We start from the raw sequence: 57,671 nt of genomic DNA, 5'->3' as shown, positions 1-57,671 counted from the left end.
TGGTTCGCTGTTCGGTCGCGAAGCGCGCGTCGGTCTGACGAACGATACGTGGGGTACGTTCAAGATTGGCTATGCGGGCGCGGCGGAAATCAGCCAGGACAGTTGGGACGTCGATCCGCAACTGATGCAGTTCTATTCGATCGCCACGCTGGTTCGGGGCCGTAACTGGGCGCAGGCAGGCAACAGCGTGGAATACACCTCGCCGCTGCTCGCCGGTCTCACCTTGAAGGGCCAGTACGATCTTGCGAACGCCTCGAACTGGAACGGCAATGGCGGAACGGGCAGTGCGCCGGGTCAGCTTGGCGCGACCTCCGGTTTCGGTGCGTCGCAGGGCCGTTCGGACGGCGCCAAGATCCAGTACAACGCCTCCGCGTTCGAACTGCAGGCGATCTACGACGAAATCCGCGACCCGTTCGGGCGCTTCAGCAACGTCTACCTGTACTCGCGTTCGATCATGGCCGGCGGCACCTATTCGCTCGGTCCGGTCAAGTTCTATGCGGGCTACCAGCACCTCGCGGCGCCCGACGCGGACGAAGCCGGTTATGACTTTGCGGCCACGCCGGGCGGTGCGAGCCTGCCGACCGCGGTCGATCATGAATGGGGTGGCGTGGGCTGGCAGATCACGCCCGTTACGCTGCTCACGGCCGCTATCTATCACGCCAACGCCAACAACGGCAACGGCAACGCGACGCTGTACACGCTCGCCGGTAGCTACAACCTGTCGAAGCGGACGTTCCTGTACTCCGAACTGGGCTATATCCACAACAGTTCGACGTCGAACATCGGCCTCGGCGACGGTTATGCCGATCCGTACGGTACCGGCGGCGCGACCAATGCGAATGGCGGCGGCGCGGTTGGCAGCGGCCTCAACGAAGGTCCGGGCTACGGTCATGGCCAGTTCGCCGGCAACGTCGGCATCATGACCCAGTTCTAAAGGAGCAGCGGCAACAAGCATCGACTCGTCGAGCGGGAAGCCGGACCGGCAGGACCGGACTTCCCGCGCGTGAGGTTCGTCCCCGAGGTTCATCCGCTTAAGCCGGGAAGAAATCAGGAAGAATTTTCAGAGCAAGGAGAATCGATATGAAGTTGATACAGGTTGCCAGGGTCACCACGGCGGCGTTCGCACTGACGCTCGCCATGGGTGCTCACGCACAGGCCAGCGATACGTCGGCAAATAACGCGGCGGCGGCAGCGCCGACTTCCGCCAAGGCAACGAAGGCTGCGAACCGTGCGCTCGCCAAAAAGGTTCATCGCGCACTGGCACGTACCAAGGGACTGGATCCGACTCACATCTACGTCAAGGTCGTCAATGGCGTCGTGACGCTCACCGGTAGTTGCGATAGCCAGAACCAGATCGATCTGGCTACCGGTGCGGCGCAGGGTGTCGACGGTGTGACTTCGGTGAACAACAAGCTCAGCATCAAGACGCCGCAGTAAACGTTTCATTCTCTTCGGGTTCGGGCGGTGGCCGCATCGCCTGAACTCCCTCGCCGCGAGAGCGACGGCGACCGCTCCGTGAGCCCGGGTCCCGTTGTCTGTCGTGCGCGCCCGGCCGCGTATTGCGCGCGCCAATCGATCGGCGTCGTCCCCTTCATCGCCCTGAATTGCCGGTTGAAATTCGCCACGTTCGCGAATCCCGAACGCACGGCGATAACGGACACCGGCAGCGACGTATCGGCAAGCAACCGGCACGCGTGCCCGATGCGCACGCGCGCGATATACCGCCCGACACTCTCGCCGATATGCTGCGCGAATTGCCGCGCGAGCGTGCGTTCGGAAAGCCCCGCGGCCGAGCCGAGATCGGCGAGCCGCAGCGGCTGTGCGAACTGCGCGTCGATCATCGCGAGCACGCGATTTAGCCGTTCGGGCTCGTGCCCCGAAGGCCCTGCCGTGCGCCTATTGAAGGCGCTGGGCGAAGCGAGCGTGGCGCCCGGCGCGTCGGCGAGCGCGCACAGGATTTCGAGCGTTGCGGCCAGCCGCGTGCGCGGCGCTTCGGAGAGCAAAGCATCGAGCCGCGCGCGCATCGTCCCACCCGCCGCCGCATCGAAGGCGAGCCCGCAGGCGGCCCGGCGCAGCAGCTTGCGCAGCGGCGCGTACTCCGGGCAGCAATCGGCCAGGCGCCGGGCCCATTCGCCGTCGAACCATACGACGATCGCCACCTGCGGCTGGCCGGCATCGATCGAGCGGTTCGACGCCCACGTATGCGGCAGATCGGGCGGCACCAGCACGAGGTCGTCGGCTTCGTAGGCGCACACGGCGTCGCCGATATAGCGCTTGCCGTGGCTGTTCATCGTGAGCGTCAGTTCGTACTCCGGGTGATGGTGCCACTCGAACGGAATGCGCGGCAGGCGCCGGTGGTAGACGCGCACGGAACATTGCTCGCCGAATTCCACATGCTCGTAGGCGGGTTTCATGGCTGAATGTGCAAAATGTTTGTCAGGATAGTATCACCCATGGAACGCGCCGGCGCCTATGCTCCCGATTACCGTACAACGAGACCGGAGACAGGCATGGCAGCGTTGCATATCGAGGATCTTCCCGCGGCGATCCGTGCGGCAAAGCGCGAGTTGCGCGAGCAGTTGCCGAACTATCGCGAAGTGTTCGCCGAAGTGGAGGCGGCCATCGGCGAGGAGGCGCGCAGGATTGCCGCCTTGCGCGAGCGCGGCGAGCCGGTGATTCCCGAAATCGACTTTCGCGATATCGCCGAAGGGCGCGTGAGCGCCGCGCAGATCGAGGCGCTGAAGGCGCGCGGCGCCGGTGTGATCCGCAACGTGTTCGACCCGGCGCGCGTGGCGCAGTGGGATGCGGAGATCGCGCAGTACGTGGAGCGCAACGATCTGGACGCACGCCTTGCGCACCGGGCAGAAGATCGCTATTTCGGCCAGTTGCAATCGAGCCGGCCGCAGATCTACGGCATCTACTGGTCGCGGCCCCAGGTACTGGCGCGCGAGTCCGTCGAGCTCACGATCGCGCGCGTGTTCCTCAACCGGCTCTGGCGCAGCGAAAGCGAAGGCCGCGTGCATTTCGATCCCGAACGCGTGCCCGTGTACGCGGACCGGCTGCGCCGGCGGCCACCGGGTTCAGCGTCGCTCGGACTGTCTGCGCATTGCGACGGCGGGTCTGTCGAGCGCTGGATCGACGCCGGTTTCCGCAAGGTGTACCGACATGTTTTCGCGGGCGACTGGCGGCGCTACGATCCTTTCGACGCGGCCTGGCGTCCCGACGTCGGCGAGATTCCATCGCCGGCCGTGTGTTCGATGTTCCGCACCTTCCAGGGGTGGACCGCGCTCACGCCGCAGGGGCCAGGCGACGGCACGCTGCAGCTCGTGCCGATCGCGAATGCCATGGTCTATATCCTGCTGCGCGCATTGCAGGACGACGTTGCCGAAGACGACCTGTGTGGCGCAATGCCGGGCCGCGCGCTGTCGATCCGGCCCGAGTGGCATGCGCCTCTCGTTCAGGCGCTTTCGTCGATTCCGCAGATGAATGCCGGAGACACCGTGTTCTGGCACAGCGACGTGATCCATGCGGTGGAGGACGAGCATCGCGGCACGGGTTACAGCAACGTGATGTATATCGCGGCGGCGCCGGCTTGCGCGAAGAACGATGCGTATCTGGCGCGCCAGTTGCCGAGCTTCCTCGAAGGCACGAGCCCTCCTGACTTTCCTGCCGACCATTTCGAGGTCGACTTCGTGGGGCGCGCGGGGACCGATGACCTGACGCCGCTGGGTCGTTCGCAACTCGGACTCGACGGCTGAAAGACCGTCCCCGACGCCGGGCAAGGCCCGGCTTGGCAGTCGTCCCGGGAGTGGCGCGGATGCAACGTGCAGGCAAACCAATTAGTGCTACGAATTCGTAACCGGCGCGCTATATACTGGCCGCTAGCCTTTTCGTCGCGAATGCGCGTTTCGCCTGCCACGCCCACCATGTCCTCCCTCTCCGCTACGCCGTCCCTGGTCGACGCACAGGCCGTCCCGCCGGCCGTCCGCCCGGCGGCGGGGGCATGCGACGCGCCACTCGATGCGCTGATGCGCCTGATCGAATGCCATTTCCGTGTGGCCGCGGCTTGCGCAATACCGGGCGAGCCGGCCGGCAACTGGGCGGGCGCGGCGCTCGACTCGCCGTTGCGCGAGGCACTGCGTGCGTTGCAGGAGACGGGAGAGGCGCCGTGGACCGGCGAGCCGACCGTGGTGGCGGACACGGGCGCGGAGCCCTCGTGGCGCAGCTGCCTGAGCACGACCCGTGCGCTGCCGTTTCGCTTCGTTGCCGCGTGGCCGCTGCAGGGGGCGAACGGGGAACGCATCGGCAGCTTGTGTCTGATCGACTACGCGCCACGCGTGCTGGACGAAGCCGAGCGCGCGAGCCTTGGCGACTTCGCGCGCCTTGCCGCGGCGCTGGCCGGCCCGCAGTTGATCCCGCAAGCGGCCCAGCAAGCGAATCCAACAGCGAAAGACCGCGAACTCGAAGCGCTGCGCGAGCGCGAAGCGTGGCTCGCGCTGGCCATTGCGGGCAGCGGGACCGGCATCTGGGATCGCAACGTCGTCACGGGCGAGATCCGCTATTCGACCGGCTGGAAAGCGATGCTCGGCTATAGCGAAGACGAGGTGACGAACCGTATCGAAGACAGCTACCAGCGGCTGCATCCCGACGATCTCGACTACGTGAAGGCCGCGATGCAGGCGCATTTCGAGGGGCGCACCGAGAGTTACGAAGTGGAGCACCGCATCCGGTGCAAGGACGGGCGCTACAAGTGGATCTGCAGCCGCGGCAAGGTGACGAGCCACGACAGCGAGGGCCGCGCGCTGCGCATGATCGGCACGACGACGGATGTGACTTCCATGCGCGAAATGTCCGAGCGGCTGCGCGAGTCCGTCAATCTCATCACGAATCTCACCAACGAAGTGCCGGGTCTCGTATTCCAGCGCCGCAGCCTGCCCGATGGCTGCGTTTCGTTTCCGTACGCGAGCGCGGGCATTGCGGAGATCTACGAGCTGACGCCCGAGGCCGTTGCGCACGACGCCGCCTGCATCGAGGCGCTGATCCACCCGGACGACCTCGAAGCGTATCGCGCATCGTTCGCGGAGTCCGCCGCGTGTCTTACGCCATGGCGCCTCGAATACCGCGTGCGGTTGCCGGTGCAGGGGTTGCGCTGGCGGCAGGGCGATGCGAAGCCGCAGCGGCTGGCCGGCGGCGTCACCGTGTGGCACGGCTTCATCACCGACGTCACGGAACGCAAGCGCATCGAAGCGGAGCTGCAGGAGTTCGCGACGACCGATGGGCTCACGCGGCTCGCCAATCGCCGGCACTTCATGGCGCGCTTCGACGCGCATTTCGCGCGCCTGCATCGCGCGGGCGGTCCGGCCGCCGGCGTGCTGATGTGCGATCTCGACCATTTCAAGGCGATCAACGACCACTGGGGGCATGCGGTTGGCGATCGCGCGCTGCGCCACTTCGCCGACATGCTGCGCATGGAACTGGGCGCCGCCGATATCGCCGGGCGCATTGGCGGCGAAGAGTTCGCCGTGCTGCTGGGCGGCTCGGGGCTGGCGGGCGCGTGCGCGATGGCGCAGCGCATCCAGCGCCGCCTCGCGGGCGAGCCGCTCACGTGTGCCGAAGGGTTCGTACCGCTGACGGTGAGCATCGGCGTCACGGAAATGAGCGCGGCCGATCCGAATGCCGAAGCGGCGCTCTCGCGCAGCGACCTTGCGCTCTACCGCGCGAAGAAGAACGGACGCAACCGTATCGAATGCGCCTGAGCGGCGCTGCGCTTCCAACGTTAAGAGACGTTCCGCGCCGCACGGCATCGAGCCGGTCGCGCCGCGCGCATTGGTGTATGTTGTGGCGAAACGTCGTATCCAACGCCGCGGTGCGGGTGGGGAGGATGGCTTGTCCTGGCTTTCGCCCATGGTCCGGCCGGCGCTCGCGCGCGGGTCGCGCCGTTTCGCTCTGGTGCTCGCGGCGATTCTGCCGCTGGTGCTTTGCCTCGTCCTGACGCGCTACGAATCGGCAGGCATTGCACGCCGCGAGGCGCAGCTCGCTTCGGCCTTTATCGTCAACCAGACGGTCGCGATCGTGCAGGAGGGGCGCAGCGCCGCGCAGATTGCCATTCCGATAGCGGTTGAACCCTGCGACAAGGCGATGCCGAAGCTGGCGGTCCTCACCGCTGCGTTGCCGTATATCCGCACGCTGAATCTCGTGGAGAACTCGACCTTCACGTGTTCTTCGGCGCTCGGCAGGCTGTCCATTCCGCTCGATACGTTCGTGAGCGACGCGGGCCGTGCGACGGGCGGCACCTGGATGCTGATGGTGGGCGAGACGCCGATGGTGCGCGACCGTCAATCCTTGCTGATCGGCGAACCGGCACCGGATGGACGGGCCGTGGTGGCCGTCGTCGACGAACGTTACCTGCTCGATCTGCTGCGCGCCGCCGCGCCGCTCGACGTCTTTCGCCAGGCGGAGCTGCGGATCGGCGCAGGGCAGCCGCTCTATGAAGGGAGTTCGAGCGTACCCGTCGACGGCAGCCCCTTGCTGACCGACGTGCGCCGGAGCCTGGGCGGCAACGTGGTCGAGCTGCGCATCTACGGGCTGAAATCGCGGGAGCGGGCGATATGGTTCGGTCTGCTTGCGAGATACGTGCCGTGGGCCATCGCGATCTCGGTCCTCCTCGTCTGGCTGCTGCGGCGGCTGCAGCGCAGCGGCCAGTCGCGCCGCGAGCAACTGCTGCGAGGCATGCGCGCCAACGAATTCCACGTGAAGTATCAGCCGCTCTACGGCATGGAAGCCGGCCGCTGCACGGGCGCGGAGGCGTTGCTGCGCTGGGTGCGTCCCGGCATAGGGGAGGTACGGCCCGACGAATTCATCCCGGTGGCGGAAGAGGAGCACGTGATCGTACCGATCACGCAACACCTGCTCGGGTTGATCGCGCGCGACCTCGCCGTCATGGGCTTGCCTGAGGGTTTTCACATCGGCATCAATTTCTCGCCGGAGCACTTGTCCGGCGAGCGCCTGGAGCAGGATGTGCGCGCCCTTCTTTCGGCGACAGGCAAAGCGGGGCCCGGGATTGTCGTCGAGATCACGGAGCGCAGCCTGATGAAGAATACCGCTCAGGCGAAGAAGAACCTCGAAACGCTGCGCGCCGAAGGCGTGGGGGTGGCGATCGACGACTTCGGCACCGGCTACTGCTCGCTTTCCTACCTCGAACAGTTTCCCTTCGATATCCTCAAGATCGATCGTGGCTTCGTGCTGACGATCGATGCCGAAGGGCGCAGCGCCGTGGTGCTGGACGCCATCATCAACCTCGCGCACCAGCTCGGCGCCCAGATCGTGGCCGAGGGCGTCGAAACGCAGGCGCAGTTCGACTACCTTCGGGCGCGCGGCGTGACGTTCATCCAGGGGTTTCTGTATGCGACGCCGATGACGCCTGCCGCGTTTGCGCAGTGGTATCGCGCGAAGGGCAAGAGCGCCTTTCCGGAAACGTCTTCGGCGCTGGCGCATTAGCGGCCGCCACGGCCGGACCGGGTCCGGCCGCGGGCATGCGCCTCGTCGCGATCAATGCGGCGACGACCAGCCCTTGTAGCTGCCCACGTTGTCGCGCGTGATGAGCTGCGGCGCCATTTCGATCAGCGGGTTGGCGGGCTTCTTGCCGTTCATGATGCCGTAGCCCACGTCCACGGCCGTTTGCGCCATCTTCCAGGGGTCCTGGCTGGCCGAGGCTTGCACGAGCGTGTCGGTCTTGAGCGCGGTTTCGATATCGGGCGCGCCGTCCACCGACGTGATGACGATACCGCTGCGATGCAGTTGCTTCGCGGCGAGGTCGCTGCCAATCGCCTGCGGGTCGTTGATCGTGAAGACCCCGTCGAGTTTCGGAAAGCGCGTGAGGTAGCCCAGCATCGCGTTCATGCCGCCGTCGCGCGAGCCTTTGCCGTCCTGGTCGTCGGAGAGGATCTTGATGCCCGGTGCCTTCGCGAGCACCGACTTGCAGCCGTTCACGCGGTCGATCACGGCGGAGACCTGCGGACCGTTCTCGATGATCACGTTGCCCTTGCCGTTGAGCTTCTTCACCATGTAGTCGCACGAAAGCTCGCCCGCCTTCACGTTGTCGGTTTGCACGGTAGCGTCGGCGCCGGCGGCGCTCACGTCCACGGCCACGACCACGATACCGGCCGCGCGCGCCTTCTGCACGGCGGGCAGGATCGCCTTCGGGTCCACGGCGTTCAGGAGGATCATGTCCACGTGCGCCGAAATGAAGTTGTCGATCTGCGTGAATTGCTTGTTGAGGTCGTAGTCGGCCGAAACGGCGGTGACCTTGGCGTTGGGGCTGATCTGCTTCGCCTTGGCTTCGGCGCCGTTCACGATCGTCACGAAGTAAGGATTGCCGAGCGAGCCGACGGTAACGCCGATGGACTTCAACTGCTTGTCCGCGGCATGGGCGCCTTGCAGGGCGAACCCGAGGGAGAGGGCTGCAGCGGCGAGGACAGCTTTCTTTTTGAACATGGGTTGTCTCCAGAGAGGTCCTGTTATTCGATCCGGGGCGCGAGAGGACCGCTCGCGCTCCGATGATGCTGTATCGGAGAAACGGATTGTCTGCCCGGCGTGCGTCAGGTACGCGCCGAGCCGCGCTGGCGGTAGCGGTCGAGCGCCACGGCGCCGACGATCACGAGGCCCTTGATGATGTATTGCCAGATGTCCGAAACGCCCAGCAGCACGAGGCCGTTCGAGAGCACCGCGATGATGAGCGCGCCGATGAGCGTACCGATGATCGACCCCACGCCGCCCACGAAGCTCGTGCCGCCGAGGATCACGGCCGCGATGGCGTCGAGCTCGTACGACTGGCCGAGCTGCAGGCCGTTGGCGGCATAGAGGCGGGCAGCCGACATCACGGCGCCAAGGCCGGCAAGCAGACCCGAGACGGCATACACGAACAGTTCGATGCCCCAGACCTTGATGCCCGAGAGGCGCGCGGCTTCGGGGTTGCCGCCCACCGAATAGATGTGCAGGCCCAGCACGGTGCGGCGCAGGACGAACCAGGAGACGGCCACTACGGCGAGCGCGATGATGACGAGCCAGGGAATGCCCAGCACCGTGCCGTTGCCGATGAAGGCGAACGACAGTTGCGGATTGAAGATCGTGGTGTCGTGACCCATGAGGCGCGCGATGCCGCGCACGGCGGTGAGCGAGCCGAGCGTCACGATAAAAGGCGGCAGGCGCAGGAACGAGATGAGCGCGCCGTTGACGACGCCGAAGGCGAGGCCCACGGCGAGTGCGGCGGGTATGCCCAGCCAGCCCCAGCCCGGAATGTTCGAGCCCAGCATGGCAGCGACGGCGCCCGCGGCGAGAATCGAGCCCACCGAAAGGTCAATGCCGCCCGTGAGGATCACGAAGGTCATGCCGGCGGCCAGCACGATGTTGATGGATGCCTGCTGCGTGACGATCGAGAGATTCTGCAGCGTGAAGAATCCGTCGGTGAGGAAACCGAAGCCTACGCACAGCAGCACGAGGACCGGGAGCATGCCGGCGGTGCGCATGAGCGACTTCATGCGGGCGCGATGGCCGTCCAGTGCGCCGGCGCTCGCTTGCGCCTGGGCGGCGGCGCCGTGACGGGGAAGAATGTTTCGCATGTCGTACTCCTGATTGAACGTCTCTCGTGTTCGTGTAAGGTCAGGCCGCTTCGTCCAGCGCGGCCTGCGAGCCGGTGGCCAGTTCGATGATGGCTTCCTGGGTGATGGGCTTGCCGGTGTAGCCGCCCAGCTCGCCTGCGAATACGCCTTCGCGCATGACGAGTACGCGGTCGGCCACGCCGATGACCTCGGGCAGTTCGCTCGAAATCACGATGATGCCGACGCCGGACTTCGCAAGGTCGTTGATGATGCGATAGATCTCCGACTTCGCGCCGATATCCACGCCGCGCGTGGGCTCGTCGAGAATCAGCACGCGCGGCTGCGTCTCCAGCAGGCGCGAGAGCAATACCTTCTGCTGGTTGCCGCCCGAGAGCGCGCCCACGTTCACGCGCGCGCTCGGCACGCGGATGGAGAGCGCGCGGATGGAGTCCTTCGCGCGCTGGGCGCCGCGCGCGCGGTCGAGCACGCCGAAGTGCGCGTCGCGCCCGCACACGGCGACGTTGATGTTGTCGCGCACGCTCATGTCGAGGAAGAGGCCCTGGTGCTTGCGGTCCTCGGTCAGATAGACGAGGCCCGCGTTGATGGCGTCGCGCGGCGTGTGGACGTGGAGCGTGCGGCCGTCGATGGCGATCTCGCCGCTCGTGCGCGGCTCGGCGCCGAAGATCAGGCGCGCCAGCTCGGTGCGGCCCGCGCCCACGAGCCCCGCAATGCCGAGCACTTCGCCCGCGTGCAGATCGAGGCTGCAGCCGCGTACGCGCCGGCCGTCGGCGACGTCGCGCACCGTGAGCACGGCCTTGCCCGGATCGTAGGGGGCGTGCGCCTTCTTGTAGAAACCGGAGATGTCGCGGCCCACCATCATGCTCACGAGGCTGTCGGCATTCAGGGCCTCGCGCTCCAGCGTGCCGACGTAGGTGCCGTCGCGCAGCACGGAAACGCGGTCCGAAAGCTCGTAGACCTCGGCCATGCGATGGCTGATGTAGATGATCGCGAGCCCTTCTTCGCGCAGTTGCAGGATGAGCTTGAAAAGACGCTCCGTTTCGCGCGAGGAGAGCGGGGTGGTGGGCTCGTCCATCACGAGAATGCGCGCCTGCGAATGGACCGCGCGGGCGATCTCCACGAGCTGGCGCTCCGCGATCGAAAGCGAGCCGACGAGGGTGGCGGGCCCGAAGGTCGCGCCGAGGCGCGTGAGCACGTCCTCGCACTCGCGCTCCATGGCCTTGCGGTCCACCCTGCCCCAGCGGCCGCCGCCTTTGCGCAGCTCGCGGCCGGCGTAGATGTTTTCGGCAACGCTCAGATTCGGCGCGAGGCTCAGCTCCTGGTAGATCACGGCCACGCCGAGCTCGCGCGCGGCGAGCGGGCCGTCGATCTGCACGGCCTTGCCGTCGATGGCGATCTCGCCGCCTGGATCGGCTTGATAGGCCCCCGAAAGAATTTTCATGAGCGTGGACTTGCCGGCGCCGTTCTCGCCCATCAGCGAGTGCACTTCGCCGGCGCGTACCGAAAGGCTCACGTTGTCCAGCGCACGCACGCCGGGGAAGGTCTTGCTGATGCCGCGCATCTCCAGCAGCGGACGCGACGTTTCAGTGTGAGACGACATGGCTAGCCTCCTGCGTTTGCGCGCCGGCACCCATCAGGATGCCCGCACGTGGCGAAAAATTGTAGAACATGGGGAGTGTGGCGGCACCCAGCGCGCCCGCATCGGGGCCGAAGGTGCCGCGCACGAGTTCGGGAGTGCCGCTTGCCTCGGGGGCCGTCGCCGCAACCGCGACGGCGAGGCGACGCATGAGCGTGTCGATGAGGCCGGCGTCCACGTCGGCGTCGAGCACGACGGCCGGCAGGTCCAGCACGCACAACGACGCACGCAGGGCGGGCGCGAGTGCGTCGACGCAGTCGTCGAGCCACTCCTCCACGGCCGGGTGCTTGTGGGCGATGCAGGCTTCGAGATCGGCGCGGCTGTCCACGGTCTCGCCGTAATGGCGCAGATGCCGCCGCAGCGCGATCAGCGAGGCGCGCGAGAGCAGGATGTCCCATTTGCCGGGGGGCTGGGCCGCGGAGGGCAAGCGGCTGGGCGGCACCGGCATCACGGCGAAATCGCCCGCGTTGCCGGTGAGGCCGCGCACGCAGTCGCCGTCGATGGCGATGCCGCCGCCGATGGCCGGGCCGAGGAACAGGTAGATGAAGTCGTCGCGCTGGCGGCCGCAGCCGTAGAACAACTCCGCAATCGCGGCGGCGTTGCCGTCGTTTTCGCTGAAGACGGGCAACCCCAGCGCGCGGCCCAGTTCTCCCGCGAAGTCGACGTCGTTCCAGATGCTGAAGGGATCGGCCGGCAGTCCCAGTTCGCGCAGCCAACTGCCAAGGTTGTACGGCTGCGCGACGCCGATGCCGGCGAGGCGGCTCCGCTCGCGTGCGTCGAGCCGCGAGAGCAGCTCGCGGATGTCGCGCTGCACGATCTCCTGGGCGACGGGGGGCAGCGGCAGCGGCATGTCGTGCGAACGCCGCTCGATCATCTGGCCTGCGAAATTAACGAGCACGGTTTCGATGCTCGTGCGGTCGAGCCGTACGCCGATGGCGAACGCCCCGCGGGGGGCGAGCCGCAGGAGGGAGGCGGGCTGGCCGCGCTGGCCTTCGAGGCGGCGGCCCGTGACTTCGATGAGGCCGTTTTCGATCAGCGACGTGATGATGCTGCCAATTGCCGTGCTGGTGAGATTCGCGAGACGCGCAAGATCTGCCTTCGACGCCTGGCCGGCGCGGCGCAGCGCCTGCAGCACGAGGCGCTCGTTGAAGCGGCGGACGTTGGCCGAATTGCTGCCCTGGCCGACATGCGGACTTCTCACGTGTCTCCTCCGTCATTAATTAAATCAACATGATTTATTTAATGACGGAACGGAGGATGTGTCAGCCTGGGGAAATCCCGGTGGGGGAGACGAAGTCGTTGGTCACGGCGTTGATTGCCGGCCAGAAGACGCTGTCTGCAGGTGTTCTGGTCGACTATTTTCCGACCCTGATCTACTCCGCTACGCGTATCACCACCTTCCCGAAGTGCTTCCCACCTTCCAGCCACGCATAGGCTTCGGGCGCTTCGTCGAACCCGAACACACGATCCACCACGGGCCGGATTTGCCGTGCAGCAACCAGATTCGCCACGTCTTCCAGCATCGCGCGGCTGCCCACCATGACGCCCTGCAGCCGCCGTATACCGCCGATCACGGGCAGCAACGGGAGTTCCGGCCCGGCGAAGCCGCTCAAGCCACCGATGATCGAGACGATCCCGCCCATCTTCGTTGCCGCTACCGAGCGCGGCAGCGTGTCCCGGCCGCCCACTTCCACCACGATATCGGCGCCGGCGCCTTCCGTGAGGCAAAGTACTTCGTTCTGCCAATCAGGTGTGGCGCGATAGTTGATCGTGGCGTCCGCGCCAAGCTGGCGTGCGCGTTCGAGCTTCTCGTCGCTCGACGAGGTGATGATGGTGCGCAGCCCGGCCGCGTGCGCGAGCTGCAGCGCCCAGATCGAAACACCGCCCGTGCCGAGTAGCGCAACGGTTGCGCCGAGTCGCGCGCCACCGTCTGCGAAAAGGGCGTTCCAGGCCGTGATGCCCGCGCAGGAGATCGTCGCGGCTTCCTCGTAGCTCAGGTGCGCCGGGATCGTCACAAAGGCTTGTTCGTCGGCGACGAATCGTTCGGCCAGCACGCCGTCCACCTGGGCGCCGGGCGATACCCGCACTTTCGAACGTGTCGGGCCGCCGTCGATCCAGTAGGGAAAATAGTTGTTGATGACGCGGTCACCCCGCTTGAAGCGCGTGACCGCGCTGCCGACTTCCACCACCTCACCCGCGCCGTCCGCCACGGGTACGAGCGTCGCGTCGCCAAGGCCGAGGTAGTCGCCGCGTGCGTACATCAGATCGCGGTAGTTGAGCGAAGCCGCATGAATCTTCACGACCACCTCGTGCGGTTCCGGCTCGCGGACTGCGGCATTGGTACGGGCGAGCGCGGCGACGCCGCTGCCGGCCTTCAGTTTCCATGCATTCATTGCTGCTCCCGGTCAGGTTGAGCGCCTATGATAGTGTTGCGCGTGGGGCGACATTGGTGAGATTGAAGAAACTCAATGTCGCCATATTGGATTCAAACGAGGGCAAACCGATGATCGACCGGCTGAGAGGCGTGGCCGAATTCGTGGACGTGGTGGACGCGGGCAGCTTCGCCGCGGCGGGCGAGCGACTCGGCGTGACGCGTTCGGCCGTGGCAAAGGTGGTGGCGCGGCTTGAGCAGCGGCTCGGCGTGCGGCTTCTGCAGCGCACCACGCGCAGCCTGAGCCTCACCGACGAAGGCCACGCGTATTACGAGCAATGCCGCCGCGTGCTGGCCGAACTGAGCGTGGCCGAAGCGGCGCTCGATCACGGCCGCCGCGAGCCCGCCGGACGGTTGCGCATCACGGCTCCCGTGCTGTTCGGGCGGCAGTGCGTGGCGCCCATCGTGCGTGCGCTGGTCGAGCGGCATCCGCGGCTTGAAGTCGATCTGTCGTTCAGCGACCGCGTGGCGGATCTCGTCGAGGACGGTTTCGATCTCGCGGTACGCATCGGCACGCTGCCCGAGCACGCGACGCTCGTTGCGCGGCGGCTGGGCGTGCAGGGTATGGGCATTTGCGCGTCGCCGGCGTATCTCGCGCGGTATGGCAAGCCGGCCGCCCCTTCCGCACTTGCCGGCCACACGGGCATCGTCTATGCCCGCGCGGGACAGAGCGTACCGTGGCGCGTGCTCGGGCCCGACGGCAGCCCGCAGGAGTGGCGGCCGGCGGCACGGATGCGCTTCGACGACCTGCAGGCCATTGCCGATGCGGCCGCCGCCGGGGCGGGGCTGGCGTGGCTACCGTGCTGGTTGATGGCGCCTTACCTCAGCGACGGCCGCCTCGCGCTCGTGATGGACAGCCGCAGCGTGCTGGGCGCCGAGGTCCACGTGGTCCGGCAGCAATCGCGGCATATGGCGTCGAAGGTACGCGTGGCGGTGGATGCCTTCGTCGAGGAAATTCCGCGCATGCTCGCGCAGAGTTGAGGGCTCCTGTCTTGGCGGAGTCCGCCCAAGACCCCGGAGGCCGTCGGTAACCGGTACGCTTCGCGCTATCATTCCAGAAGTCAACGAACCATCCGATAGACAGAAGCCGACAATGGCCAGACAAAACACGACCGGTACTGCCCGTCGCGGCACCGTGCCGCGAGGGAGCCAGGCACATCCCGCCGACGAGGAGAGCGCCGCGCGGGACGCCGCAGCAATGCATGAAAACGCCCACGAAAATGCCCCCGAAGGCACCGACGAAGACGGCGCGGGCACGTCCACCTACCTCGTCCCCGGCCTCGAACGAGGCCTGCGCATCCTCACCGAATTTTCCGCGCGCGAGCCGGTGCTCGGCGCCCCGGAACTGTCGCGGCGCATCGGCATTCCGCGCACGACCACGTTCCGCCTGCTGCAGACGCTCGAAGCGCTGGGTTTTCTCGAACGCGTGAACGGCGACCGGCAGTTTCGTCTGGGCGTGGCCGTGCTGCGGCTCGGCTTCGAATATCTGAGCTCGCTCGAACTCACGGACTTCGGTCAGCCTGTGCTCGAACGGCTGCGCGATTCGACTGGGTTGAGCTCGCACCTCCTGATCCGCGACGGCCGCGACGTGGTATTCGTCGCGAAGGCGCAGACGCACGATCCGATGTTCAGTTCGGTGAAGGTGCACGTGGGCACGCGTTTGCCCGCGCACGCCACCGTGCATGGCCAGGTGCTGATGGGCGATTTCACGCTCGCCGAGTTGCGCGCGCTCTACCCGGAGAAGCAGCTCGAACGCTACACCGAGCGCACGCCGGCTACCGTCACCGATCTCTACGCGCGCATACGCGAGAGCGCGGAGCAGGGCTACGCGTTGAGCGAGGGATCGTTCGAAACGGGGATTTCGGTGGTGAGCGCGCCGGTGCGCGATCAGTCGGGCAAGATCGCGGCGGCCATCACGGTGACGGTGCCGCGCTCCGATATTGGCGGCGAAACGCAGCGGGCGCCGCTCATCGCGGCGGTGTGCGGCGCGGCCGTCGATCTGTCGACGCGCCTGAACTATCGCCCGCGCGCCGACGATCCCACCGCGGCTCGCGCGGCGCGCAATCGTCCGCTGCCGGCGGGCTTTCTCTGAACCGGCGCGGCCGGGCCGGGCCGGGTCTGACCTGGCCCTGGCCCTGGCGCCGCGCGTCGATCAAAACGATCAGAACGAGTGGTGAATGCCGGTCAGCACGCTGACCTGGTTGCGTCCGCTCGATACCCCGGCGGTGAAGAGCGCGGCATACGCTTCGGAGTTCGCATGCTCGTACAGGACGTCGGCATAGACCTGGGTGGACTTCGAGAGCGCGTAGATGTCGCCGACCACGATCTGGGACCAGCGGCGGCCCGAGAGCGTCGAAGTGGAGGCGCCGCTCACGATCGTATCGGCAACGGTAAGCTGGTAGTTCGCGCCCGCGTCATAACTCTGGAACGTGTCGGAGTAGCCGTTCGACTGCAGCTTCGTGCGCGTATAGAGACCGTGCAGGAGCAGATTGCCCAATGAGTACTGCGCGCCGATGCCCATGTTCTGCACCTTGTCCGCGAGGTACGTCGCGGCCGGCTGGCCCTGGAACTCCGTGATGCCGGTCGTCGCCATCGACACCGAGCGGTCGTTCTCGTTCGACCACGAAGCGCCGGCCTTGAAGCCGCCGTTGTTGTACGTGAGCGCGTAGCTCATCGTGCGGCCGGTTGCGAAGTTGGAGGTGTTGCCAAGGCCCAGCATCGCGCCGGCCGTGAAGCCATAAAAGTTCGCAGAACGGAATTTCACCGAGTTCTGGAACGGCACGACGCTCGTGTCGGCGAGTTCGTCGATGTTGCCGGGGTGGAACGCGAACCAGTTGCCGCTCAGGTAGCCCGTGCTGAACGGGCCCAGCACGTCGAACGAGAATGGCGTCTGCAGGCCGAACGAGAGCGTGCCGATCTGGTCCGATTGCAGGCCCACGAAGGCCGCGCGGTTGAACAGCGTGCCTGCCTTCGCCATTGCGCCCGTGTTCGTATAGAAGCCGTTTTCTAGCTGGAAGACCGCCTTCAGGCCGCCGCCCAGGTCTTCCATGCCGCGCAGGCCCCAGCGGTCGGGCTGGGTATTACCCTGTTCCTCTTCCCACTTCGTGCTCCCACCCGCGTTGCTGATATAGGCGACGCCGGCATCCATGCTGCCGTACAGCGTGACGCTGCTTTGCGCCCAGGCGCTCGTGACAGCGCAGATTCCGGTCAGTCCCGCGACAATGACGTGCTTCAACTTTGGACTCCTCAACGTATGACGAATGACCGGATCGCTCGCGCCGGCCTGTTCAACCTCTTGATTGGCGTTGCGCCGCTTCTTTCTGGTCGGCTACACTGAACGTGTCGTGTTCCATATATGGACAAACGTAACGCCTATGGAAAGTATAGAGATTCTTTCTGGTAGCCAAAATACTTTTTTGGGACGGTGAATACCCTGTGTTGTTTTGGCGTCAAGCGCTCGGCTGGTCTAAAGAAAGTCTTTCCGTTCAAGCGTTTCGGCAACTTCGGCGAGACCCGGGACGACACCGTTCCTGCCCTCTTCCGACGGACGATCGGTGTTTTCCCCAGGGAGGTGTGATTTCTGTTTTTTCCGCGCGCCACGGCTTCTATAATGACCATACATAAACTAATGTTCCTTGTATGGAACATGAGTGTCCTGGAAAGGTGAGAAATGGCTGAAGAATGGCGTTGTGCCGGACATGCCGGCGATCTGTCCGAAGATGCGCCGATCGAGTTCAAGCTCGACGGCACCGAAATCGGCATCTACAAGGTGGGCGACGAACTCTATGCACTGGAGAACGTCTGCCCGCATGCGTACGCGTTGCTGACGCAGGGTTTCGTCGACGGCGACACCGTCGAATGCCCCCTGCACGAAGCCGTGTTCCATATCCCTACCGGAAAGTGCCTCAAGGAGCCCGGCGGTCGCGACCTGAAGATGTATTCGGTCCGTCTCGCCGGCGAAGAAATCCAGATCAAGGTGGAATGACATGCGCGAAATCCCCGTGAACTTCAACCCGTCGCTCAAGCCCTGGCTGGCGCCGCAACCGAACAACGTGGCCGGCAAGGGTGTGATCGAGCAGCCCGGCGAGGCGCTGAACCTCGTGTGGCAGACCCGCAAGGCCGAGCCCACGCAATACGAAAACGACTTTGGCGATGCGCTCGAGAAGGTATTCGAGGCCGGTGCCGTCGAACTCGAAGAGGTGGTGGCAGGACTGAACCGCGTGGGTTTCCGCACGCCCGAAGGCGCGCCGTGGACCGCGGAGCGACTGACCGCCGAATTCCGTCTGCTCGCCGAATAAGCGGGCACGCCGACATGGACGGTCAAGCACCGTCACACCGAACAAGTATCCGGAGTCTCACGATGACGTCCCCCACTTCCGAAGCAGCCGGCGCCGCCGATCCGATCCGCGCCTATCTCGACCGCGGCCTGCGTAATTACTGGTATCCCGTCGCGCCGAGCTGGCAGGTTGGCAGCGCGCCCGTCGGCATCACGCGTCTTGGCGACCAGATCGTGCTGTGGCGCGATCAGGACGGCAAGGTCCGCGCGCTCGAAGACCGTTGCCCGCACCGCGGCGCGCGCCTTTCGCTGGGCTGGAACCTCGGCGACCGCGTGGCGTGCTGGTATCACGGCATCGAAATCGACGGCGGCGGCACGGTGCAGAGCGTGCCGGCCGTGGCGGCCTGTCCGCTGGAAGGCCAGAAGTGCGTGAAGTCGTATCCGGTCGAAGAGCATGCGGGCGCGATCTTCCTGTGGTTCGGCGACGAAGCGCACAAGGAGCCGGCGCCGCTCGTGCTGCCCGAAGAACTGGTGGACGAGTCGTATTCGAGTTTCCTCTGCATGTCGAACTGGAAGTGCAATTACCAGTACGCGATCGACAACGTGATGGACCCGATGCACGGCGCCTACCTGCACGCGACCTCGCACTCGATGGCCGAAGGCGACAAGCAGGCCGACATGCGCGTGCGCAAGACCGAAACGGGCCTCATGTTCGAGAAGGTCGGCCAGCGCGACGTGAATTTCGACTGGGTGGAACTGGGCGACACGGGCAGTCTCTGGATGCGTCTGGCGATTCCGTACAGGAAGAAGTTCGGCCCCGGCGGTAATTTCGGCATCATCGGTTTCGCCGTGCCCGTTGATGAAAAGCACTGCCAGGTTTATTTCTGGCGCACGCGCAAGGTGCAGGGTTGGCAGCGCGACGCATGGCGCTTCCTGTACCGCAACCGCCTGGAAGGGCTGCACTGGGCCGTGCTGGAGCAAGACCGCTACGTTCTGGAAAGCATGGCGCCGAATGCGCGCGATCACGAATTCCTCTATCAGCACGATGTGGGCATGACGCGTGTGCGTCGCATGCTGCGCCAGCGCGCGCAGCAGGATTTCGCCGAGCTCGATGTCTGGCGTGCCCAGCAGGACGCAAAGCAAGGCGCAACGCAGGGCGCGCAAGCGGCGGGCCACAGCCATGCATAACACCGTGGCGCAGGCGGGCCTGGCCGGCCGACGCGTCGTCGTGACCGGCGGTGCGCGGGGCCTGGGCGCGGCGTTCGTGACGGCGCTGGCCGCAGCCGGTGCGCGCGTGACGTTCGGCGACGTGCTGCACGACGCCGGTGCGTCGCTCGCGGCCTCGCTCGCGGAGCAAGGGCATGACGTGAGCTATGCGCCGCTCGATCTCGCCCAGCCGGAAAGCATCCGCGCGTTTATCGAGGGCGCGGCGCAACGCATGAGCGGCATCGACAGCCTCATCAACAACGCGGCGATCACGAATTCGGGCGGCAAGCTTGCCGGTGAACTGAGCGTCGACACGTGGGACGCCGTCATGAACGTCAACGTGCGCGGCACGTGGCTCATGTGCACGGCGGCCCAGCGTTGGCTGGCGGAGTCGGGCCGCGGTGCGGTCGTGAACATCGCTTCGGACACCGCATTGTGGGGCGCGCCAAAGCTGCTCGCTTATGTGGCCAGCAAGGGCGCCGTGATTGCGATGACGCATTCGCTCGCGCGCGAGTTCGGCACCGATGGCATCACCGTCAACGCCATCGCGCCGGGCTTGACCGAAGTCGAGGCGACGGCCTATGTGCCGGCGGATCGCCACGCGTACTACCTCGAAGGCCGTGCGCTGCGCCGCTCGCAGGTGCCCGACGACGTGACGGGACCCGTGCTGTTCCTGCTGTCCGATGCCGCCCGCTTCGTGACGGGCCAACTGCTGCCGGTGAACGGCGGCTTCGTGATGAATTGATCTCAACCAACCGAACCCAGGGAGAAATCGATGGCTGATGCCGATATCGAGCGCAAGTCGTGGGACCAACCCGACGACGCCACCTTCGAACAATGGATGGACGGCCGCGTGGCGCGCTATGCAACGCGCCGCTACGACTGGGACGCGCTGAAGTTCCAGGCCGACTACGATCCGAAGTACCGCCGCGCGCAGATGCGCTACGTGGGCACGGGCGGCACGGGTGTCGCGAAAGACGTGAACACGGTGCCCGCGGGCGGCTTCACGTTTTCGACGATGGTGATTCCGGCCGGCAACATCGGCCCGAGCCACATCCATATGGACGTGGAAGAAATCTTCTTCGTGCTGCGCGGCAAGATGAAGGTGATCTGCGAGAAGGACGGCAAGACCTGGGAAGCCGTGCTCGGCGAGCGCGACCTGATCTCGGTGCCGCCCGGCGTGTACCGCACGGAAATCAACATCGGCGAGGAAGACGCGCTGATGTGCGTGATGCTCGGCTCGCCGAAGCCCATTACGCCGACCTATCCGCCGGATTCGCCGCTCGCGAAGATCAAGCGCGACCTGCAGAAGTAAGGAATCCAGATTGTCCACGACTGAACCGGTTGCCATGAACACCCTCATCACACCCGCCGTTGAAGCCGCCGCACCGCTCGAAGCTCGCCTTGCCCGCTTCCCGGTCAAGCTTGCCGACGTGGGGGGCGCGAGCGTGGCGTATCGCGAGGCGCCAGGAAGGCCAGACGATGCGCTGCCGCTCGTACTGCTTCATGGCATCGGTTCGGGAGCGGCTTCCTGGATTCAGCAGTTCGAAACGCTGGGCGCCTCGCGCCGCGTGCTGGCCTGGGACGCGCCGGGGTATGGCGCTTCCACGCCGGTCGCGGCCGGGTCGCCCGTTGCCGCCGACTATGCCCAACGGCTGGCCGGCTGGCTCGACGCGCTCGGCATTGCACGTTGCGTGCTGGCAGGGCATTCGCTTGGCGCCATTGTCGCGGGTGCTTTCGCTGCGGCGAATCAGGAGCGGCTGGCGGGGCTGCTCCTGATTTCGCCCGCGGGCGGCTACGGCGCGGCGAGCGAGGCGGTGCGCGCCGAAAAGCGCGATGCGCGCCTCGCGATGCTGGCCGAACTCGGCCCGGCGGGTCTTGCCGAAAAGCGCAGCGCGAACATGCTCTCCCCGCATGCCGATGACACGGCGCGTGCCTGGGTGCGCTGGAACATGTCGCGTGTGCTGCCGCACGGCTACGCGCAGGCCACGCATCTGCTCGCGAATGCGGACCTTGCCGCCGATCTCGCGATTTTCCAGGGCCGTGTGGGCATGGCCGTGGGCGCCGAGGACACGATCACGCCGCCCGCCGCGTGCGAACGGCTGGCGCAGGCGGCACGCGTGCCGCTGCAGCTCGTGCCGCGTGCCGGCCATGCGGGCTATATCGAAGCACCGGCGGCCTACGACGCGTTGATCGACGCGTTCTGCCGCGCGGCCGAAGGACAACGGAGTCACTGAATGACACCCGATTTCGCCAGAGCGACCCCCGGCGCCGACGAAGACCGCAGCGATACGAACTATCGCGTGCCGGGTCTGGAACGGGGACTGCGCATCCTCACCGAATTTTCGCCGCGCGAGCCCGTGCTCGACGCGCCCGAGTTGTCGCGGCGCCTTGGCATTCCGCGCACGACGGTGTTTCGCCTGCTGCAGACGCTCGAATCGCTGGGCTTCCTCGAGCGCGCGGATCGCGACCGCAATTACCGGCTGGGCGTGGCGGTGCTGCGCCTCGGCTTCGAGTACCTGAGTTCGCTGGAGCTCACCGATCTCGGCCTGCCGCTCATCGAGGCGCTGCGCGACGAAACGGGCCTCACCTCGCATATCGTGATCCGCGACGGCCGCGACATCGTCTTCGTGGCGAAGGCGCAAAGCCATGCGCCGATTTTCAGCTCGATCAAGGTGAACGTGGGCACGCGCCTGCCGGCGCACGCCACCACGCACGGCCAGGTGCTGATGGGCGACTTCACGCTGAACGAGCTGCGTGCGCTCTATCCCGAGCCGGCGCTCGAACGCTTCACGCCGCAGACGCCCGAGACCGTGGAGGAGCTTCTTTCCCGAATTCGTGAGGATGCCGAACGAGGCTATGCGGTGAGCGAGTCCTCGTTCGAACGCGGTATTTCGGTGGTATCGGCGCCCGTGCGCAACGATACAGGGCGCATCGTGGCGGTGATCACCACGACGATCCCGCGTCCGGCCATCGACGCCCAGCTACTCGATGCGGGTTTGATCGACAAGGTTCGCCGCGCCGCGGACGAACTCTCGCGACGGCTCAACTATCGGCCCGAGAGCGGATCTCAAAGCGGTCCGCAAGGCAGTACCCGCAAGGGCAGCCCGTACATGAAGGCATTGGGGATCAGATGATTCAAATCGACTTGACCGGTCAGGTCGCGGTGGTGACGGGCGGTTCGTCCGGCATCGGTCTCGCGACGGCCGAACTCTTTCTGCAGGCGGGCGCTTCGGTCGCGATCTGCGGCCGCGACGCCGGGCGCCTCGCTCGCGCCGAGCAGGGTTTGCGTGAACGCTTCCCACAGGCGCAGCTGCTGGCCGCGCGCTGCGACGTGCTGAACGCCGACGACGTGGCCGCGTTTGCCGGCGAAGTCGAGACGCGCTTCGGCCGCACCGACATGCTCGTGAACAACGCGGGCCAGGGCCGCGTTTCGACCTTTGCGGACACCACCGACGAAGCGTGGCGCGAAGAACTGGACCTCAAGTATTTCAGCATCATCCGCCCGACGCGCGCGTTCCTGCCGATGCTGCGTAGTACGGCGAAGCAAGGCAACGCGGCGATCGTCTGCGTGAACTCGCTGCTCGCGCTGCAGCCGGAGCCGCACATGGTGGCGACGTCGTCGGCGCGCGCCGGGGTGCTGAGCCTCATCAAGTCGCTCGCGGTCGAACTCGCGCCCGAGCGTATTCGCGTGAACTCGATCCTGATCGGGATCGTCGAGTCGGGCCAGTGGCGCCGCCGCTACGAGACCCAGGCGAAGCCGGGTCAGAGCTGGGAAGACTGGACCGGCGAGCTCGCGCGCACGAAACACATTCCGCTGGGCCGTTTCGGCCGCCCCGAAGAAGCGGCCCGGGCACTGTTTTATCTGGCCACGTCCCTGTCGTCCTATACGACGGGCAGTCATATCGATGTATCTGGAGGCGTAGCACGTCATGTCTAACAAAACCACCGTCGGCGAACTGATTGCCGCTTTTCTCGAACAATGCGGCGTAGAGACCACGTTCGGCGTGATCTCGATTCACAACATGCCGATCCTCGACGCCATCGGCCGGCGCGGCAAGATCCGCTACGTCGGCGCGCGCGGCGAAGCGGGCGCGGTCAACATGGCGGATGGCCTTGCGCGCGTCTCGGGCGGCCTGGGCGTGGCGTTCACGAGCACGGGCACGGCGGCGGGCAATGCAGCGGGCGCGATGGTCGAAGCGCTGACCGCGGGCACGGCACTCCTGCATATCACCGGCCAGATCGAAACCGAATATCTCGATCAGGACCTCGCCTACATTCACGAGGCACCGGATCAACTGACGATGCTCTCCTCGATCTCGAAGGCCGCGTTCCGCGTGCGCTCGGTCGAAACGGCGCTGCCCACGATCCGCGAAGCGGTGCGCGTGGCGCGGACCGCACCGAGCGGCCCGGTGAGCGTGGAGATCCCCATCGACATCCAGGCCGCGCTGACCGACTGGCCCGCCGATCTGAGCGCGCCGCACCTTACGGCGCTTACGCACGCCGATGCGCGCGTGGAGGAACTGGCGAACGCACTCGCGAAAGCAAAGCGTCCGCTGCTGTGGCTCGGCGGCGGCGCACGCCATGCGCGCGCGGCGGTCGAGCGCCTCGTGGCGCTGGGCTTCGGCGTGGTGACGAGCGTGCAGGGCCGTGGCGTGCTGCCAGAAGATCATCCGGCTACGCTTGGCGCATTCAACGTGAGCGCTCCCGTCGAGACGTTCTACAAGACTTGTGACGCGATGCTCGTGGTGGGCTCGCGCCTGCGCGGCAACGAAACGCTGAAGTACAAGCTTGGCCTGCCGCAACCGCTTTATCGCGTCGACGCGGATGCGCTGGCCGACAACCGCGGTTATCGCAATGCGCTTTTCGTGCATGGCGACTCGGCGGCTGTGCTCGACGCGCTGGCTACCCGGCTCGAAGGCAAGCTCAAGGTCGATCCGCAGTTCGCAGCCGATCTCGCGGCGGCGCACGAAACGGCCGTGGCGGAAACGGCCAAGGGTCTCGGCCCCTATCGCCGCCTCGTGGAAGCGCTCCAGCGTGCCGTGGGCCGCGACTACAACTGGGTGCGCGACGTCACGATCTCGAACAGCACGTGGGGCAACCGCCTCCTGAAGATTTTCAGCCCGCGCGCGGGCGTGCACGCGCTTGGCGGCGGCATCGGCCAGGGCATGCAGATGGCGATCGGCGCGGCGCTCGCAGGTGCCGCGGCGAAGACCGTGTGCCTCGTCGGCGACGGCGGCCTGATGGTCAACGTCGGCGAACTCGCGACGGCCGTGCAGGAGAAGGCCAACGTCATGATCGTGCTGATGAACGACCAGTGCTATGGCGTGATCCGCAACATCCAGGACGCGCAGTACGGCGGCCGCCGCATGTTCGTCGATCTGCACCAGCCGGACTTCGCGCAGTTCTGCGCGAGCCTCGGCCTCAAGCACTATCGTCTCTCGTCGCTCGACGACGCCGACGCCACGATTCGCGAAGGCCTCGCGTTCGAGGGCCCGGTGCTGCTGGAAGTGGACATGAAGTCGGTGGGCAGCTTCGAGACGGTCTTCGCCGGCCCGCCGGTGCGCAAAGAGGAGCCGCAACATGCCTGATGTGGCCAACCGGGGAGCCGCGCAGGCGCCCGTCGATATCGCGATGATCGGCTTCGGCGCGATCGGGCAGACGGTGTATCGCGCCGTGGCCGCCGATCCGCTCGTGCACGTCTCGCACGTCATCGTGCCCGAGCAGCACGCGCCGCTGGTGCGCGACGTGGTGGGCGCGTCGGTGGAGGTGGTGTCGTCGGTGGCGGCGTTGTCCCGCCGTCCGCAGTTCGCGCTGGAATGCGCGGGCCACGGCGCGCTCGTCGATCACGTCGTGCCGCTCCTGAAGGCCGGCACGGACTGCGCGGTGGCATCGATCGGCGCGCTTTCGGACGTCGATCTGCTCGAGCGGCTCTCGCTCGCGGCCGATGAAGGGCAGGCCACGCTCACGCTGCTCTCGGGCGCGATCGGCGGTATCGACGCGCTTTCGGCGGCGAAGCTCGGTGGCCTCGACGAGGTGCTCTACACGGGCCGCAAGCCGCCGCTCGGCTGGCTCGACACGCCGGCGGAGGAGGTCTGCGACCTGCGCACGCTCACGAGCGAGCGCGTGATTTTCGAAGGCAGCGCGCGCGAAGCGGCGCGTCTCTTTCCGAAGAACGCCAACGTGGCGGCGACGATCGCGCTGGCGGGTCTCGGCCTCGACCAGACGACCGTGCGCCTGATCGCCGATCCGGCGGTTGAGCGCAACGTGCATCGCATCGTCGCGCGCGGCGCATTCGGCGAGATGTCGCTGGAAATGTGCGGCAAGCCGTTGCCGGACAACCCGAAGACCTCGGCGTTGACGGCATACAGCGCGATCCGCGCGCTGCGCAATCGTGCGGCGCGCTGCGTGATCTGACGTAGCACGGTGGGGGGCGAGGCCCCCGACATGAGGAACTGTGAAATGACTGCTTTCGATACGAACCTCCTTCCGAACGGCGACATCCTGATCGGCGGCGAATGGCGCCGCGGACGCGCCGCGCCCTATGCAAGTCTCTATCCGGCCGACCAGTCGCTGAACCTGGAAGTCTCGCAGGCGAGCGCGGAAGACGCCGACGAAGCGATCGTCGCCGCCGACGCCGCCTGGCGCCGCGCCGACTGGGCCGGGCTCAAGCCGCATCAGCGCGCGCTCGTGCTGTACCGCATCGCCGACCTCATCACGCAACGTCACGAGGCGCTCGCGAACCTGCAGCGTCGCGACAACGGCAAGCCTATCGGCGAAACGCGCGCGCTCGTGGCGAGTGCCGCGAACACGTTCCGCTACTACGCGGCGTGCCTCGAAACGCTCGACGAAGAGCTCACGCCCTCGCGCGGCGACTATCTGACGATGAGCGTGTACGAGCCCATCGGCGTGATCGCGGCGATCACGCCGTGGAATTCGCCGATCGCTTCGGATGCCCAAAAGCTGGCGCCAGCGCTCGCGGGCGGCAATTCGGTGGTGCTCAAGCCGGCCGAGGTCACGCCGCTTGCTTCGCTCGCGCTCGCGCGCCTCTGCGAAGAGGCGGGCGTGCCCAAGGGGGTGCTGAGCGTGCTGCCGGGCAAGGGCTCGGTGATCGGCGACGTGCTCGTGCGCCATCCGCTCGTGAAGAAGGTATCGTTCACGGGCGGCACGGACGTGGGCCGCGGCATCGCGCGCATCGCGGCGGAAAAGCTCATGCCGGTTTCGCTCGAACTGGGCGGCAAATCGCCGACCATCGTGTTCGACGACGCCGATCTCGACCACGCCGTGAACGGCGTGCTGTACGGCATCTTCAGTTCGTCGGGCGAGGCTTGCATTGCCGGCTCGCGCCTCTTCGTGCAGCGCGGCATCTACGACACGTTCATGAAGCGCCTTGTGGAAGGCGCGCGCAAGCTGCGCGTGGGTAACCCGGAGCAGGCTGAAACGCAGATGGGTCCGCTCATTACGGCGAAGCACCGCGAGACGGTGGAGCGTTACGTGGCACTGGGGCTCGAAGAGGGCGGACGCTTGTTGTGCGGTGGCGAGCGGCCGGTAGGCGACGGGCGCGAGAACGGCTTCTTCTACCAGCCGACCATTCTGGAAGGACTCCAGAATAGTGCGCGCATTTGCCAGGAAGAGATCTTCGGGCCGGTGCTCGTGGCGATCCCGTTCGACGACGAAGCGTCGCTGATCCGGCAAGCCAACGACAGCGTGTTCGGCCTTGCTGCCGGCATCTGGACGCGCGACTACAAGCGCGCGTGGCGCGTGGCGCGTGCGCTGGAGGCGGGCACCGTCTGGATCAATACGTACAAGCTGTTCTCGATCTCCACGCCGTTTTCGGGCTGGAAGGACAGCGGCATGGGCCGCGAGAAAGGGCGGCTCGGCATTCGCGAATACATGCAGCAGAAGAGCCTCTACTGGGGCTTGAACGACGCACCGCTGCCGTGGGCCAAGGCCTGACGACAGGAGAGACAGATCATGACGATTCTCGGCATCGAACAGATTACTTATGGCGTGACGGATCTCGAAACCTGTCGGCGTTTTTTCGCCGACTGGGGCTTGAAGGAAGTCGCGCATGACGAAACGCGCGCGCGCTTCGAGACGTTGAACGGCTGCACGGTGCTCGCCGTCGATGCGAACGACCTGTCGCTGCCCGTCGCGTTCGAAGCTGGACCGACACTGCGCGAGGTGACTTGGGGCGTGGCCACGCGCGAAGAGCTGGATACGCTGCGCGAACGCCTCAAGGGCCAGTCCGGCTATACCTCGACCGACACGGCCGTGGGCTGCTACGACCCGGCCGGCATGGCGATCCGCATTGAGGTTACCCGCAAGCGCGAGATCGACGTCCAGGGCTCGCCGTCGAACGTGTGGGGGCAAACGCTGCGCGTCGATCAGCCCTCGCCCATCTACGAGCGCGCGGAGCCGGTGGAAGTCGGCCACGTGGTGTTCTTCACGAACTGTCTTGCCGAGCAGGAAAAGTTCTACCACGAACTGCTGGGCTTCGAAACTTCGGACCGCTATCCGAACCGTGGCGCGTTCATGCGCTGTGCGCCGCACGGCGGTCACCACGACCTGTTCCTGCTCGCGCTGCCCGATGGCAAGAAGGGGCTGAACCATGTGGCGTTCACGGTGCGCGACATCCACGAAGTGTTCGGCGGCGGACTGCATATCAGCCGCTGCGGCTGGACCACGCAGCTCGGTCCGGGCCGGCATCCCGTGTCGTCCGCATATTTCTGGTACTTCAAGAACCCGGCGGGCGGCCTGATCGAGTATTACGCGGATGAGGACATCCTCACGCCCGAATGGCAACCGCGTGACTTCGAGCCGGGTCCAACCGTGTTCGCCGAATGGGCCATCGACGGCGGCCTCGACGGCAACACGCGCCGCCAGAAGAACGCCCAGGCGCCGGAAGGCAAGTTCATGACGGAGCGCAAGCAATGAGCACCGAAGGCATGCAGGAGGCGCAGGCGTCGCCCGGCACGGTCGTCGTGATTGGCGGTGGCCAGGCGGCGGGTTGGGTCGTCAAGACGTTGCGTAAGGAATGCTTCGACGGCCGCCTCGTGATGATCGCCGACGAAATCCATCTGCCGTATGAGCGTCCGCCGCTGTCGAAGGCGGTACTCGCGGGCGACGCGGACATCGACACCGTTCGCATCGTCAAACCCGATGAATTCGCAGACCTGAACGTCGAGACGTGGCAGCCCGACTGCGCCACGCAGATCGACCGGGTCGCGCGCGTCGTGAAGACGCGCGAGGGCCGCGAGGTGCAGTACGACCGTCTCGTGATCGCGACGGGTGGTGCAGCGCGCCGTCTGCCGGCGAGCGTCGTGAAGACTTCGCACATTACTTACCTGCGTACGCTCGACGAAGCCGTGGCGCTGGGCGAACGTCTGCGCGCGAGCCAGCGCGTGCTCGTGGTGGGCGGCGGCTGGATCGGTCTCGAAGTGGCGGCCACGGCGCGCAAGCTCGGCGTGGAGGCGACCGTGGTGGAAGGCGCGCCGCGCCTGTGCGCGCGCTCGCTGCCGCCGCTGGTTTCGGACTTTCTGCTGAACCTGCATCGCGCAAATGGTGTGGACGTGCGCCTGAATGCGGCGCTCGTCTCGCTCGGAGATCACCCGGAGGACGCGAGCCGCGTGCGCGCCATCTTCGCCGACGGCTCGACGCTCGACGCCGACTTCGCCGTGGCCGGCATCGGCCTCGCGCCGCACACGGCACTCGCGCAGGACGCGGGCCTCGCGGTGACGGACGGCATCGTGGTGGACGAATACGGCGCGACGGAAGACCCGTACGTGTTCGCCTGCGGCGACGTGGCCAATCATCCGAATGCGTGGCTCAAGCGGCGCGTGCGGCTGGAGTCGTGGGCCAACGCGCAGAACCAGGCCATTGCGGCGGCGAAGGCCGTGCTGGGCGTGAAGGTTCCGTACGCCGAGATTCCGTGGTTCTGGTCCGACCAATACGACGTGAACCTGCAGATCCTGGGCGATCTGCCCGCGGACGCCGAACTGGCGGTGCGCGGCAACCTCGACGAAAAGCGCGCGACGCTCTTCTTCGTGGAGCACGGCAATCTGCGCGGCGTTATCGCGATCAACGCCGCGCGCGACCTGAAACTCGCGCGCAAATGGATGAGCCAGGGCCGTGCGGTCGATCTTTCGACCCTGACCGACACCAGCAAGGCACTTGCGTAGACCAACGAAACGGGAATGGACGAGACGCATGGGAACCATCGATAACTTCATCGGACGGCAGAGCGCCCAAGGCGTGGGCGAGGCCCACACGCGCGGTTCGATCATCGCGCGGCTGGAACGCCTGCCGACCAATGCCATGCAGGTGCGCGCGCGTATCCTCATCGGCCTCGCCACGTTCTTCGATGGCTTCGACGTGATCGCGATCGCCGCGACACTGCCGATCCTCATCCAGAAGTGGCATCTCACGCCGTGGGAGATCGGCTTTCTGATCGCTTCCGGGTCGATCGGGCAACTGTTCGGCGCTTTCCTGTTCCCGTGGCTTGCCGAGCGGCACGGCCGCGTGCGCGCGATTGCATGGAGCTCGGGGATCATCGGCGTGACGAGCATCGCGTGCGGCTTCGCACCCACCTTCGCGGCGTTCGCTGCGCTGCGGGTAGTGCAGGGTCTGGGTCTGGGTGGCGAACTGCCGGTGGCAGCCACCTACATCAATGAAATCAGCCGTGCGCACGGCCGTGGACGTTTCGTTCTGCTTTACGAAATCGTGTTCCCCATCGGCCTGCTCGCCTCGAATGCGCTGGGCGCCTGGATGGTGCCGCGCTTCGGCTGGCAGGCGATGTACTTCATCGGCGGCCTGCCGCTGATCCTGTTCTTCACGCTGCGCCGTCTCGTGCCCGAGTCGCCGCGCTGGCTTGCCGAACACCATCGCCTGGACGACGCGCATCTCGCCGTGAGCGCGTTCGAGCGCAAGGTGAAGGGCGTGCTCGAACCGATCCCGGATGCGGCGGAGTTCGACGCGCTGGTCAACCGCTACCCGGAGCGCCGCGTCAAGGATCTCTACGGTCCGGCCTACCTCAAGCGTTCGATCGCCGTGGCCATGCTGTGGATGACCTGCGGCTTCATCCAGTATGGTCTTTCGACCTGGCTGCCGACGATCTATCGCACGATCTATCACGCGCCGCTGCAACTGGCGCTGAATCTGGCGGTGGCGGCGTCCGTGCTGGGCGTGGTGGGCTCGCTCACCTGCGCGCTGCTCGTCGACAAGGTGGGCCGCAAGCCCATCATCAACGTCTCGTTCGTGCTGTGCGCGCTGTCGCTCGCGCTGGCCGGCATCTGCCACGCGATGTCGGTGTACGTGGTTGCGACATTCTGCGCGTTCGCGCTGGGCTTCCTCGCGTGCGGCTTCATCACGGCCTACGTCTACACGCCGGAGCTCTATCCCACCAGCATCCGCGCCATGGGTTGCGGGATGGGCGGCGCGTGGCTGAAGGTGGCGGCCATCTTCGCGCCCACCATCGTTTCGAAGACCATGATCGGCGGAAATCTCGACATGGCGTTCTACATCCTCGCAGCCGTGCCGTTCCTCGCCGCCTTGGCCGTGCATCTGCTCGGCATCGAAACCAAAGGCAAGGTGCTGGAGCAACTCGAAGCCTGAGGGCGGGTAGCACCTCCAGTCGCGCGAGGTCGGGGACCTGGTCACGTGCCGGGTCCGCCGGCACGTGACCAGGCCGGACGGCTAGTGGAGACCCTTCATCCGAAAATTCGTACCAGTCCGACATTGAGGGCGGGTGCGGGGTCCTACACTGCTTACCGGTTTTACCAGCGGCTCCGTAACGCCTGAGCCAACCAGCCGGAAACCTTATCCTGCCCTTGTGAATTAAAAGGGCTCCATCATTGCGAGCTTGGCCCACATCTGGAATTGCGCTTCAGCTTACGCAGGCACAGTGCGATCTCAAAAAACGAAAACAGTATTTATACTGTGTGAGTGGCCTGTAACTTGATGGAGCCCGATCCCGATGCCTCCTGTGATGAAAATCCGAGTCATACTCGCCGACGACCACCCCATGCTGACCGCAGGGCTCAAGCACATTCTTTCGGGGACGAGCACGATTGAAGTCGTTGGCGTGGCTCGCGAGTCGGGTGAAATCGTCGAGCAACTGGACAGCGTGGCATGCGACGTACTGATCACCGACTACTCGATGCCGGGCGGGAAGTACGGCGACGGCCTCACATTTTTGTCGTTCATAAGACGGCGCTACCCCAACCTGAAGATTGTCGTATTCACGATGATCGACAATCCTCCGCTGACGACTGAAATTGCCCGCCTGGGTGTGCGTGGCGTGGTCAACAAGGGGGGAAACATCGATCTGCTGGTCGCGGCGGTCCACGCGGTCGTTGCCGGCGATACCTTTTTTCCCGAAACCACCGACTCGCGGCAACTGGAGTCGAAAGTTGCTCGCGAGCGCGAACGCCCCGCGCTCACAAAGCGGGAAATGGAAGTTGTTCGTCTTCTTGCGTCCGGTCTTACGGTTAGCGAAATTTCGCAGCAGTTGCATCGAAGCAAGCAGACGATCAGTACTCAGAAGAACACTGCCATGCGGAAATTAGGTATCGAACGCGATGCCGATTTATATCGCTTCATTTTCGAAAGCGGCCAGGGCGGCCAACCCTCGTCGGCGCCCGGCGGCGCTGCGCCCCTGTCAGAAGACCCAGGGCCGATGGCGGGTTAACGCTGCCGCGAACCGGCCCGGTTCACGCCCGGGTTTTGTCGTATCTGGATGCTCTAATGCGGCCACGCGTCAAGGCTTCCAGCGCGAAACCGAATCCGATTGATGCCAGGACCAGGGTGGCGCCAACGGCGGCGCAGGCGAGGACGATCAGGTGTTCATGCCCCGCTTCCTCTGTCGGCTGGACGATTAGGGTAGCGAGCCAATTCAGGCACGGCGAGAAAATTGCCACGTTAAGGAACTGCATAAACATGCTTCAAAACCCGAGAGAAAATTTACGTCTTCATGGTGCGCGAACTATGTGCAACATGATTTAAGAATGTGCGGCCGAGTGTACCTTCGGCTCAATTTTGAGATTGTTAGAAAAAGGAAGGAATTCGCCGATAGGTGACAGGTTCTTGATCGGCGTCCAGGTACCTTAGGTGTTACTGCGTGGCAATGTGGCCGGCTATTCTGAGCAGCCTGGCCGTCACCTTGCGCGCGGCCGTTTCAAGGGGAATGGCGCTTTGTCCAAGTACGGATGCCCGAAAATCGGCAAGCGCATCGGCAAGCGGTGTGTAGCGTAGAAGCATGGCGGTACCGCTTACACGATGTATCCACTCACGCAGCACCCCCTCATCCGGCGCCTCAAGCAGCTCGGCCAGCTTTTTCACGTCGTCACGCAGGCTCTCCGCCCCGATTTTGATCAGCGTTTCGTCACGGCCGGCATGGCTTTGCTGGCCGCAGATCGCTTGCCAGTCGAGCGGCGGCAATGGAACGTCGCCGCTATCCCCCGCCTCTGGACTGTGCGCCGGATCGGAACCTGTGCTTCCGGATTGCGTTCCTTCCTGGGAAGGTGCCGCAGTTTGCGGCAAGCAAGCCGGTGCCCATCGTGCGAGGCATGCACGCAATACTTCGATCTGGGCGGGTTTGCGCAGCCAGTCGTCCATGCCGGCTCCGAGGCATCGTTCGCGCTCGTCCGGCTGCACGCTCGCCGTCACGCCAATGATGGGGAGCCGTTCGGAGGCCGACGCAAGAGCACGTTGCCCTCGCTCGCGCTCGCGAATCTCCCCGGCGAGGGCATACCCGTTGATGTTCGGCATATGGCAGTCGGTAATGAGTATGGCGTAATGGGTTGTTTCGTAGAGCTTGAGTGCCTGTGCCCCATCTTCTACGGCATCGCTCGCACAGCCTAGAAGCTGGAGCTGCATCTGGATCAGATGCCGGTTCACGGGATTGTCTTCGGCCACGAGGATCAACGCGCCGTCGCGCAGCGCCTCGTCGCGGGTCCGGACTACCGGCAGAGAAGTATCGTCGGCGTTTGCCTGTGCATGGGCGTTCACCCTTTCGCCGAGAGCCGCGTGACATACGGCACGCAGGCCTCGGAACGAGAGGGGATTGACGCTCAGGCGAATGTCGTCGTCGGTGAGCCGGTAGCCGGCGGCCTTCGGGCGCTCCGTGACGTGAATGGCTGTGAGACGCTCTCCCAACCCCTTGGGAGGGGGCACTTCCGCATCGAGAAAGACGACGTTCGGTGTGCCGGAGCTTTCTTCGCCTGGCAGGGTATTCATTTCGTCCCGGCTTGCAATGGCGGCATGCACCCCGAGCGCGCCGAGTCCCTCGCGCAGGGCTTCGGCGAGGTTCCTGTTCGACACCAGGATGGCGGCGCGCAATTGGCGCAATTGCGCTTCGTCGTCCTGCTTTCGCTTCTCGACGGGCAGCGGCAGGCAAACGGTCACGCGGGTTCCTTTGCCGGGTTCGCTCGCTATGTCGATCTTCCCGCCCATCAGCTTGATCAGTTGATTCGAAATCGCCAGACCGAGGCCTGTGCCGCCAAAGCGCCGGGACGTGGACGAGTCGGCCTGGACGAACGGCGAAAACAGCATGGGAATTTTCTCTGTCTCGATGCCGATGCCCGTGTCGGCTACCGCCAGACGAAGCACCTGAGCGGAGCCTGTATCGCTTTCAATGTCGACATTGAGCGAGATCGTGCCATTCGCGGTGAATTTGGTGGAATTGCCGAGCAGATTAAAAAGAACCTGGCGAATGCGCACGCTGTCGCCACGATGCCGTGCCGCTACGTTCCGGTCGATCCGGCAGCGCATGGTGAGGCCCTTTTCATGCGCGCGCGCCGAGAGCATGCCCATCACGAGATCGCAAACCGCTCTAAGGTCGAATGGCTCGCTTTCGATGGCGAGCTTGTTGGCCTGAATCTTCGAATAGTCCAGTATGTCGTCGAGAATCTGCAGCAGGGCACCGGCCGAATCGTGAATCATGCCTACGATGGGCGCCTGGTCTCCCCGCAAGTCGCCTTGTGCCAGAATTTCCACGAGCCCAAGCACGCCGCTCATGGGCGTGCGAATCTCGTGGCTCATCATCGCAAGAAATTGGTCCTTGACGACTGAGGCGTGCTCGGCTGCGTCGCGGGCTTCCTCCAGTTCTTCGGCCCGTTGGTGCTCGCGCGTCGTGTCGTTCCAGTACCCGTCCCAAAGCAGCGCGCCGTCCTCGCTGCGACGCGGCACGGCGCTGATCTGCAGCCAGCGCACGGCGTTGCCGTCGAGTGCCTGGACGTCGGCGAACAGCGGCCGCATGGTGCGCCCGGACTCTTCGAATGCCTCTCGCAGGTAACGTATCTGATCCGGCGCGACGGCCAGCTTATGACGAAGGTCTTTCGACGGCGGCCCGAATTGCGGGAGCTCCGGCAGTAGCTCCTCGTTCCCGCCAACGTATTGATACGCCAGGCGGTTGTTCGGATCGCGCCGCAATTGAAATACGGCGGCGGGCAGGTTGCGCGTGATGTCCTGCAGCAGGGCTTCTGTTTCGCGAATCTTTCGTTCGGCATTGACAACCGGCGTGACGTCCACGACAACGCCGACCGAGCCGAGCTGTTTGCCGCCTTCGTCGAAGAATTGCCGGGACCAGTACAGACCATGCCGTTGTTCTCCGTCGAGATTGACGAATCGAACGAAGACGCCGTCGAACGTCTTGTTTTCGCCAACCAGTGCCTCGATCGCGTGCGTGAGCGATCCGGTCAATTTGCTGCGTCGAATACATTCGGGGATCGTGAGCCCGATGATTTCCGAACGAGGTAGCCCGATGGCCGCCGCGGCTCCGGCGTTGACGTCGATGTAACGGCCTTGCGCATCGCGCACGCCGATCGGGAGCGGCACGAGGTCGAGCAGCGTTTCGCGGAACTTGAGTTGCGTGGTGAGATCGGCTTCTGTTCGCTTACGCTGGCGCACTTCGGTGCGCAGGCGCGCATAGCCGAATGCCAGTGCGACGATTGCGGCCAGGACGATCAGCAGAATGGGCAAGCTGCGGCGGATTGCATCCTGCCATGAGAGGCCGAGCTCGTATCGCGTTGTGAGATACCGGTTTTGTAGCGCGGCGCGCTGCGCCTCCGGCATGGTTGTCAGTACCCGGTTGACGATTGCCACGAGCGGTTCGAGACCGGCCCTGAACTGAAATCCGATGGCCTGCCGGTATCCGGTCCAGCCGAGCACCTTGAAGTCTTCCGCGTCGTCTCCCTGCAGCAACTGGTCGAGCGCGGCGAGGTTGCCGATCACGACGTCGGCGTTGCCTTCGCGCACGAGTTGCAATCCGTCAGTGGGCGAGCGCACTTCGATTGTTTTCGCGTTCGGGGCTTCGGTATGCACCCAGGCGGCGTTGCCGGACCGCTCTCCTACGGCGACGCGTAGACCGTCGAGTTGCGACAGGCTGCTCACCACCGGCGCCGTCCGCCGCCCGACAATGGCGACGGGATACGTCATGATGGGTACCGTGGCGCGCGGCAGGCGCTCGCGGTTCGGCACTGGCCAGACATAGACCACCAGATCCGTGGTGCCGGCCGCGAGCATCGAACCTTCCTCGTTAGGCGAGCCGCGCGGCGAAGACGTCTGGACGATCCGTATGTTGAGTCGCTTTGCGATATAGGCGAGATATTCCGGTAGCATGCCCGACGGCTGGCCGGCGCTGTCGAGATAGCTATAGGGCGCCCATCGGGTAACCAGAGTGGCCTTCAGAGGCGGCAGGCCCGCAAGGAATTTTTGCTCGTCGGGGCTGAGTGTGAACGTGCTCGACTCGGGCGGCGGCGTCACGTCACCGGATATCCATCGGGCAAGCAATTGCGTGCGCTCGTCGGGGTTAATGCGCTCAAGACCATGATTGACCCTGTCGCGTAGCGCTGCATGGTCGAGCGGGAACGCGAAACGCAAGTCGCCCGATGGTTCCGTGTGGGCCTCGCTAATAACGAGATTGCGAAGCTCCGGATCGCGCATCTCGTATTCGACTGAGGGGAGAAGGCCGAAGTATGCGTCCGCGCGGCCTGCTGCCACGGCCTGCAAGGCCTCATGCGTGTTGGGCGTATAGAGGAATCGTGCGTCGGGGTAGCGTTCGCGCAGTTGCCGCCCCATGAAGAAGCCTTCCTCTACGGCGTACGTTGCGCTGGGCGCGAGGGCGGGGCTCGCGAATGCGGTGCGATCGGGGCGCGTCACTACAACTCCGCTGCCGTCGTAGTAGGGATCGGAAAACGTGAGGCACGCTTCGCGCTGGGGCGTGCGCGCCAGGTCCGGAACGATGTCGACTTCGCCACGGCACGCGGCAAGCACCAGATCGCCCGCATTCGCAAATATGCGGGTCTGGAAGCCGTTCGCCCCGATTCCCAGCGCCTTTGAAAGAAAGGCTCCGCTGAGGCCATCCAGCTTGCCGTCCGAGAGGTAGTCGAACGGCGGCCAGCCGTCCTTCGTTACACCGACAATGGGCGTTCGCGCGGTTGCGGAATCGGCTGCGGCGACGCCGGGCGTTCCGGGGACGGCGTCCGCCGGCCAGACAAGCGTGGCAATTACCAGTCCTGCTGCCCATGCGCGGCTGCCCACCCGCCTGGGCCATGGGAAAGAAATGCCGATTCCCATTTTGCTCTCCGTGTGACGGCTTCCTGACCGGATGTCGCGATTGTAAAGACTGCTATGGATTATGAGCCAAAACGGTTGTCGTTTTGCCCTGCAAAGGCTGGTCTGGCCGCCCGGTTCGCAACGCGTTTTTCCACCGGGGCGGATTTCATGCCTCGAGTTTCACCCCCTTTTCCACCTCATTTTTCCACTGTTCGATGAAGTGCCGCTTCTGAGGCGAGGAAGACAGCAGGAAGATATTCAGGCTGGAGATAAAGCTGCGCTGCTCGGAATCGGTCAGCGAACCGAAGGCGACGAGTGCCGCACTAATTGCGGATGAATCGAAACGTTGGCGTTGATGCACGGCGAGTAAGCTCCCATGGTTTGCTAGCAGTCGGCTAGTTCAGGCAAGCGTAGCGAAGCTTCTCGCGTGATGCTATCGAACAATTTTTAAAAATTTGGCTGACTGATTACCATTTCAGCCCCCCCGCTTGTTATCTAACATACTCGCGAGCCTTTCGACAATGTGCGACGCACACCGACAGGAAACGCCTACATGGGCTGTTGCGGAGTTTTCGCTTGGCCTGATTCGGGGAATATTTAAAAAAGGAAAAATCCGGTAGACAGCAAGGCGATTTCGTACCAGTTCTATCCCTGAATGCCCTGTGGCTTCCGATAATTGCATTGGCCCGAGATTAAGGGGCGAGGAAACCAGAGCCATGGATTCAACGCGGTTCCGGGCGGTAAATCGCAAATTGACAGATGCGTTTGATGCCTTCGGCGGAATCGATTGAGTGGATCTGGTCATTTTAAAGATGATGACAATTCAGGAAAGTTTGAAAATGAAAAAGATCGCTATTAGCACGATCGTCGCTGCGATGGGTCTGGCTGCTGCTGGTGCGCATGCTGGTCCGGCAAACAACGGTGGTGTGCTGACCATCAATGGCGCGCTGACTGCCCAAACCTGCACGGTGAATGGTAACGGCTCGGGTTCTAACAATTTCACGGTCACGCTGCCGACCGAGTCGGCAGCGGCACTTTCGGCTGCGGGTTCGGTCGTTGGCGCAACGGGTTTCAGCATCGCCCTGACGAACTGCGCACAATCGGGTAAGGTGCGCACGTTCTTTGAATACGGCTCGAACACGCTGGCCGACGGCAATCTGTTGAACAACGGCAGCGCTACCAACGTGGAAGTTCAGTTGCTGGACTACAACAACGGTTCGAATGTCATCGATGTGAGCAAGGCCGATGGTGCGCAGAACTCGAATCTGGTCACGATCAGCAGCGGTGCCGCGAACCTGCAGTATGCAGCGCAATACATTTCGCCGACTGGCGGCGCGACTCAGGGTGCTGTGACGACCAACGTCACGTACTCGATGTCTTACCAGTAATCCACTGGTGTGCGGACGGAGCGCCCGAGCGCCTTCGTCCGCAAGGTTGGCCACGAAATAGCGGCTCGCGGGTACCTGCCCTTCCTACGGATCCGGGTAGGTCTCTGATTAGGTCTTGCGTGCGGCCGCTTTCTTCCGTCTGGCTTTATTTATGTTGATTTCGCACTCAGGCACCGATGCCGGAACGGGTTGTGCCGCACAAATGCGCGAAACACCATTTCACAGAATTTTGTTCTCTGGTTGAGCGTCATGAATATCCGAAAACTCCTCAGCAGCGCCATGGCCGCAGGTGCGCTGGTTCTGGGCGCGATGTTGCCTGTTGCGGCGCATGCATCGGTCGTCATTGCGGGTACGCGCGTGGTCTATAACTCCACGGATAGCGAAGTGACGCTTAAGCTCTCCAACGTCGGCCAGTCGCCGGCGCTGACCCAGGTATGGCTCGACAAGGGCGATCCGAAGGCCGATCCGAGCAAGCTCGACCTGCCTTTCATCATGACGCCGCCGCTCGCGCGCATCGACCCGGGCAAGTCACAGACTATCCGCATTTCGTATACCGGCGAAGCGATGCCGAAGGACCATGAAACCCTGCTGTGGTTCAATCTGCTCGAAGTGCCGCCCAAACCCAAGGCGGAGGAAAGCAGTGACAACTACGTGCAGCTTGCGTTCCGCTCGCGCCTGAAGTTCTTCTTCCGCCCGGCGGGTCTGCCGGGCAAGGCCGATGATGCACCGGATAAGCTCATGTGGCATGTGGGCGATAAGGCCGGCAAGCCCGCGCTGCTGGTGTCCAATCCCACGCCGTATTACGTCACGATCATCGAAGCCCATGTGGGCGAGGGCGAACATGCGCCGAAGTTCGAAGACGGTGACATGGTGGCGCCCGGTGGGCAGACCGCGTTGCCGCTCTCGGCTGCGGCCGTAGCGGGTGGCAAGGTGACGTTCACCACGCTCAACGATTACGGTGGTCCGATCAAGCACGAGGCAGCACTGCAATAACTCTTTGGCATGTCCGATTACGGAGCATGCAAATTATAAAATATAAGGATTCCGAAGCAAATTTCAGTTGAAGTGCTTCGGATTTAGCTTGAGTCGCGCTGAGCGAACAGAACCACTAAACGCTGCGAGGTAGAAGGTCCGTGTGCCGGTGATTTGACGCGTCGGCTGGGGCAGTGCTGCCTGCGGATCTTGATCATAACCATGAGCCATCAGTCACAGTCCCATTTCAATCACGCGTACGCCGGCTCGCTTTCGCTTAGCCAGGCCAGTGTGGCCGTGCTGCTCGCGTTTGCGGCCGCAGCGGCGCAGGCCGGTGATCTTCCCGATGCCAGCGTGGCTCAGCCGGGTGCATCGATCTCGGTGAACGATGTGCAGAGCACTCCGCTGTCCACGTCCGCTGGTCAGCCGGCAACAAGCAACGGAACTCAGGCTACGCCGCAGAACGTGTCTGCGCCTGTTACGGCAGGTGGCAACGCAACTACTGGCGCTACACCGGCCACCCCGGCCGCACCTCAAAGCGTGGAGTTCAATACCCAGTTCTTCAGCGGTACCGGCGCGGCAGGCACGGACATCACCCGTTTCAACAAGGGTAATGTCGCCATGCCGGGCCACTATCGCGCTGCGCTTTATGTGAATGGAGTGTGGATTGGCGTAACCGACGTCACGCTGCGTGAAGTCGACGGGCAAAAGAACAACGTCCAGCCGATATTTGACCGCGATCTGCTCACCCGCGCGGGCGTTGATGTCATGCGCCTGCCGGAAGCGGCGAGCACAAAGCTCGATGCCGTGGCCAAGGGTACCAGCGTTGTGCTGCTGCCCGAGCTGATTCCTCAGGCAACCGCCACGTTCGATCCGGGCGAGCAACGCCTCGACCTGAGCATTCCGCAGGCGGCGTTGAGCCGCAACGCACGCGGCTGGGTCGATCCGAAGTACTGGGACGATGGCGTGACGGCGGCGACGCTGCAGTACAACGCCAACGTCTACCACACGAACGGCAGCGGCTTTTCGACCACGCAGGGCTACCTGGGTCTTACGGCCGGCCTGAACATGGGCGCCTGGCGCTTTCGGTACAACGGCAATATCACGAGTCAGACGGATTCCGGCACGCACGTGCAGAGCATGCAAACGTACCTGCAGCGTTCGTTCACGCCCATCAAGAGCGAACTCACGCTGGGCGACTCGTACACGGACGGCGAAGTGTTCGACAGCTTCGGCGTGCGCGGCGTGCAACTGGGCACGGACGACCGCATGTACCCCGAGTCGCAGAGGGGGTATGCGCCGATCGTGCGCGGCATTGCCAACACCAATGCCAAGGTTCAGGTCAAGCAGAACGGCAACATCATTTATGAAACGACCGTGGCACCGGGCGCGTTCGAGATTAATGACCTGTATCCCACTGGCTATGGTGGTGACCTGCAGGTGGTCGTGACCGAAGCCGACGGCAGCCAGCACGTTTCCTCGATACCGTATGCGGCGCCGGTGAACGCGCTGCGCGAGGGCCGCTGGCGTTACTTCGTGACTGCGGGCGAGTATCGCGATACGAGCATCGACAGCCATCCGTTCGTGTTCGAAGGGACGTTGCAGCGCGGTATCAACAACTTCGTCACGCTGTATGGCGGCCTGATCGGGGCTACGGATTACGTTGCCGGCGAGGTCGGGGCCGCGGTGAACACCCCCTTGGGTGCCTTTGCCCTGGACGTGACCCAGGCGAACACGAACATTCCGCAGATGCCGGGCCGTAGCGGCCAGAGCTTGCGTCTTTCGTATTCGCGCGTGTTCGCGCCGACGGATACTGACGTCACGCTGGCGGCCTACCGCTATTCGACCAGTGGCTACCTGAGTCTCGCGGATGCGATGACGCTGCGCGATTACGCGCAGCGCGGCATCCCCAATACGGACACCGGCATCCAGAAGGGCCGGCTCCAGCTCACGCTGAACCAGACGCTGGGCTCGTGGGGCTCGGTGTATGCGTCCGGCTATGTCCAGAACTACTGGAACCGGCAGGGTACCGACACGTCGTTCCAGGTGGGCTACAACACCAACATCCGCCGGGTGGGCGTAGGCGTTTCGGCCTCGCGCGAGTACGACACCGGCACATCGCGGTGGGACAACCGCTTCATGCTCAATCTGAACGTTCCGCTCGACATCGGCTCGACCATTGCCAACACGACGACGAGCTACACGCACGACTCGCTCACGAATACGGACCAGATCCAGGAGAGCTTCTCGGGCGCGGCAGGCAAGGACAACCAGATCAACTACGGTGCCACGGCGGGCTATACGACCGGTGGCCAGGGTGCAAGCGTGAACGCCAACGCGGGCTACCTCGCGCCGTTCACCCAGGCGCGCGTCAATGCCGGCTATGCGAACGGCTACTCGCAGGTGGGCGGTGGCCTGTCGGGTTCGGTGGTGGCGTACGAGGGCGGTGTTGCGCTCACCTCGCAGACCGGCGACACGATGGCGATAATCGAAGCGAAGGATGCGGTAGGCGCACGCGTGGCCAGCGCGCCGGGCGTGGTGGTCGATACGCATGGTCACGCCATCATCGGCGGCATGATGCCGTACGAACTGAACGACGCGGAAATCGACACGAAGGGCCTGCCGATGGGTGTCGAGCTCAAGAGCACCGAGCAGCACTTCGCGCCGACGGCGGGTGCGGTGGTGCGCGTGAAGTTCGATACGGACTATCGCGGCCAGGCGGTCATCATGAGCCTGCGTCGCACGAACGGAGACGTGGTGCCGTTCGGTGCCGATGTGCTGGATGGCAACGGGAACAGCGTAGGCACGGTAACCCAGGGTAGCCGCGCCATGTTCTTCAGCAAGCAGGCGGCCAACGACCTGACCGTGAAGTGGGGCGAGGGCATTGGACAGAGCTGCAAGGTTCACTACGACATGCCGGTCGCGAAGAAGGGCGAGTCGATGACGACCCAGTTTGCAGACGCGAGCTGCCAGTGAATTGACAAACTTCAAGGCAAGAAAAATGAATTACTTTAGCAATTCAAATCGAAAGTGGTGGGTGTTTGGTGCGCTTCGAAGCATGGCTCTGGCGCTGCTAGTGTGCGTTCCGGTGCTTCATGCGCGCGTCGCGATGGCGGCGGACGCATTGAACTGCAGTACCCCCGTCACAATTAACATTCCCATCTCCGGCTCCATCACAGTTGGGCGAGATGTGCCCGTGGGCACGCAACTCACACAATGGTTTACAGCGCAGGCATGGCCCTACTCAACCTGTCTGGGTACTTTCACTCAGTATATTGGCGTGGGCATAGGATCAGCCGTTGCACCAACGGGGCAGCAGGTGAGCATTGGCGGACTCTCCCTTCCTGTATTTCCGACTAACGTAGCTGGTGTGGGTTACGTCGTTGAGTCGATGTCACGATTCGACTATGTGGTTGGCGGCTGGGACACCGGCTGGAGCAGTTACTCTGCCGTTCCGAGCTCGACGACCATTTATATTGTAGGTAATGACTGGTCGCTCAACCCTCTTTATTACAACGCCGGCTTGGGTGTACAAATAGCCTTTGTAAAAACGGGGCCAATTTCGCCTGGCCAAGTGACGACTTTTCAGGTGGGGACTGGTACTGCTGGCGCAGCTATCGGAACTGGCACGTACAAAACGTTCAGTGGCAGCCCTCTGGCACCTGTCAACGCTACGGGGGCGATAAGTTTCACTCAAGCAAGCTGTACGACGCCTGACGTTACGATTCCACTCGGAACACATTTGACCAGTGAGTTGAAAGGGGCGGGGACTTTCACCAGCGCAGCCAGTTTCAATATCAATATCAATAATTGTCCAGCCGGACTGGGTACTGTGCTCCAACCGGCCATTCAATACCGGATTGATCCTACTACAGCGGTGCTAAATAGCGCGCAATCAGTCGTGGCGTTGGACAGTACTTCGTCGGCTACCGGTGTTGGTATTCAATTGCTGCAAAGTGACGGCTCGACCCCTTACGCTTTAAGCAATAATCAGACATACAGTGGCTACAACACGAGTACCGGTGGTAGCTATACCATTTCGCTCCAGGCTCGTTATTACCAGACTGGTTCCACGGTGGCAGCAGGTCCGGCCAATACGTCAATGACGCTCACCATGACCTACTACTGATTTATCAGTATTCATGACGTGGAAGTCGAGAACGGAAAACTCGGGCAGCCAGGTAAATTCTCCGGGGTTGATTTCCAGGCGTTTCCATTCCTGTTGGAGGATCAATATGTCTAAACTTAAAGCGATTAATGCGAGCGTGGGAAAGCTATTATTTTCTTTTGCTATCCTTATGTCGGTGATGACTGGATCGGCATTCGCTGCGGACGCAACCTTAACGTTCACAGGAACGTTCCTGACGCCGTCTTGCACTATCGATAGTGCAAGTCAGAATCAAACCGTGCCTCTGGGTAGTGCACCGATTTCCAACTTCGCCTCGGTCGGTAGTACCAGCAATCCCACTGCCTTCAATCTGAACCTCACCGATTGCGCACCGGGCACGAATGTCACAATGACGGTGGCGGGTACGATGGATACGGTTCAGAGTGTGTTGCAGAGCACCGGTACGGCTACCGGCATGGGAGTGCAGATTCTGCTTGCGGGTAGCGTCGGCGCGACAACCGGTACGCCAGTTACGTTAAACAACGCGGTCAACCTTGGCGTGGTGGGATCGACGAATGCGATGACGGTTCCGTTTGTCGTCCAGTTTTACAGGCTTAGTACGCTGACAGCAGGTACGGTGGCGGCAACGGCTACGGTGAACTTTACATATAACTGAACGCTTTGAATGATTCGTCACTCAAGTTGCGCTTAGCCTTGTACCAGGGAAGCACTAATTTATCTGTCTCGGAGGGCATCACAGATGTAGCCGAAGGCGTTTTGATGGGAAGTACACGAATGGAAAGCACGCGAATGTTCGCAAAAAAAAGCAGAAAGATCGGGATACAGAGGTTTGTGGCACTGTTGCTGCTCTTTCTCATTTTCGGCCCGAAACCGGCGAATGCCACCTGTACGTTTAATTCTGGAAGTGCCAGCCGGTCTATTAATATTATTGTGCCACTGACGCTGTCCGTGCCTCGCGACACGCCGAACGGCACGGTGATCTACACGTCTGCCAGCACTACTCCGTCAGGAGTGGTCCTCATTACCTGTGCTGGCGGCGAATCCCGAGGTGTTTTGAATCAAATCGGCTCGAACCCTTCATCGGGTACCCAGTTACCCGTTGGTACGAACACCGGTCTTGCGTGGGAGTACATCCTCAACAGCACCACCAGCGCCGCCCGGGCTGCGTACCCTAACGACGCGGCGGCCCCAGATGCAATCATTAACTATGGCAGCTACGACGTTCAGTTCGCCCTCGTGAAGACAGGAGATATTCCGCCAGGGACTACCGTGCCGGGGGGCACAGTGGGTCAGTACGAAGCGGGCGGCATTATTCCCGAGTACGTCGTGCTCAGTAATCCCATCGCCATCACGGAGGTGTCTTGCATGACCCCCGATGTCACCGTGCCGCTGGGTACCCACAAGACAAGCGAATTGTCTGGTGTGGGCACGAGTACAGCGAGTGTCGGTTTTATGATCAATCTCAATAGCTGCCCTTCAGGTATCAATACCGTTTCGTATCGCATCGACCCGGTGACCGCGGTTGTCAACAGCAGTCAGTCCGTCGTGGCATTGGACGGCAGTTCGACAGCGTCGGGCATGGGCGTGCAGTTGCTCAACAGTGACGGTTCGGCACCGCTCCCGTTGAGCAGTTACCAGAAACTGAGTAACTATTTGACCACGGGCGGTAACTATACGATTCCGCTTACTGCGCGCTACTACCAGACTGATTCAACAGTCAGTCCGGGTACTGCTAACTCGTCGATGACGCTCACCATGCAATATCAGTAATCCTCCTGAGAACTGCCTGGTTTACGTTATCGTGAACGACAACATCGGCGCCCAATATTCCATCGCCAATTCAGTCAAGTTCGAAAGCACCAACTATCTGGGTTTCCATTTCGGTGCCCTTCATGGTCTTGGCAACGATCCGGGCGCCTTCCCGAACGGACGCGTGTGGAGCATCGGCGCCGGCTACAAGATCGGCCCGTTTACCATTGCCGCTGCGTATGACCAGATGGACAGCGACCCGGGTGCGGCCGCGCTTTCGTCGCCCGCCGTTACGGTGCCCTACGGCGCAAGCCTGCAACACACCTATGGCTTGACGCCAGCGCTCGCCCTGGTAGGCAACTATACGTATAGGTGGGCCAACACGTCCGGCTCGGTTACGGAATCGAGCAGCCCGAAGTGGAATTCGGTCACGCTCGGCGTGGACTATTCGCTCAGCAAGCGTACGGATGTCTACTTCGCCGGTGTGTATCAGCACGCATCGGGCGACGTGTACGACAACGGGCAGGGTGATGTGGTGGGCAATGCAACGTCTATCGCAGGTCTGCTGCCAGCGTCATCCACGCCCAATCAGGTGGGCGTGACGGCGGGCATGTGCCATCGTTTCTAAACCGGCATGAAATTGGCGAGGCGTCGGGCCTCGCGTCGCCAACTCATTGCTGAGGCAATCAAACGTTTACCTGCGCACCGCCTGGTGCGCGAATGAATTCGTCTGCCATGCAAAACGAACGGCTCCGGTGCGAGACGACTTGGTGCCTTTGCCGGTTTCGACTATAAAGAAAAGGATCCCTTAATATTGCTGCGGTGTTTGCCTGCCTCCATGACTTCAGGCTGGCGGGCGGGTTAGCCGTTTCACGGGCCGAAGCGAGACCCGGCGCGCTGATCCGTATCCTGTGAAGTGTGATGTTTTGAATCCTTGCAGGATGAAAATCATGCTCACGAAAGGCCATCGCGAACCACGCTGGGCTACCAGCGTGATCTGTCTCGCCCTGAGCGGCAACGCCCTTGCGGAGGGCGTTGCCGACGGCGCGTCCGCTGGCGTGCTGCTTGCCTCGATTGCGCCGCTGCCCATGGAGGTCGTTTCGCCCATACCGGAGCCGGGCCAGTACGTCTTCCGCTACGCTTTGCAATATTCGTCTTACCAGGAGGCCACGGCCGGGCTCAGTCCTTCCGACTTTTATGCCGCTTCGCCCGAAACGTTTGGGCGTGCTGCCGTGCCGTCGTCTTCCGGTTCCTCGCATCTGCAACAGCAACCGCAAGCAACATCCGTGGAGAGTGGGTTCGGCACGGTGGCCTCGTCGGCTTCGCTGCTGAGCCTGCTTCAGTTGTCGGATGAAGGCACGGGCTCAGCCGCACATACCACGCGCCGGCTTGCGATGATGGTCAACGACTGGCGCGTTTCCGCCAGTGCGCACCTTTCCGTCACGCACGGCCACGATACGGGAGCCGCCGTTTCGCTCCAGCACAAGTTTTGAGGGGTTGACGCGCGGCGGGTTATCTTCGCCTCATTGCGCTGCCCATTCGGCTAGCGTGGCGATGGTATTCATGTTGCGTGCTGTGCCCGCCTTTGCTGCCGGAATCCGGAGCTTCGAGCGTGCCATGCCGTCCGGGTAATGGACGTAGATCTCGCGTTTGCCGAGCGCGATTGCTTCGGTGCCGAGGCCGCTTATGTGCGCCAGCGTGTCGGCGGGCGGCGGCGCGTCGAGAAAGATCGCAACTGTTCGGTTGAGTGCCGCCGTGGTGAACGGATTGGCGCGCAGCACCGCGGCCAGTTCGCCGCCCGTGCGAACGAGCACGCCGACCGGTTTGCCGGCGTACCCGTCGAGGCGGCGTTCGAGCGCGGACTTGGCCTTCGCTTCGGAAAGCGCACTGGCAAAGACGAGGTTGCCGCTTGCGATATAAGTGCGTACGTTCGCAAAGCCGATGGCTTCCGCCATCGCGCGGAGTTCCGCCATGGGGAGTTTGCCGGTGCCGCCCACATTCACGGCGCGCAGGAAAGCGACGTAGGTTTGCATTCGGCAATTTTATGACGTTTTGCCAGCGCGCACCGCTGGTGGTGTACGCCGGCCGTGTGCTCAGGCGACCTTGAAGCCCCCCGTCAATTCGCGCAGCGTGTGGGCCTGATCGGCAAGGGAGGCCGCCGCTGCCGCGCATTGTTCCACGAGCGCGGCGTTCTGCTGCGTCACCTCGTCCATCTGCGTGATCGCGAGACCAACCTGCTGGATGCCTTCGCTTTGTTCGCGCGACGCCTGTGCGATCTCGCCCACGATGCTCGTCACGCGCGTTACCGCCGTCTCCACCTGTTGCATCGTCCCGCCTGCGCTCTCGACCAGACTCGCGCCGCGCTCGACACGCGACGTGGATTCGGCGATCAGCGCGCCGATTTCGCGCGCCGCCGTTGCCGAGCGTTGCGCGAGGCTGCGCACTTCGCCCGCCACGACGGCGAAGCCGCGGCCTTCGTCGCCGGCGCGCGCCGCTTCGACGGCCGCATTGAGCGCGAGGATGTTGGTTTGGAAGGCGATGCTCTCGATCGTGCCGATGATGCCCGTCATCTGTGCGGAGCCCGTATGGATCGCGCGCATGGTCTCGATCACGCCGCTCATGGCGTTGCGGCCATTCGCCGCGAGATTCGATGCGTCGCGCGCAAGACCGCTCGCCTGCTCGGCGTTGACCGCGTTCAGTTGGACCGTGGCCGTGAGCTGTTCCATGGCCGAAGCGGTTTCGCCCAGTGAGGCAGCCTGCTCCTCGGTGCGCTGCGAGAGATCCTGATTGCCCGCTGCGATCTCCTGCGTGGCAGAGGCGATGGCCTGGGAGCCGGTGCGCACCGAGGCCACCGTGCCCAGCAGGCGCTCCTGCATCGCGCCGAGCGCGTGCAGCAGCGTGCCCATCTCGTCGTTCGCGCGCACGGTCACGCGGGTGCTGAGGTCACCCGCGGCGATGGCGTCGAACTGGTGCAGCGCGCTCGTGAGCGGCGTCATGATCGCGCGGCGCAGGGCGCGCCAGCTCAGGAACGCCACGCCCAGCGCGAGCACGATGCTCGCCGTGCAGGTGGCGAGCATGGCGTGAAAGAGGCTCGTGGAATGGGCTTCCGTTTGCGTCGCTTGTTCGTCCAGATAGCGCTCCAGCGCGCTCTGGCTCGCGTTCATTGCCGTGTAGAGCGCGATCAGATGCTGCGCGCGGCTCTCGTCCATCCACCCCGTGTTGCCGCTGCGGATCGCTGCGATCAGGCGGTCGACGCCGTCGTGGCGCACGGCGTTGCGCTTCGCGTCCAGGTCGTCGGTGAGGGCGGCGAGCTCCAGCGTCTTCGGCAGCGCGCGGAAATCGGCCCAGTGACGGTCGGATTCCGCGAGCAGGCCGTTGGCCCGGTCCAACTGCATGCCTAGCTGTGGCGACTGCGGATTGGCGATTGCCCAGTCCAGTCCGAAGCGGGCGCGCGACATGGCCGTGCCCGACTTGCCGAGGGCGACCACCGACGCGTAGTGAGTCTCATAGGCCTCGTGCTGGGCTCGGTCGCTTTCGGCCATGCCGACGATGCCGATCACGCCGGTCGCGATCAGCAGCAGGGCGAGGAACGCGATCGTGGCGGCGATGCGCGCGTTGAGCGTGAGGTTTTTCATTGTGGGAGGGGGCGGGTTGCCAGGTCTCGCTTACGTTTCTTTGATGGAACAAAGATCCAATCATGGAATATATAACGGCAGAAAGCGGGCGTTATTTAGCCCCGATCCTGGCTATGGCAGGCATTCCAGGGAAAACGAGGGGTTGGATGGCGATAAGCGCGGTGCCGAGCCAGATAGCCTTCCGCGGAAGCTCCGGCCTGTCCTCTTGCTGTAATGACAGGCCGGCTTGGCGGATCGGGCGAAGAAGACGAGACTCAATCTTCCTCTGCTGATCGTTGACGGTGGGAAACGCGTACCGTCAGACGGTACGCTCGCCTTCGCTTACTGATGCGCCGACGCGAACAGGGACGGCTGAGTTGCCGTTTGCGTCATCGTCGGCGACGAGACGCTGGCGGCTCCGCTTGAGTAGGTGGCCATGGCGGCAACCAGTTGCGCGGTCTGCGTGTCGGAAACCGAGGCGCCCAGGCTGCTGCCCACACCCGAATTCTGCAGTGTGGCGCTCGATCCGTTGAAGTTGAAGACCGTGCCCGACGTAACGTCGCTGATCGTGGCGATGTTTCCGTTGCCAAGCTGCAGGGTCAACACCCCGTTGACGAACTGTTCCGCGCCCGCTCCAGCCATGCTGCTGTTCAGCACGATCTCTCCGGATTCGACCGTTAGCGAGGCAGATCCGATCTGCACTGCCTGGCCATACCGCGCGGACAAATCGTAGTTCATGTTGATCGAATTGCCCGAGCCAGTCAGGGCGAACGAGTTACCGGAGGTTGCGTCAATCGTGTCGTTGACGGCGTTGATGGTATAGCCGGCGCCGTCGAGGCTAATGTAGTCTGCACTCGAATCCGCAACGATGGTGCCGTTTGTGCCGTATGCGTATACGGTACTTCCCTCAGCTACGGCTATGTAGGAGCTGTCACCGTGATCATAAACAGTGTTGCCAATGCTGCTGTTCCAATAATTGGATTCTCCCCACAGTTCCCCTTGCGTATCACTACTGGCGTTAACCGAGTTTTCGTTGCCACTGACGTCGAGCGATGTGTTGTTATTCAGGACGATGACATTGGAATCTCCTTGCAGGCTCAACAAGTCTGTTTTCGAGGCGTCCTGGTCGGTGCCGACGTTGAAGACCCCATTGTTCATGTATTCGACGGAGTTTCCGGACCCTTGCAGCGCGAGCGACACGGGGCCTGATTGGGCGTTCATAACGTGGTCTTCAATAATTTCGTTATTGTTACCCGAGACCGTTGCCGTTGTCGTTCCCACACCGGAGAATCCGACGATATCGATGAGATCGTTGTCCGCGTTGACGCGGGTACCGGTGCTGCCTTGCAGGAAAATCGAATCGTCGCCCCGGGTTGCGTACACGATATCATTCGCACCGGTCAGCCACACGTCGCTATTATTTGCACCAACGGTAATCGTATCGCCGTCGGCATAATCGCTAAGCTGGACGCCAGTCCCGGCAAATACCGTGTTTCCACTACCAGAAACAAGAAGTGAAGAACCGCTTGCGCCTGTATCAATAATGGTGTCCCCTGTTCCCGTGACCTCGCATCCCTGAGCGCCGTTCTCGACAATAACCATGTCGGAAGAGCCGTTCAGGTAGAGTCATGCGCCGCTTTGTATATCAAACGTGGCATTGTCCGTCGTGTACGAAGCATCGGACGTAACTTCAATGATGTTACTCATGAGATTTCCTCGATTTAATTGAACATGCGTTTTTATCGACTCGATTCCCGACGGCGTTGCTGGATTCAGGTCCAGCGGCGGCGAGGTCCGATCGCTCGACCCACATGGACATGCAGGTCGAGGTGATATGGGCCAACTACTAGGGCGTGGTTGGCCTTGCTACGGTTGCCTAATTGCGGTTGCCTAATGATGCGAAGCGGCAAGCAGAGGTGCCGAAGCCGCCGAATCTTGCGTCGTGAGCGTCGACGAAACACCAGCGGGAGCAGCGGCGTAGGAGGCCATCGACTGGACGAGCTGTTGTGCCTGCGGATTGGCTGATGCACCAACGCCTGCGCTTTGCAGCCCGGGGTTTTGCAATACCGACCAGGTAGCGTTACCCGATGCGTCGATAGATTCAACCGACGTTCCCGCTTGAAGGTTGCCGACGCCAAGAATATTCCCGTTGCCGAGATTTATATATGCGCTGCTGTAGGACAGTATGTTGGAATTCAGGCTGGCGCCGCCGAGAAGCACAATTGTGTTTCCGTTCTCGATAAATGAACCGGAACTTGTCGCGACGGAAACTGACTCGATTGGGCAGTTATTTTGATCGACGCTTTGGCCGATGTTGATCGAGTTGTTTGAACCATTCACACTGAGTTGTACCGAGTAGCTGGACTGTACGTCAGTGCTGGCACTGATCGAGTTACCGTTCCCATTGATGGTCATCACATGCGTCGTAGCGCAAAGATCGATTACGTCATTGTTGCCGCTTACCGTATTTGCATCGAAAGCGGTAATCTGGGTACCCCCTTGTGTAGCATTAATGGTGGAATTCGAGCCAGCGGCATAGACCCAGCTGTTTGCGCCAACAGTGATAGTGTCGCTAGCGGCGTTGTCAGTAACGTGGCTGTTAGCGCCGAGAGATACGGAGTTGTTCGCACCGTACATCACGGCGCTAGCACCGTTGATGCTCGACCCGTTGAGCGCATTGCCTGTTCCCTCGATATTCACATAGCTGCCGCTGCTTTCAAGCAACACCGTATTCGACGACCCGAATATCTCCAGAAAGCCGCTAGTCGCAGCGTCGTCAAACATCGCATCGTCCGTGGTGTATGTGGTATTGGGTTGCGTAACTTCATAGAACGAAATGCTCATAAATACTCCCATTTGAGTTGAGCATGATTAATCGATCCGGATTTCCGGATCGGACTGATGGAAGCTGCGCCATGGCAGCGCAGCTTCCGCAACTGCAATTTCTAAACTGTTTCTGTTGTGAGTCGGGCGCTGGAACTATCGCGTCGCTACAAATCCTCCCGCCCCAGCGTCCCCAATTTCGCTGCCAGGTTCACCCGCGCGTTATCCCAGTCCGCCAGCGCCTGAACGCGCCGCTGCCTTGCATTGGCCAGCGCCGCCTGCGTGTTCATCAATTCGAGGATGTTCCCCACGCCCGCGTCATAGCGATGCTTCGCCGCATCCCACGAACGCTGCGCAATCGCCAGCAGGTTTGCGCTGTTCTCCGCGTTTTTCGTCGCGCCCGTGAGCGTCTGGTAACTGCTCCACACATCCAGCGCGACCTGCCGCTTCGCGTCGTCCACCGCGTCCTGCTGCCGCTCGGCCTGGGCTCTCGCCTGATCAACCTGGTAGTGCCGACCGAATCCCTCGAAGAGCGGAATGCTCAACTGCACGCCGATATAGGCGTCGTGACCCGTCGCCGGATACGTCGGCATCCCGAGCCCCAGGCTCTGCGGCTGGTTGTTGCGGCTGTACTTCGCCACGAGGCTGAGGGAGGGCAGGCCCTGCGCGCGCGTCTGCGAGACTTTCGCCAGCGCCGCTTCGTACTGCGCCTGCGCGGCCCGCACCGTCGGATGCGTGTCCTGCACGTCGCGGATCATCTGCGTGACCGGTTCGCTGAAGGTCTTGCCCGTGTCCGCGTTTTCGGTCACCGGCGGCACGTCCAGCGGAATATCGGGCATGAGGCCCATGTCGGCGGCGAGCGTGCCCAGCGCCGTCTGTGCGTCGCTTTGCGCCTTCGTCAGGCTGAATACCGCCTGCTCGTGCTGCGTCTGTGCCTGCAGGGCGTCGGTGATGGGGGCCACGCCCTTGTCGGTCCGCGCCTGGGCGGCAATCATGCTCTGGCGTGTCATGTCCTCGACGTCGCTGGCCGCCACAAGCTCGCCGATTGCCGCCTGAGCCGCGTAGTAGTCCTTGGCAGCTGTCGCAAAAAAATTCTGCAGGGTGGCGTCCTGTGTCGCCCGCGCCGCGTCGAGCAGTGCGTTCGCGTTGCGCAACGCCGCCTCGCGCCCTCCGAAGTCGTACAGCAGCCAGTTCAGGCTTACGCTCTCCGCATGCACGGTCGATTCGATATCCGAGCCCAGCAGCGGGTGGTTGTCGACATCGATCACCGAGTGGTCGCGCATCCCCTGAAGGTTGGCCGATATCTGCGGCAGGTAGGCCGCGCGCGCCGCTCCGACGCCGGCCGCCTGGGCTTTCACGGCCGCCCAGGCTTCCCGCGTCTTCGGGTTGTTGCACAGCGTGCGTTCGACTGCCTCCGAGAGTCGCAGCGGACGGCCCGGCGCCGTGTCGAACCCGCATGCCGGGTCCATGGCGCCCGCCGCGGTCGCGGAGATGTTCTGTTCCGCGCGCAGCACGTCGAAGGCGTGCGCGATACCGCTCAAGACGGCCAGGCCGGCCAGCAGCGCGAGCCGTGCTGTTCTTCTCCTAGCGCTCACGCATCCCCTCCTGGGCGGTCTGCAGCAGCGGATCGAGAAAGTACCCGACCACGCTGCGCTTGCCCGTGCGGATGTCCGCCGTCACCGCCATGCCGGGCGTGAGCGTGATCCAGCGGTTGTCCACGCGGATGCGGTTCGTTTCCAGCCGGATACGCACCGGAAACGTCAGCCCGAGCTTTTTGTCCTGCACCGCGTCGTTCGAAACTTCGGTGATGGTGCCGTTCAGATAGCCGTAGCGCGTGTACGGAAACGCCTCGACTTTCACTGCCGCGCGCTGGCCCACCTGCACGAATCCCACGTCCTTGTTCTGAAGCTTCGCTTCCACCTCCAGTGCGTCGTCCGGCACGATCTCCATGAGCGATTGCGCCGTGGTCACCACGCCGCCCAGCGTATGCACCGAAAGTTGCTGCACGGTGCCCGCCACCGGCGCGGTGAGGCTCATGAGCGACTGGCGTGTCTGCGCCTTGGTTTCGTCGTCACGGCTTTGCGTGAGCTGCTGCGTAGCCTTCTCCAGATCGTCGAGCTGGTCGTGCCGGAACTTCGAGGCGGTCGCCTCGACCTGTGCGCGCTGCTCCGCAATCCCCGCCGCCAGTTCGTTCGCATGGCTGCGTTGTGCTGTGAGCTCGTTTTCCTTGTCCAGGGCGCTTTGCTCCTTGTCGAGATAGTCGTTGCGCGCGACGTATTTGTCCGCGACGAGCGCCCGGTACGCATCGGCCTGCTGGCGCGCGAGCGGGGCGGTTGCCACGAGCTTGGCGATCTCCGCGCGCGTGCTGTCGAGCTCCGCCTGGCGTTTTGCCAGTTCCGCCTGTTCGCTCTCGTACTGGTCGCGGTATTCGAGCCACGCGCCTTCGGCCTGGCGCTGCGCATCCTGCATGCGGGCCTCGGGCGCATCGTCGACGTTCGCCACCACGGGCGGCTTGCCGTCGCGCTGGGCCGCGAGCAGGGCGTTCGCGCGTGCCGCAGCCAGGGCGGCATCGAGCCGCGAGGCGTGAGCCTTGTCGGCATCGGCGGCGGCCTGCGTCGTGTCCAGTTTCATGAGCAACTGGCCGGCTGCGACCCGTTCGCCGTCGCGCACACCGATCTCTCGCACCACGCCGGTGATCGCCGGCTGGATCGTCTTGACCCGCGCGTCCGGAATGAACTCGCCGCTGGCCGTCACTACAATGTCCAGCCGCCCGAACACCCCGATCAGCAGCACGCTTACGGTGAGCGCCGCCAGCGCGCGCATCGTCCAGCGCGGCGCGGGATGCACGGGCGTCTCGACCAGTTCGAGTTCGGCGGGCAGGAAGGCGAGCTGGTCGGCATCGCGCGCGGACCTTTCCAGTTCCCTGCGTACATCCCACACGGCGCGCCACACCGCGGCGTAGCGCCTCACGAGATCGGCGAACGCCCGAAGTTTCATCGGTTTCATGCTCAGGCGTCCTGCAGGGAGACGAGGTGGGCGTAGTAGCCGCCGTGACGCAACAGCGCGTCGTGATCGCCCTGCTCGACGATCCGGCCGTGGTCCATGGCGATGATGCGGTCCGCGTGGCGCACGGCGGAGAGGCGGTGCGCGATGATGATGACCGTGCGCCCCGCGCAGATCGCTTTCATGTTGTCGCGGATGATGCGTTCGGTCTCGAAGTCGAGCGCGCTGGTGGCCTCGTCGAAGATGAGGATGCGCGGACTCGTGAGCAGCGCCCGCGCAATGGCGAGGCGCTGGCGCTGGCCGCCCGAGAGGTTGCTGCCGTGTTCGCCCACCACGGTGTCGTAGCCTTCGGGCAAGGCGCAGATGAAGTCATGGGCACCCGCGAGCTTCGCGGCGTGAATCACGGCTTCGAGCGGCACGCCCGGATCGGAAAGCGCAATGTTCTCGCGCACGGAGCGGTTGAAGAGCAGGTTCTCCTGCAGCACGACACCCACCTGCCGGCGCAGCCACGCGGGATCGGCCAGCGCGAGATCCTGGCCGTCGATGCGCACCATGCCCTGTTCGGGCACATAAAGCCGCTGCAGCAGCTTGGTGAGCGTGCTCTTGCCCGACCCGGAGCGGCCCACGATGCCGATCACCTGGCCCGCCCGGATATCGAACGAGACGCCGTCGATCACGGGCGCCGCATCCGGACGATAGCGGAAGCGGATGTTGTCGAACGAGACGTCACCGCGAATGGGTGGCAGGGCCTGGCGCGTCTGCGGAATCTCGGTGCGCGTGTTCAGGATGTCGCCCAGGCGCAGCATGGAGATGCCGATCTGCTGGAAGTCCTGCCAGAGTTGTGCGAGACGCAGCACCGGCGCGCTCACGCGCTGGGACATCATGTTGAAGGCGACGAGTTCACCCACGGAAAGCCGCCCGTCGATCACGAGCCGCGCGCCGATGAAGAGCGTGCCGAGCGTCACGAGCTTGCCGACGAGCTGGATCAGCTGCTGGCCGACGTTGCCGAGCTGGTTCACGCGGAATCCCGCGCTCACATAGGCGGCAAGCTGCGACTCCCAGCGCCGGATGAACTGCGGCTCGACGGCCATGGCCTTCACCGTCTCGACGCCCGAGACCGACTCCACGAGGAACGACTGGTTGTCGGCCCCGCGCGCGAACTTCTCGTTCAGCCGCGAACGGAACGCGGGCACGAGCAGCGCGGAAACGAGCCCATACACGGGCAGCGAGGCGACGACGAGCAGCGTGAGCCACACGCTGTAAACGCACATCACGCCGATGAAGACGAACGAGAACGCCAGGTCGATGACGGCCGTGAGCGCCTGTCCGGTGAGGAAGTTGCGGATGTTTTCCAGCTCGCGCACCCGGGCGACCGTATCGCCCACGCGGCGCGCGCCAAAGTAGGCGAGCGGCAGGGCCACCAGATGCCGGAACAGCCTGGCACCGAGTTCAACGTCGATACGGTTCGTGGTATGGGCGAACACGTAGTTGCGCAGGCCCGTGAGCAGCACCTCGAACACGGAAGCCACCAGCAGCGTCATGCACACGACGTTCAGCGTGCTGTAGGTGCGGTTCACGAGCACCTTGTCCATCACGACCTGAAACATGAGCGGCGAGACGAGGCCGAAGAGCTGCAGCACCAATGACACGCCCAGCACTTCCAGCAACAGTTTGCGGTAGCGGACGATGGCGGGGATGAACCAGGAGAAGTCGAAGCGGGCGAGTTCGCCCGCGAGCGACGCCCGTGACGCGAACAGCAGCATCTGGCCGGTACTGCGCGCGGCAATCTCTTCGAGCGGTTTGATCGTGGGTGCCGGCGCGCCCGGCTCCAGGATCAGCCCGGTCTTGCCGTCGGTCTTCGCGAGGATGAAATGACGGCCGTCGCGGTCGAGCACCAGGGCCGGTAACGGTGTGCTGCCGAGCGTCGCGGGCCGCAACGCGACGATGCGCGCCTTCAGGCCCAGGCTGCGGGCCGAGAGCACCAGATCCTTGCCGGTGAAGCGGCCGGTGCCCACTGCGGCCGCGTGTTTGAGCTGGGCCGCGTCGGCGGCAATGTTGTGGAAGCGGGCGATGGTCACGAGCGCGGCGAGCCCCGGATCCTCGACATATTTTACTTCGTTATCCTGATTTTTGGTCATCGAGAAACAGGCAACAGAGATAGCGATAGGGCCATCGCAGCATCACATACGGAACCATTCGCAATCGTGTTCCGCAAGTGTTAAGCGATCACCGAACAGCGCAGAGCTTAATCGATCCCTGATTTGAGAAATAGCTTGTTTGGGCAAGACGGATCCTGGAATTGCAAGACTTTCATTTAATGTTGGCCCCGTCAAAAACGTATGCAAAACGAAAGCTTTGTGCGGCGCTAGCCGCCTTCTTTTCGCCGGTTTGCTGGACGATCGGCAACCGAATCGGGCGGCGATGTCATTGCAGCCCGGATCGTCCGCGCGAAGAATTTCGTCTATTGCGTTCGTCGTGCAAGACCACCTCGGGCGCCAACATTTTGCGGAGACCAGGTATGCAATTCACACTGAACGGCGCGCCCTTCACGTTCGAAGGCGATCCCGACACGCCCCTTCTGTGGGTGATTCGCGACGCGGCCGGCCTCACCGGCACCAAATACGGTTGCGGCATTGGCGCGTGCGGCGCGTGTACCGTGCACCTGGAAGGCGAGGCGACGCGTTCGTGCGTGCTGCCGGTTTCCGCCGTCGCGAGGCACGCCATCACGACGATCGAAGGGCTCTCGCCCGACGTCACGCATCCCGTCCAGCAGGCCTGGATCCGCAAGGACGTGCCGCAATGCGGCTATTGCCAGTCGGGCATGGTGATGGCCGTGGCCGCGTTGCTCAGGCAGCATCCGCATCCCACCGACGCACAGATCGACCAGGGCGTGACGAATCTGTGCCGCTGCGCGACCTATCACCGTATTCGCGAGGCGGTTCATGTCGCAGCCAATTCCTGAGCGGGCAATGGCCGCGGCCGCGCCCCGCGGGAGCCGGCGCGACTTCCTCAAGACTGGCTTCGTGGCGGCGGGCAGTCTCGTGCTGCCGCTCGCGTGGAGCACGCACGCGCATGCCGCGGACGGCGCCTCTGCCGCAGATACGCCGCGAGGCTCGGGCTTCCACGAAATCAACGACTGGGTACGTGTGGACCCGGACGGCCGCACGATCATCGGTCTTTCGCAGTGCGAAGTGGGGCAGGGCGTGTACACCGGTCTGCCCCAGGTGCTCGCGGACGAAATGGACGCCGACTGGCGTCTCGTGAGCGTGGAGTTCGT

At 63.8% G+C, this 57,671-nt stretch carries 48 protein-coding genes (2 of these 48 cut by a window edge); 32 read left to right on the top strand and 16 right to left on the bottom strand.

Going from position 1 to position 57,671, the window contains the following annotated elements:
• Together WJ542_RS30675 and WJ542_RS30670 are read left to right on the top strand one after the other, a co-directional pair.
• Positions 1-934, top strand: the 3' portion of a protein-coding gene (locus WJ542_RS30675; protein ID WP_411193079.1) for a porin. It extends 263 nt beyond the left edge of the window; 934 of the gene's 1,197 nt are visible here — the last part of the coding sequence; its start codon lies beyond the left edge, outside the window; its stop codon occupies positions 932-934.
• A 146-nt stretch (positions 935-1,080) separates the two neighbouring features.
• Positions 1,081-1,437 (top strand): BON domain-containing protein, encoded by a 357-nt coding sequence (locus WJ542_RS30670; protein ID WP_411193292.1) that lies wholly within the window; start codon positions 1,081-1,083, stop codon positions 1,435-1,437.
• Between the two features lie 5 nt (positions 1,438-1,442).
• Here WJ542_RS30670 and WJ542_RS30665 read toward each other — a convergent pair whose 3' ends face one another.
• Positions 1,443-2,414 carry a helix-turn-helix domain-containing protein gene (locus WJ542_RS30665; protein WP_411193291.1) on the bottom strand — a complete coding sequence of 324 codons (972 nt, stop codon included), beginning with the start codon at positions 2,412-2,414 and terminating at the stop codon, positions 1,443-1,445.
• A gap of 96 nt (positions 2,415-2,510) precedes the next feature.
• Here WJ542_RS30665 and WJ542_RS30660 point away from each other — a divergent pair, with 96 nt between their 5' ends.
• The 3 genes from WJ542_RS30660 to WJ542_RS30650 all read left to right on the top strand — a co-directional run bounded on the left by WJ542_RS30660 (position 2,511) and on the right by WJ542_RS30650 (position 7,497).
• Positions 2,511-3,758, top strand: a complete 1,248-nt coding sequence (locus WJ542_RS30660) for a DUF1479 domain-containing protein (RefSeq protein WP_411193290.1) — start codon at positions 2,511-2,513, stop codon at positions 3,756-3,758.
• A 168-nt stretch (positions 3,759-3,926) separates the two neighbouring features.
• Complete coding sequence (locus WJ542_RS30655) at positions 3,927-5,756, top strand: sensor domain-containing diguanylate cyclase (protein WP_411193289.1); 1,830 nt, start codon at positions 3,927-3,929, stop codon at positions 5,754-5,756.
• Positions 5,757-5,886: 130 nt separating this feature from the next.
• The gene (locus tag WJ542_RS30650) at positions 5,887-7,497 is read left to right on the top strand and encodes an EAL domain-containing protein (protein ID WP_411193288.1); all 1,611 of its coding nucleotides are present in this window, start codon (positions 5,887-5,889) and stop codon (positions 7,495-7,497) included.
• A 51-nt stretch (positions 7,498-7,548) separates the two neighbouring features.
• Here the strand turns inward: WJ542_RS30650 and WJ542_RS30645 are convergent, their stop codons facing one another.
• The 5 genes from WJ542_RS30645 to WJ542_RS30625 form a co-directional block, all read right to left on the bottom strand.
• On the bottom strand, positions 7,549-8,493 hold the full coding sequence (locus WJ542_RS30645; protein ID WP_411193287.1) for an ABC transporter substrate-binding protein: 945 nt from the start codon (positions 8,491-8,493) through the stop codon (positions 7,549-7,551).
• 104 nt (positions 8,494-8,597) lie between these two features.
• Positions 8,598-9,617, bottom strand: a complete 1,020-nt coding sequence (locus WJ542_RS30640; RefSeq protein ID WP_411193286.1) for an ABC transporter permease subunit — start codon at positions 9,615-9,617, stop codon at positions 8,598-8,600.
• Positions 9,618-9,657: 40 nt separating this feature from the next.
• Complete coding sequence (locus WJ542_RS30635) at positions 9,658-11,214, bottom strand: sugar ABC transporter ATP-binding protein (RefSeq protein ID WP_411193285.1); 1,557 nt, start codon at positions 11,212-11,214, stop codon at positions 9,658-9,660.
• Positions 11,198-12,451 carry an ROK family transcriptional regulator gene (locus tag WJ542_RS30630; protein WP_411193284.1) on the bottom strand — a complete coding sequence of 418 codons (1,254 nt, stop codon included), beginning with the start codon at positions 12,449-12,451 and terminating at the stop codon, positions 11,198-11,200. The genes WJ542_RS30635 and WJ542_RS30630 overlap by 17 nt, the downstream gene beginning before the upstream one ends.
• Positions 12,452-12,623: 172 nt before the next feature.
• Positions 12,624-13,643, bottom strand: a complete 1,020-nt coding sequence (locus tag WJ542_RS30625; RefSeq protein WP_411193283.1) for a zinc-dependent alcohol dehydrogenase family protein — start codon at positions 13,641-13,643, stop codon at positions 12,624-12,626.
• Positions 13,644-13,753: 110 nt separating this feature from the next.
• On the opposite strand from WJ542_RS30625, the gene WJ542_RS30620 reads away from it, so the two are divergent.
• Both WJ542_RS30620 and WJ542_RS30615 read left to right on the top strand, forming a co-directional pair.
• Entirely contained in the window at positions 13,754-14,662 is a 909-nt protein-coding gene (locus tag WJ542_RS30620) for a LysR family transcriptional regulator (protein ID WP_411193282.1), read from the top strand.
• Positions 14,663-14,879: 217 nt separating this feature from the next.
• Positions 14,880-15,773 carry an IclR family transcriptional regulator gene (locus tag WJ542_RS30615; protein WP_411193571.1) on the top strand — a complete coding sequence of 298 codons (894 nt, stop codon included), beginning with the start codon at positions 14,880-14,882 and terminating at the stop codon, positions 15,771-15,773.
• 69 nt (positions 15,774-15,842) lie between these two features.
• Here WJ542_RS30615 and WJ542_RS30610 read toward each other — a convergent pair whose 3' ends face one another.
• Entirely contained in the window at positions 15,843-16,916 is a 1,074-nt protein-coding gene (locus WJ542_RS30610) for a porin (RefSeq protein ID WP_411193281.1), read from the bottom strand.
• 435 nt (positions 16,917-17,351) lie between these two features.
• Here WJ542_RS30610 and WJ542_RS30605 point away from each other — a divergent pair, with 435 nt between their 5' ends.
• From WJ542_RS30605 to WJ542_RS30535, 15 genes are all read left to right on the top strand, one after another.
• Positions 17,352-17,666 carry a non-heme iron oxygenase ferredoxin subunit gene (locus WJ542_RS30605; protein WP_411193280.1) on the top strand — a complete coding sequence of 105 codons (315 nt, stop codon included), beginning with the start codon at positions 17,352-17,354 and terminating at the stop codon, positions 17,664-17,666.
• A gap of 1 nt (position 17,667) precedes the next feature.
• Positions 17,668-17,979: a recombinase-like helix-turn-helix domain-containing protein gene (locus WJ542_RS30600; protein WP_027794791.1), complete on the top strand. Its 312-nt coding sequence runs from the start codon at positions 17,668-17,670 to the stop codon at positions 17,977-17,979.
• A gap of 62 nt (positions 17,980-18,041) precedes the next feature.
• Complete coding sequence (locus tag WJ542_RS30595; RefSeq protein WP_411193279.1) at positions 18,042-19,145, top strand: aromatic ring-hydroxylating dioxygenase subunit alpha; 1,104 nt, start codon at positions 18,042-18,044, stop codon at positions 19,143-19,145.
• Entirely contained in the window at positions 19,138-19,908 is a 771-nt protein-coding gene (locus tag WJ542_RS30590) for an SDR family oxidoreductase (protein ID WP_411193278.1), read from the top strand. Before WJ542_RS30595 ends, WJ542_RS30590 begins: the two co-directional genes overlap by 8 nt.
• A 30-nt stretch (positions 19,909-19,938) precedes the next feature.
• Positions 19,939-20,478 (top strand): cupin domain-containing protein, encoded by a 540-nt coding sequence (locus tag WJ542_RS30585; protein ID WP_411193277.1) that lies wholly within the window; start codon positions 19,939-19,941, stop codon positions 20,476-20,478.
• 34 nt (positions 20,479-20,512) lie between these two features.
• The gene (locus tag WJ542_RS30580; RefSeq protein ID WP_411193276.1) at positions 20,513-21,400 is read left to right on the top strand and encodes an alpha/beta fold hydrolase; all 888 of its coding nucleotides are present in this window, start codon (positions 20,513-20,515) and stop codon (positions 21,398-21,400) included.
• A complete protein-coding gene (locus WJ542_RS30575; protein ID WP_411193275.1) occupies positions 21,401-22,300 on the top strand; it encodes an IclR family transcriptional regulator in 900 nt (299 codons plus the stop codon).
• Positions 22,297-23,103 (top strand): SDR family oxidoreductase, encoded by an 807-nt coding sequence (locus WJ542_RS30570; RefSeq protein ID WP_411193274.1) that lies wholly within the window; start codon positions 22,297-22,299, stop codon positions 23,101-23,103. Before WJ542_RS30575 ends, WJ542_RS30570 begins: the two co-directional genes overlap by 4 nt.
• Positions 23,096-24,754: a thiamine pyrophosphate-binding protein gene (locus WJ542_RS30565; protein ID WP_411193273.1), complete on the top strand. Its 1,659-nt coding sequence runs from the start codon at positions 23,096-23,098 to the stop codon at positions 24,752-24,754. Before WJ542_RS30570 ends, WJ542_RS30565 begins: the two co-directional genes overlap by 8 nt.
• Complete coding sequence (locus WJ542_RS30560) at positions 24,747-25,580, top strand: aspartate dehydrogenase (protein ID WP_411193272.1); 834 nt, start codon at positions 24,747-24,749, stop codon at positions 25,578-25,580. Before WJ542_RS30565 ends, WJ542_RS30560 begins: the two co-directional genes overlap by 8 nt.
• 45 nt (positions 25,581-25,625) lie before the next feature.
• Positions 25,626-27,119 carry an aldehyde dehydrogenase gene (locus tag WJ542_RS30555; protein ID WP_411193271.1) on the top strand — a complete coding sequence of 498 codons (1,494 nt, stop codon included), beginning with the start codon at positions 25,626-25,628 and terminating at the stop codon, positions 27,117-27,119.
• A gap of 18 nt (positions 27,120-27,137) precedes the next feature.
• Positions 27,138-28,100, top strand: a complete 963-nt coding sequence (locus WJ542_RS30550) for a VOC family protein (RefSeq protein ID WP_411193270.1) — start codon at positions 27,138-27,140, stop codon at positions 28,098-28,100.
• On the top strand, positions 28,097-29,344 hold the full coding sequence (locus WJ542_RS30545; protein WP_411193269.1) for an NAD(P)/FAD-dependent oxidoreductase: 1,248 nt from the start codon (positions 28,097-28,099) through the stop codon (positions 29,342-29,344). Before WJ542_RS30550 ends, WJ542_RS30545 begins: the two co-directional genes overlap by 4 nt.
• Positions 29,345-29,372: 28 nt before the next feature.
• On the top strand, positions 29,373-30,776 hold the full coding sequence (locus WJ542_RS30540) for an MFS transporter (protein ID WP_411193268.1): 1,404 nt from the start codon (positions 29,373-29,375) through the stop codon (positions 30,774-30,776).
• 373 nt (positions 30,777-31,149) lie between these two features.
• Positions 31,150-31,851: a response regulator gene (locus tag WJ542_RS30535; protein ID WP_411193267.1), complete on the top strand. Its 702-nt coding sequence runs from the start codon at positions 31,150-31,152 to the stop codon at positions 31,849-31,851.
• 422 nt (positions 31,852-32,273) lie between these two features.
• Here WJ542_RS30535 and WJ542_RS30530 read toward each other — a convergent pair whose 3' ends face one another.
• Both WJ542_RS30530 and WJ542_RS30525 read right to left on the bottom strand, forming a co-directional pair.
• Positions 32,274-36,737: an ATP-binding protein gene (locus tag WJ542_RS30530; RefSeq protein ID WP_411193266.1), complete on the bottom strand. Its 4,464-nt coding sequence runs from the start codon at positions 36,735-36,737 to the stop codon at positions 32,274-32,276.
• A gap of 145 nt (positions 36,738-36,882) precedes the next feature.
• The gene (locus WJ542_RS30525; protein WP_411193265.1) at positions 36,883-37,077 is read right to left on the bottom strand and encodes a hypothetical protein; all 195 of its coding nucleotides are present in this window, start codon (positions 37,075-37,077) and stop codon (positions 36,883-36,885) included.
• Positions 37,078-37,555: 478 nt separating this feature from the next.
• Between WJ542_RS30525 and WJ542_RS30520 the strand changes: the two genes are divergently transcribed.
• The 8 genes from WJ542_RS30520 to WJ542_RS30485 all read left to right on the top strand — a co-directional run bounded on the left by WJ542_RS30520 (position 37,556) and on the right by WJ542_RS30485 (position 46,447).
• The gene (locus WJ542_RS30520) at positions 37,556-38,104 is read left to right on the top strand and encodes a fimbrial protein (protein ID WP_462848089.1); all 549 of its coding nucleotides are present in this window, start codon (positions 37,556-37,558) and stop codon (positions 38,102-38,104) included.
• Positions 38,105-38,353: 249 nt separating this feature from the next.
• Positions 38,354-39,097, top strand: coding sequence for a fimbria/pilus periplasmic chaperone (locus tag WJ542_RS30515; RefSeq protein WP_411193263.1), 744 nt, complete (start codon positions 38,354-38,356; stop codon positions 39,095-39,097).
• A gap of 201 nt (positions 39,098-39,298) precedes the next feature.
• Entirely contained in the window at positions 39,299-42,052 is a 2,754-nt protein-coding gene (locus WJ542_RS30510) for a fimbria/pilus outer membrane usher protein (protein ID WP_411193262.1), read from the top strand.
• A gap of 25 nt (positions 42,053-42,077) precedes the next feature.
• The gene (locus WJ542_RS30505; protein ID WP_411193261.1) at positions 42,078-43,205 is read left to right on the top strand and encodes a fimbrial protein; all 1,128 of its coding nucleotides are present in this window, start codon (positions 42,078-42,080) and stop codon (positions 43,203-43,205) included.
• Positions 43,206-43,311: 106 nt separating this feature from the next.
• Positions 43,312-43,860 (top strand): fimbrial protein, encoded by a 549-nt coding sequence (locus WJ542_RS30500; RefSeq protein ID WP_411193260.1) that lies wholly within the window; start codon positions 43,312-43,314, stop codon positions 43,858-43,860.
• Positions 43,861-43,994: 134 nt separating this feature from the next.
• Positions 43,995-44,975, top strand: a complete 981-nt coding sequence (locus tag WJ542_RS30495; RefSeq protein ID WP_411193259.1) for a fimbrial protein — start codon at positions 43,995-43,997, stop codon at positions 44,973-44,975.
• A gap of 31 nt (positions 44,976-45,006) precedes the next feature.
• On the top strand, positions 45,007-45,582 hold the full coding sequence (locus WJ542_RS30490; protein ID WP_411193258.1) for a porin: 576 nt from the start codon (positions 45,007-45,009) through the stop codon (positions 45,580-45,582).
• Between the two features lie 322 nt (positions 45,583-45,904).
• Positions 45,905-46,447 (top strand): hypothetical protein, encoded by a 543-nt coding sequence (locus WJ542_RS30485; RefSeq protein ID WP_411193257.1) that lies wholly within the window; start codon positions 45,905-45,907, stop codon positions 46,445-46,447.
• Between the two features lie 30 nt (positions 46,448-46,477).
• On the opposite strand, the gene WJ542_RS30480 is transcribed toward WJ542_RS30485, so the two are convergent.
• From WJ542_RS30480 to WJ542_RS30450, 7 genes are all read right to left on the bottom strand, one after another.
• On the bottom strand, positions 46,478-46,987 hold the full coding sequence (locus WJ542_RS30480) for a DUF1697 domain-containing protein (protein ID WP_411193256.1): 510 nt from the start codon (positions 46,985-46,987) through the stop codon (positions 46,478-46,480).
• Between the two features lie 60 nt (positions 46,988-47,047).
• Entirely contained in the window at positions 47,048-48,589 is a 1,542-nt protein-coding gene (locus WJ542_RS30475) for a methyl-accepting chemotaxis protein (protein WP_411193255.1), read from the bottom strand.
• Between the two features lie 321 nt (positions 48,590-48,910).
• Entirely contained in the window at positions 48,911-50,170 is a 1,260-nt protein-coding gene (locus tag WJ542_RS30470; protein ID WP_411193254.1) for a hypothetical protein, read from the bottom strand.
• Between the two features lie 288 nt (positions 50,171-50,458).
• Positions 50,459-51,412 carry a hypothetical protein gene (locus WJ542_RS30465; protein ID WP_411193253.1) on the bottom strand — a complete coding sequence of 318 codons (954 nt, stop codon included), beginning with the start codon at positions 51,410-51,412 and terminating at the stop codon, positions 50,459-50,461.
• A gap of 146 nt (positions 51,413-51,558) precedes the next feature.
• Positions 51,559-52,986, bottom strand: a complete 1,428-nt coding sequence (locus WJ542_RS30460; protein ID WP_411193252.1) for a TolC family protein — start codon at positions 52,984-52,986, stop codon at positions 51,559-51,561.
• On the bottom strand, positions 52,976-54,397 hold the full coding sequence (locus tag WJ542_RS30455) for an HlyD family type I secretion periplasmic adaptor subunit (RefSeq protein ID WP_411193251.1): 1,422 nt from the start codon (positions 54,395-54,397) through the stop codon (positions 52,976-52,978). Before WJ542_RS30455 ends, WJ542_RS30460 begins: the two co-directional genes overlap by 11 nt.
• Positions 54,398-54,399: 2 nt before the next feature.
• Positions 54,400-56,532, bottom strand: coding sequence for a type I secretion system permease/ATPase (locus tag WJ542_RS30450; RefSeq protein WP_411193250.1), 2,133 nt, complete (start codon positions 56,530-56,532; stop codon positions 54,400-54,402).
• A 380-nt stretch (positions 56,533-56,912) separates the two neighbouring features.
• Between WJ542_RS30450 and WJ542_RS30445 the strand changes: the two genes are divergently transcribed.
• Both WJ542_RS30445 and WJ542_RS30440 read left to right on the top strand, forming a co-directional pair.
• Complete coding sequence (locus WJ542_RS30445; RefSeq protein ID WP_411193249.1) at positions 56,913-57,356, top strand: (2Fe-2S)-binding protein; 444 nt, start codon at positions 56,913-56,915, stop codon at positions 57,354-57,356.
• On the top strand, positions 57,337-57,671 hold the beginning of the coding sequence (locus tag WJ542_RS30440) for a xanthine dehydrogenase family protein molybdopterin-binding subunit (RefSeq protein ID WP_411193248.1). 1,894 nt of this gene lie beyond the right edge of the window; 335 of the gene's 2,229 nt are visible here — the first part of the coding sequence; the start codon lies at positions 57,337-57,339; the stop codon falls past the right edge of the window. Before WJ542_RS30445 ends, WJ542_RS30440 begins: the two co-directional genes overlap by 20 nt.

The sequence above is a fragment of the Paraburkholderia yinzeri genome, from assembly GCF_046581065.1.
Lineage (GTDB): Bacteria > Pseudomonadota > Gammaproteobacteria > Burkholderiales > Burkholderiaceae > Paraburkholderia.
This window is presented reverse-complemented; position numbering and strand designations above follow the sequence as displayed.

Coding starts and splice junctions, on each gene's coding strand:
- WJ542_RS30445 (WP_411193249.1), top strand. CDS start 56,913: ATGCAATTCACACTGAACGGCGCGCCCTTCACGTTCGAAGGCGATCCC.
- WJ542_RS30625 (WP_411193283.1), bottom strand. CDS start 13,643: ATGAATGCATGGAAACTGAAGGCCGGCAGCGGCGTCGCCGCGCTCGCC.
- WJ542_RS30570 (WP_411193274.1), top strand. CDS start 22,297: ATGATTCAAATCGACTTGACCGGTCAGGTCGCGGTGGTGACGGGCGGT.
- WJ542_RS30530 (WP_411193266.1), bottom strand. CDS start 36,737: ATGGGAATCGGCATTTCTTTCCCATGGCCCAGGCGGGTGGGCAGCCGC.
- WJ542_RS30605 (WP_411193280.1), top strand. CDS start 17,352: ATGGCTGAAGAATGGCGTTGTGCCGGACATGCCGGCGATCTGTCCGAA.
- WJ542_RS30670 (WP_411193292.1), top strand. CDS start 1,081: ATGAAGTTGATACAGGTTGCCAGGGTCACCACGGCGGCGTTCGCACTG.
- WJ542_RS30660 (WP_411193290.1), top strand. CDS start 2,511: ATGGCAGCGTTGCATATCGAGGATCTTCCCGCGGCGATCCGTGCGGCA.
- WJ542_RS30520 (WP_462848089.1), top strand. CDS start 37,556: ATGAAAAAGATCGCTATTAGCACGATCGTCGCTGCGATGGGTCTGGCT.
- WJ542_RS30450 (WP_411193250.1), bottom strand. CDS start 56,532: ATGACCAAAAATCAGGATAACGAAGTAAAATATGTCGAGGATCCGGGG.
- WJ542_RS30665 (WP_411193291.1), bottom strand. CDS start 2,414: ATGAAACCCGCCTACGAGCATGTGGAATTCGGCGAGCAATGTTCCGTG.
- WJ542_RS30470 (WP_411193254.1), bottom strand. CDS start 50,170: ATGGTTATTGTCGAGAACGGCGCTCAGGGATGCGAGGTCACGGGAACA.
- WJ542_RS30640 (WP_411193286.1), bottom strand. CDS start 9,617: ATGCGAAACATTCTTCCCCGTCACGGCGCCGCCGCCCAGGCGCAAGCG.
- WJ542_RS30475 (WP_411193255.1), bottom strand. CDS start 48,589: ATGAAAAACCTCACGCTCAACGCGCGCATCGCCGCCACGATCGCGTTC.
- WJ542_RS30615 (WP_411193571.1), top strand. CDS start 14,880: ATGCATGAAAACGCCCACGAAAATGCCCCCGAAGGCACCGACGAAGAC.
- WJ542_RS30595 (WP_411193279.1), top strand. CDS start 18,042: ATGACGTCCCCCACTTCCGAAGCAGCCGGCGCCGCCGATCCGATCCGC.
- WJ542_RS30465 (WP_411193253.1), bottom strand. CDS start 51,412: ATGAGCATTTCGTTCTATGAAGTTACGCAACCCAATACCACATACACC.
- WJ542_RS30575 (WP_411193275.1), top strand. CDS start 21,401: ATGACACCCGATTTCGCCAGAGCGACCCCCGGCGCCGACGAAGACCGC.
- WJ542_RS30590 (WP_411193278.1), top strand. CDS start 19,138: ATGCATAACACCGTGGCGCAGGCGGGCCTGGCCGGCCGACGCGTCGTC.
- WJ542_RS30580 (WP_411193276.1), top strand. CDS start 20,513: ATGAACACCCTCATCACACCCGCCGTTGAAGCCGCCGCACCGCTCGAA.
- WJ542_RS30495 (WP_411193259.1), top strand. CDS start 43,995: ATGTTCGCAAAAAAAAGCAGAAAGATCGGGATACAGAGGTTTGTGGCA.
- WJ542_RS30620 (WP_411193282.1), top strand. CDS start 13,754: ATGATCGACCGGCTGAGAGGCGTGGCCGAATTCGTGGACGTGGTGGAC.
- WJ542_RS30635 (WP_411193285.1), bottom strand. CDS start 11,214: ATGTCGTCTCACACTGAAACGTCGCGTCCGCTGCTGGAGATGCGCGGC.
- WJ542_RS30560 (WP_411193272.1), top strand. CDS start 24,747: ATGCCTGATGTGGCCAACCGGGGAGCCGCGCAGGCGCCCGTCGATATC.
- WJ542_RS30500 (WP_411193260.1), top strand. CDS start 43,312: ATGTCTAAACTTAAAGCGATTAATGCGAGCGTGGGAAAGCTATTATTT.
- WJ542_RS30480 (WP_411193256.1), bottom strand. CDS start 46,987: ATGCAAACCTACGTCGCTTTCCTGCGCGCCGTGAATGTGGGCGGCACC.
- WJ542_RS30535 (WP_411193267.1), top strand. CDS start 31,150: ATGAAAATCCGAGTCATACTCGCCGACGACCACCCCATGCTGACCGCA.
- WJ542_RS30505 (WP_411193261.1), top strand. CDS start 42,078: ATGAATTACTTTAGCAATTCAAATCGAAAGTGGTGGGTGTTTGGTGCG.
- WJ542_RS30510 (WP_411193262.1), top strand. CDS start 39,299: ATGAGCCATCAGTCACAGTCCCATTTCAATCACGCGTACGCCGGCTCG.
- WJ542_RS30565 (WP_411193273.1), top strand. CDS start 23,096: ATGTCTAACAAAACCACCGTCGGCGAACTGATTGCCGCTTTTCTCGAA.
- WJ542_RS30655 (WP_411193289.1), top strand. CDS start 3,927: ATGTCCTCCCTCTCCGCTACGCCGTCCCTGGTCGACGCACAGGCCGTC.
- WJ542_RS30585 (WP_411193277.1), top strand. CDS start 19,939: ATGGCTGATGCCGATATCGAGCGCAAGTCGTGGGACCAACCCGACGAC.
- WJ542_RS30645 (WP_411193287.1), bottom strand. CDS start 8,493: ATGTTCAAAAAGAAAGCTGTCCTCGCCGCTGCAGCCCTCTCCCTCGGG.
- WJ542_RS30455 (WP_411193251.1), bottom strand. CDS start 54,397: ATGAAACCGATGAAACTTCGGGCGTTCGCCGATCTCGTGAGGCGCTAC.
- WJ542_RS30555 (WP_411193271.1), top strand. CDS start 25,626: ATGACTGCTTTCGATACGAACCTCCTTCCGAACGGCGACATCCTGATC.
- WJ542_RS30600 (WP_027794791.1), top strand. CDS start 17,668: ATGCGCGAAATCCCCGTGAACTTCAACCCGTCGCTCAAGCCCTGGCTG.
- WJ542_RS30485 (WP_411193257.1), top strand. CDS start 45,905: ATGCTCACGAAAGGCCATCGCGAACCACGCTGGGCTACCAGCGTGATC.
- WJ542_RS30515 (WP_411193263.1), top strand. CDS start 38,354: ATGAATATCCGAAAACTCCTCAGCAGCGCCATGGCCGCAGGTGCGCTG.
- WJ542_RS30545 (WP_411193269.1), top strand. CDS start 28,097: ATGAGCACCGAAGGCATGCAGGAGGCGCAGGCGTCGCCCGGCACGGTC.
- WJ542_RS30550 (WP_411193270.1), top strand. CDS start 27,138: ATGACGATTCTCGGCATCGAACAGATTACTTATGGCGTGACGGATCTC.
- WJ542_RS30540 (WP_411193268.1), top strand. CDS start 29,373: ATGGGAACCATCGATAACTTCATCGGACGGCAGAGCGCCCAAGGCGTG.